The sequence below is a fragment of the Cellulomonas algicola genome (assembly GCF_003851725.1).
GTDB lineage: Bacteria > Actinomycetota > Actinomycetes > Actinomycetales > Cellulomonadaceae > Cellulomonas > Cellulomonas algicola.
This window is the reverse complement of sequence record NZ_BHYL01000130.1, coordinates 1-45,632: the sequence shown is the minus strand read 5'-3', so window position 1 is coordinate 45,632 and position 45,632 is coordinate 1. Positions and strand designations below refer to the sequence as shown.

Genomic DNA, 45,632 nt, shown 5'->3' with positions numbered 1-45,632 from the left:
ACCGGAGAACTCCTGCGCGAACTCACCATCGACACCACCCGCAACTACCAACCCCAGACACGCAAACAGGCCGGACCCTGAGGGTCCGGCCTGTTGCCGATGTCCTGCGACATCACAGTGTGCGCGAGGGGGGATTTGAACCCCCACGCCCTTTCGGACACTGGCACCTGAAGCCAGCGCGTCTGCCGTTCCGCCACTCGCGCGCGCCGGAGAACATTAGCACGGCGCCGGGGTGGTTCCCGACCCGCCCCGATGACGTGCGAGGACGCCCGCGCGGGCGCCCCGGACACGCTCGGACGCACGCCGCGACCCACCACCGCACGGGACCTCCCCCGAGTCCTCCCACGACAACACCCGCCTCACCCGGCCGTGGCGGGCGCGGCACGGATACCATCAACGTCCAGGACGGCCACCGACCATCGGCGCCGCCACGGCACAGCACGGGTAAGGGAGGTGGGCGTGGGCTTCCTCGACAAGTTCGAGAACGGCGTGGAGCGCGTCGTGAACAACGCTTTCGCCAAGGCCTTCCGCAGCGAGCTGAAGCCGGTGGAGCTCGCGAGCGCGCTGCGGCGGGAGCTCGACGACCGTGCGGCGGTCGTGGGACGTGACCGGACGGTGGTGCCGAACGAGTTCACGATCGAGCTCGCGTCTGCCGACTACGACCACGTGGAGGAGTGGGGCGCGGAGGCGATGGCGGACGAGTTCGCCGCGACCGTCACCGAGCACGCCGCGAGCCAGCGCTACGCGTTCGTCGGGCCGGTGACGGTGTCGTTCGGCGAGGACGCGGACCTCGACACGGGTCGTTTCCGGGTGCACAGCGCGACGGTGCGCGGCGCGGTCGCGCCAGCCGCGGCGACGGCGCCGACGTCGCGCCACCCGCTGCTGATCGTGGACGACCAGCGCTACATCCTCACGGGCCCGGTGACGGTCATCGGCCGCGGCTCGGAGGCGGACATCATCGTGGACGACCCGGGCGTCTCGCGCCGCCACCTGGAGATCCGGGTGACGCCGGACGGCGTGATCGCCTCGGACATGGGCTCGACGAACGGCCTGTACGTGGAGGGGCACCACGTCCCGGCGGCGACGCTGGTCGACGGCAACACCCTCATGATCGGCCGCACCCGGATCCTGTTCTGGACGGGCGGCGAGCCGGACCTGGACGAGTGACGCCGGCGCATGAGTGAGCTGACGATCACCCTGCTGCGGCTGGGGTACCTCGCACTGCTGTGGGTCCTGGTGCTGTCGGCGATCGGCGTGCTGCGCCGCGACCTGTACGGCACGCGCATCACGGACCGTCGCCGGGCCAACCGCGCGGCGTCGGCCGCGCCCGTCCGTCCGCAGCCCGTCGACGCGGTCGCAGTCGCCCCCACCCCCGCCCCAGCCGCGTCCGCCCCCGTCCGCACCCCGCGTGCGGCGCGCAGCGGCTCGGGCCCGCGCAAGCTGGTCGTGACGGAGGGTCCGCTGCGCGGCACGATCGTCCCGCTCGGCACCGCGCCGGTGCTCATCGGCCGTGCGCCGTCGTGCACGCTGGTCCTGGACGACGACTACTCCTCCTCGCGTCACGCGCGCGTCTTCCCGCAGGACGGCCAGTGGTTCGTGGAGGACCTCGGCTCGACGAACGGGACGTTCCTGGCCGACCAGCGCGTCGACGGACCGATCCCCCTGCCGACCGGTACACCGGTCCGCGTGGGACAGAGCGTGCTCGAGCTGCAGAGGTAACCCGGTGACCGTCGCCCTCAGGTATGCGGCGCGCTCGGACGTCGGGCTCGTGCGCACGAACAACCAGGACTCCGCCTACGCGGGCCCGCACCTGCTCATGGTCGCGGACGGCATGGGCGGGCACGCGGGCGGCGACGTGGCGTCGTCGGTCGCGGTCGCGGCGTTCGCGCCGCTCGACGGCGAGTCGCACGGCCCGGACGACGCGCTGGACCAGCTCGAGGCGGCGCTGGAGTCGGCGCGCGACGACCTGCTGGCGCGCGTCGACGCGGACCCGGACCTCGCGGGCATGGGCACGACGGTCATCGCGATCCTGCGCGCGGGCAACAAGCTCGCGATGGTGCACCTGGGCGACTCGCGCGGGTACCTGTTCCGGGACGGCGTGCTGACGCAGGTCACGACGGACCACACGTTCGTGCAGCACCTGGTGGACATCGGCCGGATCACGCCGGAGGAGGCCGAGCACCACCCGCAGCGGTCGGTCGTGATGCGCGTGCTGGGCGACTTCGACGCGGAGGTCACGCCGGACCTGTCGGTCCGGGAGGCACGCCCGGGCGACCGGTGGCTGCTGTGCTCGGACGGCCTGTCGGGCTTCGTCAGCGCGGACACGATCGAGGAGACGCTGCGCACGATCGCGGACGTCGACGCGTGCGCGGACCGGCTCGTGCAGCTCGCGCTGCGCGCGGGTGGCGGCGACAACGTGACCGTGGTGCTGGCGGACGTCATCGAGCTCGACGACGTCGCCGACGGCGCGGGCCCGACGACGGCGGCGACGGTCGTGGGTGCGGCGGCGACGACGCGCAACGACCCGACGTCGGCGGTGGACGGCCCGGCGGCACGCGCGGCGTCGCTCGCGCAGTCGGCCGCCCGCCAGAAGAAGACGCAGGAACCTGCGGACGACGAGGACGACGACCCGGCCGACCTGCCCGCGGTCCCGGTGACCGTGACCGCGGTGGGCGACGAGGACGAGGACGAGGGCGAGCCCGTCGGGCGCCGCCGCGTCCGCCCGGGCCTCGTGTGGGCGTTCGCGGGCCTGCTGACGGCCGCGGTGCTGGTGCTCGGCTACCTGTGGACGCAGACGCAGTACTACGTCGCGGACTCCGACGGCGAGGTCGTCATCCTGCGCGGCCTGCCGCAGACGCTCGGCCCGGTCGCGCTGTCGACGGTCGTCGAGCGGTCGGGCACGTCGATGGACGACCTCGGCTCGGCCTACCTGCGCGGACGCGTCGAGCAGACGATCCACGCGACGTCCCTCGAGGACGCGCGCGACCTGGTCCGGATGCTCGAGTCGGACGCCGAGGAGCAGGCCGACGAACCGACAGCGACGCCCACGTCGACGGCGACCCCGCTCCTGCCGGCCCCGCAGCCGACCACGGCTCCTGCGGTCGACCCTGCTGCCGGGGTGACCAGCCCGTGAGGTGGACGTGATGGCGACCGTGCAGCCGCACCAGGTGCGGGCGGGGCGCGGCGTCGAGCTCGGCCTGCTCGTGCTGGCGCTCGCGATCGCCGTCGCGGGCTACGCGCTCGTGGGTCTCGGCATCGACGGCAGCGTGCCCGCGGACGTCATCGGGTACGCGGCGGGCCTGACGGGTCTGGCCGTGGCGCTGCACCTGGTGCTGCGGTGGCGCGCGCCGTACGCGGACCCGGTGATCCTGCCGGTCGCGGTCGCGCTCAACGGCGTGGGCCTGGCGATGATCTACCGGATCGACATCGCGTACGAGGCGCGCGAGAAGGCCGCCGGGTTCGCGGAGCGGCAGCTCGGCTGGACCGCGATCTCCGTGGTGCTGGCGGCGCTCGTGCTGGTGCTGCTGCGGGACCACCGGACGCTGCGCCGCTACACGTACACGGCGATGATCGTCGCGCTCGGGCTCGTGGTGCTCCCGCTGGTGCCCGGCATCGGGCAGTCGATCAACGGCGCGCAGATCTGGGTGCGCGTCGGCGGCGTCGGCATGCAGCCCGCGGAGTTCGCCAAGATCGCGCTGGCCGTGTTCTTCGCCGGCTACCTGGTGACGCACCGCGACACGCTCGCGCTGGCGGGTCCGAAGGTGCTGGGCCTGCAGCTCCCGCGCCCGCGCGACCTGGGCCCGATCCTCATCGTGTGGGGCGTCTCGCTCGCGGTCCTCGTCCTGGAGCGCGACCTCGGCACGTCGTTGCTGCTCTTCGGCCTGTTCGTCGCGATGCTCTACATCGCGACCGAGCGGCTCAGCTGGGTCGTCATCGGCCTCCTGCTGTTCGTGGGCGGCGCACTCGTCGCCGCAACTGCGTTCCCGCACGTCGGGGCGCGTTTCGACGCGTGGCTGCACCCGTTCGACCAGGAGATCTTCGACCGGTTCCCGGGCGGCTCCGGGCAGCTCGTGCGCGGCCTGTTCGGGCTCGCGAACGGCGGCCTGTTCGGCACGGGCTGGGGTTCGGGCCGGCCTGACCTGGTCCCGTACGCCGAGTCGGACTTCATCGTCGCGTCCCTCGGCGAGGAGCTCGGCCTCACGGGCCTGCTCGCGCTGCTGCTCTGCTACACGATCCTCACCGAGCGCGGCATGCGGACCGCGATCGGCGTGCGCGACGGGTTCGGCAAGCTGCTCGCGGGCGGCCTCGCGTTCGTCGTCGCGTTCCAGACGTTCGTCGTCGTCGGCGGCGTGACGCGCCTGATCCCGCTGACGGGCCTCACGACGCCGTTCCTCGCGTACGGAGGCTCGTCGCTGGTCGCGAACTGGGTCATCGTCGCGCTGCTGCTGCGCATCTCCGACGAGGCCCGCCGGCCCGCACCCGTCGTGCGCGCGGTCCTGACACCCGAGGTCGGCACGCCGGTCGCGTCCGCGGCGCGAGCGAACGGCGGCGGCGGCACCGCGGGCCCGACCGGCGGCGACCAGCCCACCGAGCGGATCGAGGGGCTGTCGTGAACACTCCCCTGCGCCGCCTCGCCACCGTGGTCCTCGTCATGTTCGTCGTGCTCATGGGCGGCACGACGTGGGTGCAGTACGTCCAGGCGGACTCGCTCAACAACGACCCGCGCAACGTCCGCACGCTGTACCGCGAGTTCGGCAACGCGCGCGGCCCGATCGTCGTCGCGGGCGAGGCGGTCGCGTCGTCCGCGCCCGTCGACGACGCGTTCGGCTACCAGCGCTCGTACACGGGCGGCGACCTCTGGTCCGCGGTCACCGGCTTCTACTCGGTGGTCAACGGCCGCACGGAGCTCGAGCTCGCGGCCAACGACGCGCTCACCGGCCGCGGTGACCAGCTGTTCTTCACGCGCGTGCGCGACGTGCTCACCGGCCGCCGGCCCGAGGGTGCGGCGGTCGAGACGACGCTGCTCCCGGCCGCGCAGCAGGCGGCACGCGACGGGCTCGGCGACCAGGAGGGCGCGGTCGTCGCGATCGAGCCGTCGACGGGCAAGATCCTCGCGCTCGTCTCGACGCCCGGCTTCGACCCGAACGCCCTGGCGACGCACGACACGAAGGCGGCCGGCGAGGCGTTCTCCGCGCTGTCGACCGCCGAGGGCAACCCGCTGCGCAGCAACGCGACCAAGGAGGTCTACCCGCCCGGGTCGACGTTCAAGCTGGTCACGGCCGCGGCAGCCCTCGAGAGCGGCTCGTACACGCCCCAGTCGCCGCTGCCCGCACCGGTCGAGCTCGACCTGCCGCAGACCACCGCGACGGTCGGCAACTTCGGCGGCGGCGGGTGCGGCGCCGACCCCATCACGCTCGCGGACGCGCTGCGCGTCTCGTGCAACACGTCGTTCGCGCAGCTCGGCCTCGACCTGGGCGACGACGCGATCCGCACGCAGGCCGAGCGGTTCGGCTTCAACGAAGGGTTCACCATCCCCACGGTCGTCGTGCCCTCCGTCTTCCCCGACGACCTGGACGCACCCGAGACGGCGGGCTCGGCGATCGGCCAGCGCGACGTCCGCGCGACGCCCATCCAGATGGCCATGGTGTCGGCCGCGATCGCCAACGAGGGCCGGCTCATGCAGCCGTACCTCGTCCAGACGGTGCGGTCGGCCGACCTGCACACCGTCGACGAGACGGAGCCGAAGCTGCTGTCGACCGCCGTGTCGCCCGGGACCGCCGCCGCGCTGCGCGACATGATGGTCGGTGTGGTCGCCGACGGGTCGGGCACCGCCGCGCAGATCCCGGGGGTGCAGGTCGCCGGGAAGACCGGCACGGCCCAGACCGGCGACGACCAGGCGCCGCACGCGTGGTTCACCGCGTTCGCGCCCGCCGACGCGCCCCGCGTGGCCGTCGCGGTGATCGTCGAGCACGGCGGCAGCGCCGGCAACGAGGCGACCGGCGGCCGCGTCGCCGCGCCCATCGCGAAGGCCGTGATCCAGGCGGTGCTGGGATCGTGAGGACGGCAGCAGGCGTGGCCCTCGACGGCCGGTACCGGCTCATCAAGCCGATCGCGACCGGCGGCATGGGCGAGGTGTGGGAGGCGCACGACGACGCCCTCGCGCGTCCCGTCGCGGTCAAGGTCCTCAAGGAGGAGTTCGCGGGCGACCCCGGCTTCCTCGAGCGGTTCCGCACGGAGGCGCGCAACTCGGCGTCGCTGCACCACCCGTCGATCGCGCAGCTGTTCGACTACGGCGAGCAGGACGGCTCCGCGTTCCTCGTGATGGAGCTGGTCGTCGGCGAGCCGCTGTCCGACCTGCTCGAGCGCGAGCCGGTGCTGACCCCGCGGCGGCTGCTGCCGATCCTCGCCCAGACGGCGCGCGCCCTGCACGCGGCCCACACGGCGGGCGTCGTGCACCGCGACGTCAAGCCGGGCAACATCCTGCTGGGCCGCGGCGGCCGCGTGAAGATCACCGACTTCGGCGTCTCGCTGGCGCAGAACCAGATCACGATGACCGCGACGGGAATGGTCATGGGCACCGCGCAGTACCTGTCCCCCGAGCAGGCCGTCGGCAAGGCCGCGACGCCGCTGTCCGACCTGTACTCGCTGGGAGTCGTCGCGTACGAGGCGCTCGTCGGCCACCGCCCGTTCACGGGCCCGACCGCGGTCGACATCGCGGTCGCGCACGTCAACAACGCGGTCCCGCCGCTGCCGTCGAGCGTCGACAAGCCCCTCGCCGCGCTCGTCATGCGTCTGCTGTCCAAGGACCCGGCCCAGCGCCCGCAGTCGGGCGAGGAGCTCGCCGGGCTGTTCGACAAGCTGGTACCGCGCACGCCGCCGAGCGGCATCCCGGTGCTGGTCTCGAAGATCTCGCGCCCGGCCGACACGTTCGCGACCGCGGTGACGACGGCGCGCGGCGCGTCCGACGAGGCCCCTCCGACGTACCCGCCCCGCCGCACGCGCCGCGACGAGCCGCGCGCCCGCGTCTCGAGCACCCCGCGGCATGTGAACGTCGCCGCGCTGCGCACGAGCGGGCCGCGCCTGGGCCGCTTCTCGCGGTTCCGGTGGCCGCTGCTCGCGCTCGTGCTCCTCCTGGTCGCGCTGCTCGGCGCGGCCCTCGCCAACGGCCTGACCAGGGCCGCACCCCTCGACGGACCGCCCGGGGCCGTCGTCGCGCACAGCACGTCCCCACGCGACGACGGCAGTCAGTACCCTCGTCGCGGCAGTCCCGATGGGATGATCTCGGTGGACGGGCGCGGTCACGACTCCGCGCGCCCGCTGACGACGGAAGTGAAGGACGCCTAGTGGTGGACGACGGATCCCGGATCCTCGGCGGACGGTACGAGGTCGGCGAGCTCATCGGGCGCGGTGGCATGGCCGAGGTGCACATCGGCCACGACACCCGTCTCGGCCGCACGGTCGCGATCAAGATCCTGCGCTCCGACCTCGCGCGCGACCCCTCCTTCCAGAACCGGTTCCGGCGCGAGGCGCAGGCCGCCGCGGCCCTGAACCACCCGGCGATCGTCGCGGTCTACGACACCGGCGAGGACGTCTACACGGAGCCGACCGGCGTCGTCGCGCACGTGCCGTTCATCGTCATGGAGTACGTCGAGGGTCACACGGTGCGCGGCATCCTGCGCGACGGGCACGCGGTGCCCATCGAGGAGGCCGTCGAGATCACCGCCGGCGTGCTGTCGGCGCTCGAGTACTCGCACCACGCGGGCATCGTGCACCGCGACATCAAGCCCGCGAACGTCATGCTCACGCCGACGGGCGCGGTCAAGGTCATGGACTTCGGCATCGCCCGCGCGGTAGCCGACTCCGCGGCGACCATGACGCAGACGCAGGCCGTCATCGGCACCGCCCAGTACCTCTCCCCCGAGCAGGCGCGCGGCGAGCAGGTCGACGCCCGCTCCGACCTGTACTCGACGGGCTGCCTGCTGTTCGAGCTGCTCACGGGCCGTCCGCCGTTCACCGGCGACTCCCCCGTCGCGGTCGCCTACCAGCACGTCCGCGAGACGGCGCCCACGCCGTCGCAGTTCGCGTCCGACGTCCCCGAGGCCCTCGACCGGATCACCGCGAAGGCGCTCGCGAAGGAGCGCGACTCCCGCTACTCGACGGCCGCGGAGTTCCGCGCCGACCTCGAGGCCGTGCTGCGCGGCGGTGTGGTCAGCGCGCCCGCGGTGGGCGTCATCGCCGCCGGTGCCGCGGTCGCCGCGGCCGAGGCCACGCAGGTCATGGCGCCTCCGGCCGTCGCCGCGACGCAGGCCATGGCGCCGACGTCGCCGTGGGCCCAGACGGGTCTGCAGCCGACGACGCCCGCCGGCCTGCCGGAGGAGCCCGAGGACGAGGGCCGCAAGCCGTGGCTCATGTGGGTGCTCATCGGCATCGCGGTCCTCGCGGTGGCGGGGATCATCGCGCTCCTCGTGGCGAACTCGCGCGGCAACGCCCCCGAGGAGCTCACCGTCCCGAACGTCGTCGGCATGACGCGCGACGAGGCCAAGGCGGCGATCGAGGACGCGGAGCTGCAGTTCACGCCCGCCGAGGAGCCGTCCGACACGGTGCCCGAGGGCGAGGCCATCAAGTCCGACCCCGCGGCCGACACCCCCGTCGAGAAGCTCGACAACGTGACCGTCACGTTCTCCACCGGCCCCGCGACCACCACCGTCCCGACGGGCCTGGCCGGCATGACGGAGCAGGAGGCCGTCGCCGCGATCGAGGCCGCCGGGCTCACGGTCGACCCGAACCGCACGTCCGAGGACGACCCCAAGCAGCCGAAGGGTCGCGTCACGCGTACCCAGCCCGCCGAGGGCGAGTCGGTGTCGTCCGGCAGCCCGGTGAAGCTCTTCGTGTCGTCCGGCAACGTGCAGGTGCCCGACCTGGCCGGCAAGACGCGGGCCGAGGCCGAGCAGCTGCTCAACGACGCGTCCCTCAACGCGAACTCGCGCGAGCGGGAGACGAACGAGTTCCCGCCCGACACCGTGATCTCGCAGGACAAGCCCGCGAACTCGCTCGTCCCGCAGGACACGACGATCAACATCGAGATCGCCATCGCTCCCGAGAACCCCGTGGTGCCCGACAACCTGGTCGGGATGAGCTACGACCAAGCCGTCCAGGCGCTCGCGCAGGCCGGTCTGACGAACGTGCGGCGCGTCGACGAGCAGTCGGAGTCGCCCGTCAACCAGGTCATCCGCGTCGAGCCGGACGGTGGGTCGGAGGTCGAGCCGGGTCAGCAAATCGACCTGCACGTCTCGAAGGGCCCGGGCGGCGGGGGCAACAACAACGGTCAGCCGACACAGACGCCCAAGCCGTAGCGCCAGACGGGGAAGGCCCCGCTCGTCCCTCCGGGACAGGCGGGGCCTTCGTCGTGCGGGGTGCGGGTTCGGGCGCGGACCGGGAGCGCGAGGTGGGGCGCGCCCGCCGCGTCGACGGCCGACGAACGGGCGTCAGAGGCGGACGAGCGGGTGCAGCCCCTCCGACCGCGCGACGGCCTCGTCGTCGCCGCAGACGGCCAGCCAGTTGGCCAGCAGCCGGTGCCCGCCCTCGGTCAGCACCGACTCGGGGTGGAACTGCACGCCGTGCAGCGGGAGCGTGCGGTGCTGCAGGCCCATGATGATGCCGTGCGTGGTCGCGGTGACCTCGAGGTCGTCGGACACGGTCCCGTCGACGACCGCGAGCGAGTGGTAGCGGGTCGCGGTGAACGGCGTCGGCAGGCCGACGAGGACGCCCTCGCCGTGGTGCTCGACCTCGCTGGTCTTGCCGTGCATGAGCTCGGGGGCGTGCGTGACGGTCCCGCCGAACACCTCGCCGAGCGCCTGGTGGCCGAGGCACACGCCGAGCATGGGCGTGCCCGTCTCGGCGCAGTCGCGGATCACCTGCATGCTCTGCCCGGCCTCGGCAGGCGTGCCGGGCCCGGGGGACACGAGGACACCGTCGAAGTCCTCGCGCTCGGACAGCGGCGGGACGGCGTCGTTGCGCACGACCACGGTCTCCGCACCGAGCTGGTTGAGGTAGCCGACGATCGTGTAGACGAACGAGTCGTAGTTGTCGATCACCAGGATCCGGGTCACGTCACTCCCCCACGGTGGTCTCGTTGAACGGCATGAACGGCGCGACCGCCGGGAACACCCACAGGAAGCACGCGGCGAGCACGAGGAACGCGGCGACCGCCAGGATCAGCGCCCGGACGACGGACGGACCCGGCAGGTGCCGCCAGAGCCACCCGTACATCATCGGCCTCCTGTCACGTGGTGTCGCCGCGCGCCCATCATGCGGCCGGCAGCAGCTCGGCGGGAGTCCCGTCCGTCACGGGCGCCCAGTAGTCGAACGTGCCGTGCACGATGAACCGTTCCCGCGCGGAGAACATCGGGTGGCACGTCGTGAGCGTGATGAACCGCTCGGTGGGCGTGGCACCCGGGTCGCCGGGGACGGGCGCGATGACGTCGACCTGCGACGGCATGACGATCTCCGTCGACGTGACGCGGTAGACGTACCAGGTGTCCGACGTGCGGACGACGATCGGGTCGCCCACCTGCAGCTCCGCGACGCGGTTGAACGGCTTCGCGTAGGTGGTGCGGTGGCCCGCGAGCGCGAAGTTGCCCACGCCGCCCGGCATCGCGGTGCCCTCGTAGTGCCCGACGCCGAGCACGTCGAGCACGGTCGCCCGGTCGGTGCCCTGGCTGACGGGACGCTCGGGCTCGCCCGCCCACCGTGGGACCTGGATCGTCGCGAAGGTCGTCGCGTGCGAGGGCTCGGCCATGACGGGCGGCTCGTCGCGGCGCGGCTCGGCGACGAGCGGGCCAGTCTCGGTGGCGCTGGGCTCGGGGGTCGGCGCGACCTGCCAGTCGAGGTCGCGCACGATCTCGGCCTGCGCGCGGTTCCCCTCGACGTCGGTCCACCACAGCTGCCAGGCGAGGAACGCGAAGAGCAGGACGCCGAGCGTGATGAGCACCTCGCCGACGACGCCGACGGCCGCGTAGGCGCGCTGCCGCGCAGGGCTCGCACCCCGCCGGGGACGGCTGCTGCGCCGCGTGCGGACCGGCTGGTCAGCGGGCCCGTCGGGCGTCGCGGTCGCCGTGGCCGCGGGGTCAGTCATCGTCGCCCCCCGGGCCTGTCGGCGTGGTCGTGCTGCGGGTCTGCGCGGTCGCGCGGGCCTCGTCCTTCGCGGCCTCCTGGGCGGCCTCGAGGCCGGGCAGGATCTCGACGCCGTCAGGGACACGGGCGTACTCGAGCTCGGTCGCACCCGAGTAGGCGGGCATCTCCATCGCGTCGGACTGGCTCACGGACCAGCCGAGGCCGACGGCCTTGACGTCGCGGAGGTACAGCCCGACGGCGGGCGACGCGGCGAGGCCGTCGCGCAGGTCGGACGGGTCGCCGATGGCCTCGATGACGTACGGCGGCGAGTAGACGCGGCCGTGCAGCTTCAGCACGTTGCCGACGCACCAGAACGCGCTCGTGGAGATCACCCGCTGCCCCTGGAGCGTCATCGCCTCGGCGCCGCCCGCCCAGAGGGCGTTCATGACGTTCTGGATGTCCTGCTGGTGCACGAGCAGCACGTCCTGGTCGACGCCCTCGCGCGCGGGCGCGTCCTCGAGCTGCACCGTGATCCCGGGACCGGTGACGGGTGTGGCCCCGCCCTCGACGACGTAGCCCGCGCCGGGTTCCCCGGGCTGGGTGCTCGCGTCGGCGCTGCCGTCCTCGGCGAGCGTGTCCACCTCGGTCCGCAGGTCGTCGACCTCGGTCGACAACCGCGCGACGCGGTCGTTCTGCACGCTCGCGAGGCCGGCGAGGTCCTGCGGGTGCCGCTCCCCCTCGTTGGCCTGCGCGAACCGTGCGTTGGCCGCGAACAGCGCGCCCGACAGGGCCAGCACGACGGCGACCGAGAGCGTCCCGCGCGCGAGCAGACGCCGCGCACGGTGGGAGTGCTCGGTCACGGTCGTCCTCTCGAGAGGGTCGGGCGCGGGGCTGGTGCCCACTACGCTAGGTCACGTTGCGTGGCGCCCGTGACGGTGCGTGACGTCCACGCCACATCGTTGTCGCACGGTGACACCCCGTCGCCGTCCGTTCGCGTGACGCCCCGCGTCACGTACCGCCGCTGGACAGGAGCCCGGACGTGCCTGAGTCGAGGTCGCGCAAGAAGGCCGCGTACATCCCGCCGCCCGAGAAGTCGGCCGGCCCCAAGCCGAACCCGCCGTGGTTCGTCCCCGTGATGCTCGGGCTGATGCTCGTCGGCCTCGTGTGGATCGTCATCACGTACCTGACGGGCTCGGACTACCCGATCCCCGGCATCGGCCAGTGGAACCTGGCGGTGGGGTTCACCCTCATCATCGCGGGCTTCGGGATGACGACGCGCTGGCGCTGACGCGGCGCCGAGGACTGGACGGCGGGGTGGGTCGACGACGACCTGCCCCGCCGTCGTCGTTCTCCCGGACGTCCATGGACCTCCCCGCGGGCGCGCCTCGTCCGCAGTGTCCCGGTTCCCTGACAGGGCATGCCTCGACCCCGCGCCCCGAGGGCATGTCAGACCCTGCTCGTAGCATCCTCACAGGCCGTCCTGACGAACGATTCAGGGCTGTGCGGACCGTCCCCAAGGTTGCTCACAGCTGTGGAACTACAGCCGTGTAGTTATGCACAGGGTTGTGCACCGCTGGGGACAGAGAAGGCGTTCGCGCAGGTCAACAGGCTGTGGACAGAAAGGTCGTCGTACACGGGTGACGCGCGCCACCTGGGGACGAGTCGGACGAGCCCGAGCAGGGTCAGACGAGCCCGACCGCTGAGTACGCGAGCCACGCGGCTCCCACCAGCACCGACGCGACCACCACCGGTGCAAGGACAGCGACCTGCCGACGGCGCGCCGCCGGGGCGTAGGCGTAGGCGGCGCCGAGGGCCAGGCCGGTGAACAGGCCGCCCAGGTGCGCGGGCCACGAGATGCCGGACACCACGAAGCCGACGACGACGTTGAGCCCGATGACGACGAGGATGCCGCGCACGTCGCCGCCGAGCCGTCGCATCACGACGAGCACTGCGCCGAACAGGCCGAAGATCGCGCCCGACGCCCCGAGCACGCCGACGTGCCAGGCGTCGAGCGCGTCGGCGAGCAGCACGACGGCCACGGACCCGCCGAGCGCGCTCAGCAGGTAGAGGGTGACGAACCGGGCCCGACCGAGCGCCTGCTCGAGGTACGGGCCGATCATCCACAGCGCGAGCATGTTGACGGCGAGGTGCACGACACCGCCGGGGGAGTGCAGGAACGCCGCGGAGAGGAACCGCCACGGCTCCGCCACGAGCGTCGCGACCGGCAGCCCGAAGGCGTCGGGCAGCACCGGGACGAACAGCCACCGGGTGGTCCACCCGGGGACGACCTGCTGGAGCACGAAGCTCACGACGCACAGGCCGATGATCGTGAACGTCACGACGGGCCGGCCCTCGTGCCGGCGCCCGCCGAGCGGGGTCCGCACCGGGCGCGCGGTCCGCGACGCCTCCGCGACGCAGTCCACGCACTGCACGCCGACCGCGGCCTGGCGCTGGCAGTCCGGGCACACGGGACGGCCGCACCGCTGGCAGCGCACGTACGACACCCGCTCGGGGTGTCGTGGGCAGACCGGCGGTGCGGCCGCGTCCGGCGTGGGGTTCTCGGAGATGGGGACCGCTCAGTCCTCGATCGACACCGACTGCAGGACGATGTCCTGGACGGGACGGTCGCCAGGCCGCGTCGGCGCGGTGGCGATCGCGTCGACCACGGCGCGGCTCTCGTCGTCGGCGACCTTGCCGAAGATCGTGTGCTTGCCGTTGAGCCACGTCGTCGGTGCGACGGAGATGAAGAACTGCGAGCCGTTGGTGCCGCCGACCTTGCCCGTCGTCGGGTCCATGCGCTTGCCGGCGTTCGCCATCGCGAGCAGGTAGGGCTCGGAGAACGCGAGCTCGGGGTGGATCTCGTCGTCGAACGTGTAGCCCGGGCCGCCGCGGCCGGTGCCGAGCGGGTCGCCGCCCTGGATCATGAAGCCGTCGATCACGCGGTGGAAGACGAGGTTCGAGTAGAGCGCGTCGGTGCGCTGCTCACCGGTCGCGGGGTCGGTCCACGGCTTGGAGCCGTTCGCCAGGCCGACGAAGTTCTCGACGGTGCGCGGCGCGTGGTTCGGGAACAGCTCGATCCGGATGTCACCGGCGGACGTGTGCAGGGTCGCGAACATGCCGACAGTCTCGCACGCAGGGCCCGCGGTGCGAGAGGCGGACGGGTGCTCGCTCGCCCCTCCGGACTGCATCCCAGCAGGTCCGGTGGCAGAGTGGGACTCCAGTGCCGCCGACCAGCGCGGATGGGTCATGCCCCACCCGCCCGCACAGCAGCCGGGAGTGACGATGGGCTTCAGCAAGAGCCGCACGACGATCGACGTCGACACGGAGCAGGTGAAGGAGCAGGCCGCCGAGCTGGCCGCCACGCTCGCCGACAAGGCGGCGCAGGCCAAGATCGCGGCCGCGATCGGCGCCAAGGGTGCCGCCTCGAAGGCGTCCGACGCCGCGGTGCACGCGAAGGAGTGGACGACGCCACGTGTCGAGGCGTTCGTCGAGTGGCTCCTGCCGCGCGTCGAGCACGCGTACAAGGAGAGCCTCATCGCCGCGGCGCCGAAGGTCGAGCAGGCCGCCGCGAAGGCGTCGCCCGCGATCGACACCGCGCACGACAAGCTCGTCGACGACCTGCTGCCCCGCCTGGTCGCCGCGATGAACGAGGCCGCCGTCAAGGCCGGCGCCGCGGTGGAGAAGGCCGCGGACGTCTCCTCCGACACGAGCAAGAAGGCCGCGAAGCGCGCCGCCAAGGCCGCGGCGGCGGCTGCCGCTGCCGCTGCGGCGGCCGAGAAGGAGCGCAAGCACACCGGCGCGAAGGTGTTCTGGGTCGTCGCGGGCGTCGCCGCGGTCGGCGCCGCGGCCGTCGCCTGGAGCCGGTCGCGGTCGCAGGTCGACCCGTGGGCCGAGCCGTGGGAGCCGTCCGACTCGCTCGGGTCGTCGTCGCACGACTTCAAGTCGCGCGCGCAGGAGGCCCGCCACGACCTGACGGACAAGGTCGGCGACGCCGCGGACGCCGTGGGGGAGGCCGCCGGGGCGGCCGTCGCCAAGGGCCGTGACGCGACCCGCAAGGCCGCCGAGAAGGTCGCCGAGGCGCGCGAGGACCTCACGGAGAAGGTCACCGAGGCCAAGGACGGCGCGACGGAGGCCGCGAAGCGCGTGCGTCGCACCGCGCCGAAGACGGTCGACGCCGGGTCCGCCGAGCCGACGCCCGACCCCGTCGTGAACCCGACGACGGACGACCAGAAGGACACTCCCTCGGTCTGACCCGGGTCCCCGGCCATGAGCCGGGCTGCAGGTTCCCACGCCCTCCGCCGGCCTCGAGCCCGGGGGGCGTGGTGCTGTCCGGAGAGGGGCGTCGTGGCAGGTCGGCGGCACCGAATCGTTTAGGCCGTTGACCGGTGAGGCGCCCGGTTTGGACGATGCGCCCCAGGCGCGTCGTGCCGGAGCGACAGCGGTCAGCACGGGACGCCGTCCACCACTCCCGTGCCCGGAAGAGGACCCCATGCTCGGCCATGCCACGGCGCCCCGCGCGCCCCGATCCCGCGGTCGCACCGCGACGGCGGGAGCCTCCGCCCTCGCCGTCGCCGCCGGACTGCTCGTCGCCCCGCTCGCGACCTCCGCGAGCGCCGCCCCCGCGTACAACTACGCCGAGGCGCTCCAGAAGTCGATGTTCTTCTACCAGGCGCAGCGCTCCGGCGACCTGCCCGACAACTTCCCCGTCTCGTGGCGCGGCGACTCGGGCCTCACCGACGGCGCCGACGTGGGCAAGGACCTCACCGGCGGCTGGTACGACGCAGGCGACCACGTGAAGTTCGGGCTGCCGATGGCGTTCAGCGCGACGATGCTCGCGTGGGGCGCGATCGACAGCCCCGGCGGGTACACGAAGTCCGGCCAGCTCGACGAGCTCAAGGACAACCTGCGCTTCGTCAACGACTACTTCGTCAAGGCGCACACCGCGCCCAACGAGCTGTACGTGCAGGTCGGCGACGGCGAGGCGGACCACAAGTGGTGGGGCCCGGCCGAGGTCATGACGATGGCGCGGCCGTCGCACAAGATCACCGCGTCCTGCCCCGGCTCCGACGTGGCTGCCGAGACCGCGGCATCGCTCGCCTCCGCGTCGATCCTGTTCAAGGGCGACGACCCGACGTACGCCGCGACGCTGATCTCGCACGCGAAGCAGCTGTACTCGTTCGCCGACCAGTACCGCGGCAGCTACTCCGACTGCGTCACCGCCGCCTCGGCGTACTACAAGTCGTGGTCCGGCTACCAGGACGAGCTCGTCTGGGGCGCGTACTGGCTCTACAAGGCGACGGGTGACGCGTCGTACCTGAGCAAGGCGGAGACGGAGTACGACAAGCTCGGCACCGAGAACCAGAGCACCACGAAGTCCTACAAGTGGACCGTGGCGTGGGACAACAAGCAGTTCGGCATGTACGCGCTGCTCGCGATGGAGACCGGCAAGCAGAAGTACGTCGACGACGCGAACCGCTGGCTCGACTACTGGACCGTCGGCGTCAACGGCCAGAAGGTGCCGTACTCACCCGGCGGCATGGCCGTCCTCGACTCGTGGGGTGCGCTGCGGTACGCCGCCAACACGTCGTTCGTCGCGCTCGTCTACTCCGACTGGCTCACCGACGCGACGCGCAAGGCGCGGTACCACGACTTCGGCGTGCGCCAGATCAACTACGCGCTCGGCGACAACCCGCGCAAGTCGTCGTACGTCGTCGGCTTCGGCGCCAACCCGCCGACCATGCCGCACCACCGCACCGCGCACGGGTCGTGGCTCGACTCGATCACCACGCCCGCCGCGTCGCGGCACGTGCTGTACGGCGCACTCGTCGGCGGTCCCGGCTCACCCAACGACGCGTACACCGACTCGCGGCAGGACTACGTCGCCAACGAGGTCGCGACGGACTACAACGCCGGGTTCACCAGCGCGCTCGCGCGGCTCGTCGACGAGTACGGCGGCACCGCGCTGGCGTCGTTCCCGACGCGTGAGGCGCCCGACGGCGACGAGATCTTCGTCGAGGCGATGCTCAACCAGCCTCCCGGCACCACGTACACCGAGATCAAGGGCATGATCCGCAACCAGTCGGCGTTCCCGGCGCGGTCGCTCAAGAACGGCAAGATCCGGTACTGGTTCACCACCGACGGGTTCTCGGCGTCCGACGTCACGCTGTCGTCGAACTACAGCGAGTGCGGCGCGCAGTCCGGCCGCGGCGTCTCCGCCGGCGGCACGCTCGGCTACGTCGAGCTGTCCTGCGTCGGGCAGAACATCCACCCGGGCGGCCAGTCGCAGCACCGTCGGGAGATCCAGTTCCGGCTCACAGGCCCGAACGGCTGGAACGCGGCGAACGACCCGTCGTTCGCGAACCTCAACGCGACGGCGCTGGCCAAGACAGCGGCGATCACGCTCTACGACGGCTCGACGCTGATCTGGGGCAAGGAGCCGACCGGCACGACGACCGACACGACCGCTCCGACCGTCCCTGGCACCCCGGTCGCGTCGGGCATCACGACCGTCGGCGCGTCGCTGACCTGGGCGGCGTCCACCGACGCCGGCTCGGGCGTCGCCGGGTACGAGCTGTACCGGGTCCAGGGTTCGACGCAGACCCTCGTCGGCACCACCACCGCGGCGGCCTACATCCTGCGAGACCTCACGCCCGGCACGTCGTACTCGTACGTCGTCAAGGCGAAGGACGTCGCCGGCAACGTGTCGGCCGCGTCCGCCGCGGTCACGTTCACGACCGAGACGCAGGGCACGACCGAGCCGCCGACCACGCCGGGCACGCCCGTCGCGTCAGCGGTCACGTCGACCGGTGCGACCCTCACATGGGCCGCGTCGACCGGCACCCCGGCCGTCGCCGGCTACGACGTCCTGCGGGTCCAGGGCACGACGACGACCGTCGTCGCGCAGACCACGGGCACGACGTACGCGCTCACGGGCCTGACCCCGAGCACGGCGTACACGTACGCCGTGCGGGCGAAGAACACGGCCGGCGACGTCTCCGCGGTGTCCGCCTCGGTGACGTTCACGACGACCGCACCGCCGGTCGACACGACCGCGCCGACCGTCCCGGGCACGCCGCTCGCGTCGAACATCGGCACGACCGGAGCCACCCTCACGTGGACCGCGTCGACCGACACGGGCGGCAGCGGGCTCGCCGGCTACGAGGTGCTGCGGGTCGACGGGACCACGCAGACGCTCGTCGCCTCGCCCACGGCCGCGTCGACCGTCCTCACCGGCCTGACTCCCGACACCGCGTCCACCTACGTGGTCCGGGCCAAGGACGGCGCGGGCAACCGGTCGGCGGTCTCGGCGGCCGTCACGTTCACGACGCTGCCCACGACGACGACCGCCTCGTGCAAGGTCGCGTACACGGCGAACTCGTGGAACACCGGCTTCACCGGCGCGGTGAAGATCACCAACACCGGCACGAAGCCCCTCACCTGGACCCTCGGGTTCGCCTTCCCCTCTGGCCAGCAGGTCACGCAGGGCTGGAGCGCCACGTGGTCGCAGACCGGGACGACGGTCACCGCGACGGGCGCATCGTGGAACGCCACGCTCCAGCCTGGTCAGAGCGTCGACATCGGGTTCAACGGCTCCCACAACGGGACCAACACGAACCCGACGTCGTTCACCGTGAACGGTGAGGTCTGCGGCTGACCCGCTGACCTCAGGGCGACCGCCACGGTCGACGGGCCCCGGCGCACCTCGCGTGCACCGGGGCCCGTTCGTCGTCCGGCGCGAGCCGACGGGCGGACGAGACGCGTCAGTCGAGGAAGAGCGCGCGCAGGCGGGTCGTGGTGAACGCGACGCCCAGGACGACCATGCCGACGAAGTACGCGACGTGCCCCCACATGGCGGGGGAGAGCTCCCCGGTCGTCAGGCCGCGGACCAGCTCGACGCCGTGCCACAGCGGCAGCGCCTTGATGAACCACTGCACGGCCTCGGGGTAGACCGTCAGCGGGTAGAACGTGGCCGAGAACAGGAACATCGGGAGCATCACGAAGTTGATCCAGTCCATCTGCTGGAAGGTCTTCATGTAGCTCGTGACGGCCATCCCGACCGACGCGAACCCGAACGCGACGAGCAGCAGCGCGGGCAGTGACAGGAACGCGGTCCAGGCCAGGTTCAGGCCCATGACCTGCATGACCGTGAGGAACCCGAGCGCGTAGACACCGCCCCGCAGGAGCGCGTAGGAGATCTCGCCGAGGGCGACGTCGAGCGGCCCGATCGACGTCGCGAGCATCGCGTCGTAGATCTTGCCGAAGTGCATCTTGAAGAAGACGTTCCACGTGGAGTCGTACACGGCGCCGTTCATCGCGGACACCGCGAGGAGGGCCGGAGCGACGAACGCGGCGTACGAGATCGTCTCGCCCGACGCCATCGTGACGTCGCCGACGAACGTGCCGAGCCCGTAGCCCATCGCGAGCAGGTAGAACACGGGCTCGAAGAAGCCCGACAGCACGATGACCCAGTTGCCGGACCGGGTGGCGCGCAGGCCGCGCTCGACGACGGCGCCCGCGTTGCCGGCGTAGAGCGCACGGACGCCGCCGCGGGACCGTCGGCGCGGCGCGGGACGCGTGGTCGCGGTGGTCGTCGTCATCCGCGCAGCCTCCGCGTGAAGATCCGGCCCGCGACGAGACCGCCGACCCCGGCCATGACCAGCAGGATCGCGAGGTGCACGCCGACGGGCCACGAGCCGGGCGCGGACCCGTAGCTGAGCGACCGGCCGATCTCGGACGCGTGCCACACCGGCGAGATCCACCCGATCCACTGGAACGCGATCGGCACTGAGTCGAGCGGGTAGAACGTGCCGGAGAACAGGAACATCGGCGTGAACACGAACCGCTGGATGAGCGCGAACTGGCCGCGGTCGTCCTCGATCGACGCCGAGTACGCCATCACGGGCAGGCCGAACGCGAGCCCGCCCAGGATGCCGACCAGCGGGATCAGCAGGCCCGACACGGGGTCACCGACCGCCCCGAACGCGACCATGAGCGCGTAGTACACGACGACCGTGAACAGCATCCGGCCCGCGCACGCCACGACGACGCCCGTCGCGAGCTGCGGCGGCGACACCGGCGACGCGTTCGGCGCGTAGTACAGCCGCCGCCACTTGAACCCCGACATCACGGCGTAGGTGAACTCGTCCATCGCGACGCCCACCGCGGCGGTGACCAGCAGCGCAGGCGCCACGAACGTCACGTAGTCGATCGGCCCGTCGGGGCCCTCGGCCACGGACACGTCGAGGAACGCGGCCAGGCCGAGCCCGATGCCGAGCAGGTACAGCAGCGGCTGCCCGACGCCGCTCGCCACGATCGTCCAGCCGTACGCCTTCATGCTGCGCAGCTGCGCCTCGGCGACGTACCACCAGCCGAACCGGCGGGGCAGGGCGCCGGCGGCGAGCGCGCGCTGGGCGGCGGGCGTCGGCGTCGGGGTGCTCGTCGTCGTCATTCGATGAGGCTCCGCCCTGTGAGGCGGAGGAAGACGTCCTCCAGGCTGGACCGGCGGACCAGGCTCGTCGTCGGCTCGAGCCCCAGGGCGAGCACCTTCTCGACGACTGCCTCGCCGTCGTCGGCGTACAGCAGCACGCGGTCGGGCAGGACCTCGATGCGCTCGGTGACGCCGCCCATGCGCTCGGCGGCCTCGGCGTTGCGGCTCGACCCGAACCTCAGCTCGACGACCTCGCGCGTCGAGTACTCGCGGATCAGGTCGGCCGGGCTGCCCTCCGCCATGATCCGGCCGTGGTCGACGACGACCAGCCGGTCGCAGAGCTGCTCGGCCTCGTCCATGTAGTGCGTCGTGACGACGAGCGTCGTGCCGCGCTCCTTGAGCCGGAACAGCCGGTCCCAGAGCACGTGCCGTGCCTGGGGGTCGAGGCCGGTGGTCGGCTCGTCGAGCATGAGGATGCGTGGCTCGTTGATGAGCGCGCGGGCGATGGTCAGGCGCCGCTTCATGCCGCCGGACAGGTTGTCGGTCTTGACCTTCGCCTTCTCGGTGAGCTGCGCGAACTCGAGCAGCTCGTCGGCGCGCTCGGCGCACACGCGGCGGGGGAGGCCGAAGTAGCGGCCGTAGACCAGGAGGTTGTCGCGCACGGTGAGCTCGGTGTCGAGGTTGTCCTCCTGCGGGACGACGCCGAGCTGCGACCGGATCTCCGGCCCGTGCGTGTCGGGGTCGAGGTCGAGGACGTGCAGGTCGCCGCCGGACCGGGTCGACACCGCGCCGACCATGCGCATCGTCGTCGACTTGCCCGCGCCGTTCGGGCCGAGGAGCCCGAAGGACTCGCCCGACGCGACCTCGAAGTCGATGCCGGCGACGGCGGTGAGGTCGCCGAAGGTCTTGGTGAGGCCACGGGCGGCGATGACAGGTGTCACAGCGGACCAACCTAGACGTCCGGACCCACACCGGTCGACGGCAAACCTGACCGGTCGGTAACCGGATCCTGCGGGATCCGCCCGCTGGGTGTCGGCCCAGGCCCCGGCACCGTCGCGGGCCGGTGGTCCCGCAGGACGGCCGCAGCGGGGGAGTACGGTCCGCGCATGCTGCTCGCCGACCTGCAGGCCCGCGTCCGGATCGCGTTGACGAACACGCTCGTCGACCAGTGGACGCTGTTCGCGCCGTCGTCGGGCACCAGCCGGCCCAGCCCGCGCACGATCTCCTTCCACCTCGGCTGGGCGCTGCGCGGGACGATCGAGGGCACGTGGGACGTCGACGCGGAGTACGACCGTTCGGGCATGGTGCTCGAGTCGTCCGTGCGGCTCGACGAGGGCACCGCCCGCGCCCCGCACCTCATCGTCCACCGTCGCGGCCGCCTCGGCCCCGAGCACAACCTGCTGCTCGTCGAGCTCTCCGCCGACGCGGCCGACAGCCCCGGCGCGCTCGACCTGGGCACCGCGCAGGCGATCCAGCGGCGGTTCGGCTACCGGTACGGCGTCCTGCTCGACCTGCGGCTCGCCGAGCACGGCACCACGGCCCGGGTCGCGCCGCACTGGCAGTGGACGACGCTCGACGACGGCCCCGTCACCCCCCACGCCGAGCCGGTGTACGCCGACGACGTGCTCGCCGCGATCACCGACCGCGCACGCGGCGGTGACGCGTGGTGACCGGCGGAAACGGGTTGCCGTCGGGCCGGCCGGCGGACACCCTGACGGGCATGACGGCCCCCTTCGTCGACCTCTGGCCCCTCGCCGGCGTCCGCGTCACCAGCGGTGACCTCGAGCTCCGCTACCTCGACGACGACCTGCTCGCCGACCTCGCACGCCTTGCCGGTGACGGCGTCCACGGACCCGACCTCATGCCGTTCTCCGTGCCGTGGACCCGCGGGACCCCGGCCGAGGTCGCCCGGAACGTCCTCACCTACCAGTGGGGCAACCGCGCGTCGTTCGGCGTCGACGACTGGCGCGTCGAGCTCGGCGTCGTCCGCGACGGCGAGGTGCTCGGCATCCAGGGCGCCTACGCGAAGCGCTTCCCCCTGCTGCGGACCGCCGAGACCGGCTCGTGGCTCGGTCTGCGCCACCAGGGCGCGGGCGTCGGCACCCGGATGCGGCTGATGATCCTGCACCTGCTGTTCGACGGCCTCGGCGCCGAGCGCTGCACCACCGGCGCGTTCGCCGACAACGCGCGCTCGCTCGGCGTGACGCGTCGCCTCGGCTACGCCGAGAACGGCGACGACCCGATGGTGCGCGACGGCCAGGCGGCGCTGAACCGGCGCTTCGTCCTGACCCGTGCGCAGTGGGAGGCGCGACCCGAGTCGATGCGACCTCCCGTCACGCTCGTCGGCGTCGAGGCGCTGCGCGGGGAGCTGCTCCCCGCGCCCCCCGCTCACGGCGACTGACCGAGCCCTTTCGGGCAGCGACGGGTGCCCGATCGGCGGGCGGCACCCCTGTTGCGAGGGCAGCGAGCCCGTCGGCACGCTGGACGCATCCTCCGGGCGTCGACGCGCGGAGCGACCAGGGAGGCCGGTCATGACGCAGAGCCGCGCCCACCGCCCGTCGGGCGGCCCGCTCGACCACGACGTCACCGACACCTCCGTGCGCGGTTCGTCCGCGCGTGCCGTGGAGCCCGGTGGGCCGGGTGCCGCGGCGATCGGGGCGACGGTCGTCCCCACCGGACCCGCCCCCACGCGTCGTGCCGTCACCGCGTTGCAGCGCTCCGCGGGCAACCGCGCCGTCGCGGGCCTGCTCGACCGGTCGCGGCCGCCCGCCGGCCTCTCCGGGGTCCAGGACGTCGACCACCGGCACGACGACCGCGACCGCTCCGACCAGCAGCCCGTCGACCACCGGCACGCCGACCTCCGCCGTGCCGGCGGGCGTCGCGACGACGGACGTCCCGACCGACGCGGTCCTGCTCGCGCGGCCCCGCCGCACCGGTTCAGCACCACCGACAGCACGGTCGCGAACGTCGCCTCCGTCTTCGGCGCGACCGCGCGCGGCGGGGCGGCGTCGATGATGGGGGCGGTGACGTTCGACTCGAGCGCGTTCGCCGCCGCCGTCGCCCGGCCCCTCGCCGTCACCAAGACGGGCACCGACGTCAACCTCTCCTCCGCGACCTACGCGGCGAGCGGCACCGTGCGGGCGTCCGGCCCGGCCGCGCGCGTCGGGCAGTACGAGATCGGCTTCCTCCAGACGGTGTACGAGTCCTCGCGGAACTTCTACTACGAGCCCGCCGGCCACACCCCCGGCCTGCTCGCGCGCATCGCCCCGACGTTCTTCGGCGAGCGCAAGAAGGTGTCCGACACGTGCAGCTCGCTCCCCGTGCGCGACGGCGACGCGGGCTTCCGCCCCTGGTACGGGCCCGAGACGGTGTTCCCCTTCAGCGCGACCGACCCCAGCACGAAGAACACCGCCATGCAGGACACCCCGGACAGCACCCAGCCGTGGACGGTCGGGTCCGGGACGGCCAGGCAGCAGCTCGTGAAGACCGACGGTCGCGACCGCTTCCGCAGCTGGCTCGCGGTCAAGGACACGGCGTCGACGAACGCGATCATGCTCAACTACGCCGACTGGCTCGTCGACTACGGCACGACCGTCACGTTCAACTCCGCCTCGCCCGCCGCGAGTGTCGTCACGCCGACCGCCACGTCGGGTGCGAGGGTGACCGGGACCGGCGACGGCACCGGCGGGCAGTGGCCGCTGCACGGCGACCCCGTCGCGAACGACGTCGCGACGGTCGTCGAGTCGAGCTGGTGAGGTCGCGCGACCGGGAGGTGGACGCATGAGCAGGCGGTCCGCGGGACCACGACGCACGCCGGCCGCTCGGTCATGGCTCGACGCCGTCGAGTCCGCCTCCGCGGCCTTCGTCGGGACGGCCCGGCTGGTCGACGAGCGACCCGTGCCCGCCGACGAGACACCGTTCCGCGGCGACGGCTTCGCGCTGGACGTCGAGGTCGTCCCCGACCACCCGGTGTTCGGCGCGGCCCCCGACGGCCCGCTCACCGTCGAGCTCCTCGCCGCCCGCCCGCCCGACCGTCGCGAGCCGCCCGGCGCGCCGCGGTTCCCGCCCGACTCGCTGCGCGAGGTCCCGTACGCCGACCAGGCGCTCCCGGGCGCCGACGACCCGGTGCTCGTGGTCGCCACCGACCCGCCCGTGGTGCGCGGGCTGCTGCGCCCCGACGACGGCCTGCCGCCCGCGGTCGCGACGATCCGACGCTGGATCGACGAGCGCGCCGACGACGCCACCGTCCTCCGCGACGCGGCCACCACCACCTCGCCGGTCGCCGTGACAGCCGGGTTCGAGCTGCTCCTGCGCACGACCGCGGACGTCGCCGGCCTCACCGAGCGATTCCTGCGCCTGCCGAACCTCACCGGCGGTGCCGTCCGAGGGATCGTCGCGCTCCTGCACGCGCGCCCGCTCACCGACCCCGAGATCGTCGACGTCGCGACCCGCCTGCTCGGCGCCCTCGCCGGCACCCACGACCCCGAGGCGCTCGTCGCGTACCTCGGCTGGTTCGACGCGCACCGCGGTCGCTACGGCGACGACGTGGCCGTCCGCGTCCGGGTCCAGGTCGCGCGGGTCGTCGACCGGACGTTCGACGGCTCCGACGGCGACGCCTGGCACCAGGAGGTCGCCCGCTACGCCGAGAAGCTCGGCAGCAGCTGACCAACGCGCGGCGTCTCCGCGCGAGAAGCACGACGTCCGCCGGCGAGACCGTGCGCGCGTCGACCCAGCGGCCGGGTCCTCCACCGTCCGCCGTCGGCCCTCTGCCGTCCGCCCGCGACTGTCGCCGCCTCGTGCCACGATCTCGGCATGACGACGAGGGCACGCCATCTCAGCGAGCACATCGACCGCCCGATGCCGGCGGTCTACGCGTTCGTCTCCGACCCGGAGAACCTGCCGCGGTGGGCGCCGGGTCTGGGCTCCGGCGTCGTGCACGAGGACGGTGAGTGGTACGTCGAGACCGGCGAGGGCCGTGCCCGCGTCCGGTTCGCGCCGCCGAACCCCTTCGGCGTGCTCGACCACGAGGTCCTGACCCCGTCGGGCGCCACCGTCCACGTCCCGCTCCGCGCCATCCCCGACGGCGACGACGCGTGCGACGTCGTCTTCACCCTCCGCCCGATGCCGGGCATGACCGACGCCGACCTCGACCGCGACGAGTCCCTGGTCCGCACCGACCTCGCCCTGCTCAAGCAGCTCGTCGAACAGCGCACCGCCGGATGATCGCGCCACCCGGGTGGGCCGGGTCACCCCGGTCCCGGGATGCACGAAGGGCCGCCGACGCGCGTCGGCGGCCCTTCGTGCGCGTGTGGAGCCAAGGGGACTCGAACCCCTAACCCCCTGCTTGCAAAGCAGGTGCGCTACCAATTGCGCCATGGCCCCCGGGTGCCGCCCGGGGGCGGCGATCACGTGGGGGAGGGCGGTCACTCGAAGGTGTCGGTGACCTCGGACCAGAGGTCCCGCTCGTCCTGGTCCTGCTGGTACTTCTGCCAGAGGACGTAACCGACGGCGGCGACCGCCACCACGAGCAGGAGCTTCTTCATCGGATCCCCCACGGGTCGGGAGTGGGCCTAACAGGACTTGAACCTGTGACCTCTTCCTTATCAGGGAAGCGCTCTAACCGTCTGAGCTATAGGCCCGTGTCGCTTCCACACGTGCGAACACGTGCGCTGCGCGCCGGACGAGACTACCCCAGCCGAGGTGTCCCACCCAAACCGGCCCCCGCGCGCGCTGTCGGCCGGCCGGTCGAGGTCACTCGTCGGTCATGGTGACGTGCACGCCGCCGACGAGCGCCGCCACGATGTTGTAGAGGAACGCGCCGATCGTCGACAGCGCGGTCAGCAGGAAGACGTCGATGACGGCGATGAGCGTCGCACCCGAGACCACGCGCCGGAACTCGACGTACTGGAGGATGTTGATCGAGCTCTCCTCGCCGGTGATCTGCTTCACGAGGTTGTTCGCCTCGGTGAAGACGTGCAGACCGTCCAGCGTCAGCCAGATCACGGCCGCGGCGACGACGATCATGATGCCGATCGCGACGGACAGCAGGAACGACAGCTTCATGACCGACCAGGGGTCGATCCGGGACACCGCGAGGCGCACGCGCCGCGGGCCGCCGACCGTCGGGATACGGCCCGTCGCCGGGCGGACCTGCGAGGTCGCGCCGGTCGCGGGGGGACGGGTCGCCGTGCGGGCCGCTGTCGGTGACGTGGCGGGGGCCGGTGCCGGACTGCTCATGGTCGGGTCCTCGGTACGGGGTCGGGTGACCGAGGCGAACGCGGCGCTGGTCGCGCCGGCCGCCTTCTTGAACCACACGGTCGCGGTGTCGACCGCCACCATGAGGGGCGAGGGCTGCTCGCCCTCGTCGGACGCGGACGTGGAGGCGGCCGTCGACGTGGACGTGCGGGGAGGGACCCCTGCCGACGCACGGTACGGCGGCTCGTCGCGCTTCGGGGTCGACACGCCGTCGCTCTCGCTGCTCGGCTTCTCGTCCGCCGGTGCGGGCCGGACGGGCTTCGACGTCGACGTCGCGGAGTCCGCACGGCCGCTGCCGTTGCGTGCCGCCGTGGGCGACTTCGCGGACGACTTCGCACCCGACGACGTCCCCGGACGCGCCGTGGTCGGGGTCGTCGGCCGCAGGCGCGGCGGGATCGAGGGCGGAGTCGAGTCGGTCATGCGTCCTCCGAGGACTGGTCGGCGACGGCCTGCTCACCGGTCGCGTCGTCCGCGCCGGGGGCCCCCGAGGCGTCCGGTTCGTCGGATCCCTGGCCGTTCTCGCCGCCCACGGTACCGGCATCCTCACCGAGGTGTCGCTCAGTGTTGCGGGCGACGGCGATGATCCGGTCGCCTGCGTCAGGCTTCGCGAAGATGACGCCCTGCGTCGTGCGGCCGGTCGCGTTGACCTCGGTCGTCGCGGACCGGACGATCTTGCCGCGCTCCATGATGACGAGCACCTCGTCGTCGGTGTCGGTCACGAGCGCGCCGACCAGGTCGCCGTTCGCCTCGGGCAGGTTCGCGACCTTGATGCCGAGGCCGCCGCGGCCCTGCTGCCGGTAGTTCTCGACCGTGAGCGCGGTGCGCTTGGCGATGCCGCCCTCGGTCACCGTGAAGAGGAACGCGTCCTCGCGGACGACGTCCATGGCGAGCAGCTCGTCGTCGTCGCGGAACTTCATGCCGGTGACGCCGGACGTCGCACGCCCCATGGGCCGCAACGACTCGTCGGACGCCGTGAACCGCACCGACTGGCCCTTGCGGGACACGAGGATGAGGTCCTGGTCGGAGTTGACCAGGCGCGCGGCGACGAGCTCGTCGGGCCGGCCCTCCTCGTCCTCGCGCAGGTTGATCGCGATGACGCCGCCCGACCGGTTGGAGTCGTACTCCGTCAGACGCGTCTTCTTCACGAGGCCGCGCTGCGTCGCGAGCACCAGGTGCTCGGCCTGCTCGTAATTGCGCACGTCCAGGACCTGCGCGATCGTCTCGCCCGGCTGGAACGCCAGGAGGTTCGCGACGTGCTGACCCTTCGCGTCACGGCCGCCCTCGGGCAGCTCGTACGCCTTCGCGCGGTAGACGCGGCCGAGGTTCGTGAAGAACAGCAGCCAGTGGTGCGTCGTCGTGACGAAGAAGTGGTCGACGATGTCGTCCTCGCGCAGCTGCGCGCCGCGCACGCCCTTGCCGCCACGACGCTGCGCCCGGTAGTTGTCGCTCCGCGTGCGCTTGGCGTAACCGCCGCGGGTGATGGTGACGACCATCTCCTCCTCGGCGATGAGGTCCTCGACGGACACCTCGCCGTCGAACGGGAGGATCGTCGTGCGCCGCTCGTCGCCGAACTTGTCGACGATCGCCTGGAGCTCGGTGCTGACGATGTCGCGCTGGCGCTGCTCGGAGTCGAGGATCGCGTTGAACTCGACGATCTGCGCCTCGAGCTTCGCGTGCTCCTCCATGATCTCCTGACGCTGCAGCGCGGCGAGGCGGCGCAGCTGGAGGTTGAGGATCGCCTGCGCCTGCTGCTCGTCGATGTCGAGCAGCTCGATCAGGCCGGCGCGCGCCTGGTCCGCGTCGGGGGAGCGGCGGATGAGCGCGATGACCTCGTCGAGCGCGTCGAGCGCCTTGAGGTAGCCGCGGTAGAGGTGGATGGCCTCCTCGGCCTTGCGCAGCCGGTACCGGGTGCGTCGCTGGATGACCTCGAGCTGGTGCGTCGTCCAGTGCCGCACGAACGCGTCGATGCTGAGCGTGCGCGGTACGCCGTCGACGAGCGCGAGCATGTTCGCGCCGAACGTGTCCTGCAGCTGCGTGTGCTTGTAGAGGTTGTTGAGCACGACCTTCGCGACGGCGTCGCGCTTGAGCACGATCACCAGGCGCTGGCCGGTGCGGCCCGACGTCTCGTCGCGGATGTCGGCGATGCCCGAGACCCGGTTCTCCTTGACGAGGTCCGCGATCTTCTTCGCGAGCGTGTCGGGGTTCACCTGGTACGGCAGCTCGGTGACGACCAGGCAGATGCGGCCCTGGATCTCCTCGACGTTCACGACCGCGCGCATGGTGATCGAGCCGCGGCCCGTCCGGTACGCCTCGTCGATGCCGCGGTGACCGAGGATCGTCGCGCCCGTCGGGAAGTCCGGGCCCTTGATCCGCAGCAGCAGCGCCGCGAGGAGCTCCTCCTTCGTCGCCTCGGGGTGCTCGAGGTACCACTGGACGCCGTCGGCGACCTCGCGCAGGTTGTGCGGCGGGATGTTCGTCGCCATGCCGACCGCGATGCCCGCCGAGCCGTTGACCAGCAGGTTCGGGAACCGGCTGGGCAGGACGAGCGGCTCCTGCGTGCGGCCGTCGTAGTTGTCGCCGAAGTCGACCGTGTCCTCGTCGATGTCCCGCACCATCTCCATCGAGAGGGGGGCCATCTTGCACTCGGTGTACCGCGGCGCGGCCGCCGGGTCGTCACCGGGGGAGCCGAAGTTCCCCTGGCCGGCGACCAGCGGGTACCGCAGCGACCAGTCCTGCACCAGACGTACCAGGGCGTCGTAGATCGCCGAGTCGCCGTGCGGGTGGTACTTGCCCATGACGTCGCCGACGACGCGGCTGCACTTCGAGAACTGGCGGTCCGGGCGGTAGCCGCCGTCGTACATGGCGTACAGCACGCGACGGTGCACCGGCTTCAGGCCGTCGCGCACGTCGGGCAGCGCACGGCCCACGATGACGGACATCGCGTAGTCGAGGTACGACCGCTGCATCTCGAGCTGCAGGTCGACCTGCTCGATGCGGCCGTGCTCGATCTGGTCCGGGGTCTCGGTCACGGGGTTCCTTCTGTCGTGCGGCGGGGGAGGACGTGGGGGCGGGCGCGCTGCCTCGTGGCGGCTGGCGCGGCCCGGCGCCGTCAGATGTCGAGGAAGCGCACGTCCTTCGCGTTCCGCTGGATGAACGAGCGGCGGGACTCGACGTCCTCGCCCATGAGGACCGAGAAGATCTCGTCCGCCGCGGCGGCCTCGTCGAGCGAGACCTGCAGCAGCGTGCGGTGCTCGGGCGACATCGTGGTCTCCCAGAGCTCCTGGTAGTCCATCTCGCCGAGACCCTTGTACCGCTGGATCGCGTTCTCCTTCGGCAGCCGCTTGCCCGCGGCCTGGCCGTCCTTGATGTACGCGTCCCGCTCGCGGTCCGAGTAGACGTAGTCGTGGTCCGCGTTCGACCACTTGATCCGGTACAGCGGCGGCTGCGCGAGGTACACGTGACCCTGCGTGATGAGCTCCGGCATGTAGCGGAACAGCAGGGTCAGCAGCAGCGTGCAGATGTGCTTGCCGTCGACGTCGGCGTCGGCCATCAGGACGATCTTGTGGTACCGCAGCTTGGCCAGGTCGAAGTCCTCGCCGATGCCCGTCCCGAACGCCGTGATGAGCGCCTGGACCTCCTGGTTGCCCAGGGCCCGGTCGAGGCGCGCGCGCTCGACGTTGAGGATCTTGCCGCGGATCGGGAGGATCGCCTGCGTCCGCGGGTTGCGACCGCGCACGGCCGAGCCGCCGGCGCTGTCGCCCTCGACGATGAAGACCTCGCACTCCTCCGGGCGGTTGCTCTGGCAGTCCTTCAGCTTGCCCGGCATGCCGCCCGACTCCAGCAGGCCCTTGCGACGCGTCGCCTCGCGCGCCTTGCGGGCCGCCATGCGCGCCGCGGCCGCCTGGATCGACTTGCGGATGACGTCGCGCGCCTCGTTCGGGTGGGAGTCCAGCCAGTCGCCCAGACGCTCGTTCACGACCTTCTGCACGAACGTCTTCGCCTCGGTGTTGCCGAGCTTCGTCTTCGTCTGCCCCTCGAACTGCGGCTCGCCGAGCTTCACGGAGATGACGGCCGTCAGGCCCTCGCGGATGTCGTCACCCGTGAGGTTCTCGTCCTTCTCCTTGATGATGTTCTTGTCGCGGGCGTACCGGTTGATCAGCGACGTCATCGCCGCCCGGAAGCCCTCCTCGTGCGTGCCGCCCTCGGTCGTCGAGATGGTGTTGGCGTACGTGTGCACCGACTCGCTGTACGCGCTCGTCCACTGCAGCGCGATGTCGACCGAGATGCGGCGCTCGGTGTCCTCCGACGTGATCTCGATGACGTCGGGGTGGACGAGCTCGACCTTCTTCGCCGCGTTGAGGTGCGCGACGTAGTCCACGAGGCCGCCGTCGTACTTGTACGTGACCGTGCGGTGCTGCGGGGCGTCGACCGGCTGGTCCTCCTCCTGCGCCGGCTCGGCGTCCGTGACCTCGTCCTCGGTGCCCGTGTGCTGCGGCCGCTCGTCGGTGAGCGTGATCTTCAGGCCCTTGTTGAGGAACGCCGTCTGCTGGAAGCGCGAGCGCAGCGTCTCGAAGTCGTAGTCGACCGTCTCGAAGATCGTCGAGTCGGCCCAGAAGGTCTGGCTCGTGCCCGTGTCCGTCGTCGCCTCGCCCTGGCGGATCGGACCCGTCGGCTTGCCGCCGTCCTCGAAGTCCATCTCCCACGCGTAGCCGTCGCGCTTCACGACGGACTCGACGCGGCTGCTCAGCGCGTTGACGACCGAGATGCCCACGCCGTGCAGACCGCCCGACACCGCGTACCCGCTGCCGCCGAACTTGCCGCCCGCGTGCAGGATCGTCATGACGACCTCGAGCGTCGGCTTGCCCTCGGTGGGGTGCAGCTCGACCGGGATGCCACGGCCGTTGTCGACGACGCGCACACCGCCGTCGGCCAGGAGCGTCACGTCGATCGTGTCGCAGTACCCCGCGAGCGCCTCGTCGACCGAGTTGTCGACCACCTCGTAGACGAGGTGGTGCAGGCCGCGTGCACCGGTCGAGCCGATGTACATGCCGGGCCGCTTGCGGACAGCCTCGAGCCCCTCGAGGACCGTGATCGCGCTGGCGTCGTACCCGCCGGCGCCGTTGGGGCTGCTGGGCGGGGTCGTGCTCTCGTCGGCCACGGGCGGGTGTACTCCTCAAGCTCTCACACGCGACAGAGCGCCCCGCCAAGGACCTCGGAGGGCGGATCACCCCAGGAGACTGGAGTTCTCGGCTCTGGTACCGGCGCAAGCGCGCCAGAATTGACGTTCACAGTCTACCTGGACCCCGGCCTCTTACCCCTCGTGTCGACGTCGGCGGAGGAGGGAAGTTGTGGCAGGTTCCGTGACGACGCGCGTCGCGGAGCTCCGCAGCGGTCCTCGCCGGTCGCCGACGCGTCAGCCGTACGTGTCCCGCGGACCCCTCCCGGCCACGCGCCGCTTCCCCCGGCCGAACCCCGGACCCGACGGCCCGAGCACCGTGATCTCCGAGACCACGCCCTCGCCGAGCTCCTCCGCGAAGCGACGCAGCATCGTCGGCACCGCCCACGTCAGGTTCGTCGCCCAGCTCGTCGAGCTCGCCTGCACCGTCAGCACGCCCGCCTCGAGCGACACGTAGGAGCAGTGCTCCGCGACCTGCGGCCCGACGAGGTCCGCCCATCGGTGCTGCACCGTGCCCGACACGAGCCCGGAACCCCAGCCGAACTGCCCCACCAGCGCCCCCAGCGTGTCCGCCACGGCCTGCGGATCCCGCGCCCCCGGCCCCGCCGAGCCCGGGTTCACGTCGACGAGCGCCCGGCGGCGAGGAGCGTCGCCCGGGCGGATGCCCTTGGCCCGAGCCGCCTCCTTCGCCCGGTTCAGCGCGGCCGCCGCGACCTGACGCTCCGGGACGAGGTCGACCACCTGCCGCAGCGGGGCACCTTCCGTGGTGGCGCGCCGGACCGGGGGGAGCAGGGCGTCGTCGGCCTGGTCGTCGCCGCGGTCAGAGGACACGAGCCACCTCACCGCCCATGACGTCCACGCGGGCGCCCGCGAGCGGCTCCGGCACGTCCTCCGCGACGGCCGCCGTCACCAGGACCTGGCGTGCCGGGGCGACCAGCTCGGCCAGCCGCTCGCGGCGGCGCGCGTCCAGCTCCGCGAAGACGTCGTCGAGGATCAGGACCGGCTCGCCGTCGGGGCCCCAGTCCGCGCCACGCCCGAGCCAGTCCGTCGCCGGCTCCGCGACGGCCGTGCTCACCCGCGCAGCCTGCGGTGCCGGGTCACCGTCGCCCGCGGGAGCCGCACCTGCGACGGCGTCCTGCGGAGCTCCGGCCGTCGACGTCACGACTGCGGGCGTCGCGACGGCGGCGGGCGCTCGTGTCGCCGATACGCCGTCGGTCAGCAACGTGTACGACGCGAGCCGCAGCGCCAGCGCGTACGACCACGACTCCCCGTGGCTCGCGTACCCCTTCGCGGGAAGACCGCCGAGCGTCAGGACGAGGTCGTCGCGGTGCGGCCCGACCAGGCACACCCCGCGCTCGACCTCCTTCGGCCGCAGGCGGCCCATCGCCTCGAGCAGCTGCGCCTCGACCAGGCTCGTGGTCGCCGGCACGTCCGAGGCGGCCGCCGGGGTCGCGTCCGGCGCGCCCGGCGCCGTCGAGCCGTCGCCCGACCGACCGCGGTTGTCGTCGGCGAGAGCCGCGTCCAGGCTCGCCCGGTACGTGACCACCGCCTCGCCCTGACCCGCGCTGACCTGCGCGTACGACGCCGCGACGTGCGGGGCGAGGGCCGCGACGAGCGCGCGCCGGGCCACCACGAGCTCCGCACCGGTCTGGGCGAGCTTCGCGTCCCACACGTCGAGCGTCCGCAGGTCCGCCGTACCGCGCCCGCCCCGCATCGCCGAGCCCGCCGTCTTGAGCAGCGCCGACCGCTGCCGCAGCACCCGCTCGTAGTCCTGCACCGTGCCCGCGAACCGGGGGACGAGCTGCACCAGCAGGTCGTCGAGGAAGCGTCGCCGCCCGTCCGGGTCGCCCTTCACCAGGGACAGGTCCTCCGGCGCGAACAGCACCGTGCGCAGGATGCCGAGGATGTCGCGTGCCCGGCCCGGGGAACCGCCGTTGACCCGGGCCCGGTTGGCCTTGCCCGGCGTCACCTCGACCTCGACCAGCGTCGCGCGCGGGTGCCCCGGCTCGAGCTCGCGCACGACACGGGTCCGCACGACCGCGCGACCCGCACCCGAGCGGACGAGCGCCGCGTCCGACGGCACCCGGTGGCTGCCGAGCGTCGCGACGTACCCGATCGCCTCGACGAGGTTCGTCTTGCCCTGCCCGTTCGGCCCGACGAGCGCGGTGATCCCCGCGTCGAGGGGAAGCTCGACCTGCGCGTAGGAGCGGAAGTCGGTGAGCGACAGGTGGGCGACGTACATCGGGTCTCTTCGTCGTGGTGAGGCTGGTCGGGTCGGGATCGTCACCGCCGGGCGAGCGGTGGCACCCCGGCTGTCAGCGCCGTACGGGCTCCGGAGCCGGACGCCCTCACGCAGGCTCGTTCAGGCGGCGCCAGGGCGTCGTCCGCAGAGCCCGTGGTCAGGCGTGCGGCGGGACGGCCGCGTCGGGGACCGGCGTGGTGTCGCTGATCGGGCCCGTCGTGCCCGCCGGCTTCACCGCGTGCCCGCCGAACTGCTGGCGGAGCGCGGCGACGGCCTTCATCGCGGGCGACTCCTCCTGCCGGGACGCGAACCGCGCGAACAGCGCCGCGGAGATCACCGGGGCCGGCACGGCGAGGTCGATCGCCTCGTCGACCGTCCACCGGCCCTCGCCCGAGTCCTCGACCCAGTCGTCGATCTCGCCGAAGGACGGGTCGGCCTCGAGCGCCTCGACCAGCAGGTCGAGCAGCCAGGACCGCACGACCGTGCCGCGGCGCCACGCCTTGACTGTGCCGTGCACGTCCGTGACCAGGTCTTTCGCGGCCAGGAGCTCGTACCCCTCCGCGTACGCCTGCATGAGGCCGTACTCGATGCCGTTGTGCACCATCTTCGCGAAGTGGCCCGCGCCGATCGCCCCGGCGTGCACGAACCCCTCCTCGCGCGGGCCCTCGGGCCGCAGCGCGTCGAAGACCGGCAGCACGCGCGCGACCAGGTCCGCGTCGCCGCCGACCATGAGGCCGTAGCCGTTCTTAAGGCCCCACACACCGCCCGACACCCCGACGTCGAGGAAGCCGACGCCGTTCTCGGCGAGCAGGTCCGCGTGCGGCTGGTCGTCCTGGTAGTACGAGTTGCCGCCGTCGATGACCACGTCGCCGCTGGTCAGCAGGCCGCCGAGGTCACGGATGACCGCGTCGGTGATCGCGCCGGACGGCACCATGACCCAGACGACGCGCTCACCCGCGGGCAGCGCCTCGACGAGCGCCTCGAGCGAGGGCACGTCCGTCACGTCGGGGTTGCGGTCGTACCCCGTGACCTCGATGCCCGCGGCGCGGATGCGTTCCCGCATGTTCGCGCCCATCTTGCCCAGACCGACCAGACCGATGTGCATGACCCCTCGCCTCTCCCGGTGTCCCGGACCTCGCCGACCGGCGTCCACCGGTCACTCTGCCGCACCGTCCCACGGTCCGCTCCCGCGGCCGTCGGGTCGACGGCGACGCGTCAGCTCGCGAACCGGATCGGGACGAGCAGGTAGCGGTACTCCTGCTTGTCCTCGCCGTCGAGAGACTCCTGGCCCGTGAACTCGACCGGCTTGTTCGGGTGCGTGAACGACAGCCGCACGAAGGTCGTGTCGAGCGCGCCCAGGCCGTCGAGCAGGAACTGCGGGTTGAACGCGACCGTGATGTCGTCACCGACCAGCGTCGCCTCGAGCGCCTCGGACGCCTGCGCGTCGTCGCCCTGCCCCGCGTCGAGCACCACCTGGCCCTGCGAGAACGCCAGCCGGATCGGGGTGTTGCGCTCCGCGACGAGCGCGACACGCTTCGCGGCCTCGGCGAGCGCGTGCGTCGAGACGATCGCGTGGATCGGGGTCTCGTCGGGGAACAGGCGGCGGACGGCGGGGTAGTCGCCGTCGACGAGCAGGCTCGTCGTCTGGCGGCCGCCGGCCTCGAACCCGATGAGGTCCACGCCGGCGCCAGTCGACAGCGCGACCGTGACGGACCCCGCGCTGCCCAGCGACTTCGCGGCGTCGTTGAGGGTGCGTGCGCGCACCAGCGCGACGGTCGAGATGTCGGGCGACGACGGCTTCCACGTGAGCTCGCGGAGCGCGAGGCGGTAGCGGTCGGTCGCGAGCAGCGTGACCTTCTCGCCCTCGATCTCGACGCGCACGCCCGTGAGGAGCGGCAGCGTGTCGTCGCGGCTCGCGGCCACCGAGACCTGCGCGACCGCGTGCGTGAGCTCGTCGCCGTCGACCGTGCCCGCCGTGGCCGGCATGGACGGCAGGTTCGGGTAGTCCTCGACCGGCATCGTGAGGAGCGTGAAGCGGCTCGCGCCGCAGGTGACGACGACCTTGGTGCCGTCGAGGACGACGTCCACGGGCTTGTCGGGCAGCGCGCGCGAGATCTCGGCGAGCAGACGGCCCGAGACCAGGACCGTGCCCGGCTCGGAGACGTCGGCCGGGATCTGCGAGCGGGCCGAGACCTCGTAGTCGAAGCTCGACAGCTGGATCGTCCCGGTCGTGTCGGCCTCGATGCGGACACCCGCGAGCACGGGGACCGGCGGTCGGGTGGGCAGGCTGCGAGCCGTCCACGTGACCGCGTCGGCGAGGACGTCACGGTCGACCCGGAACCTCATGTGTCACCTCTTCGTCGTTCGAGTGCTGCCCGGGGCGTCGTCGCACGGTTCCGGCGTGGGGCGCTCGTGCGTCGACGCCGGTGGGCCGTCGTGAGCGCACTGGTCGCACGCACGACACGGCCTGTCCGTGGCATCACGCGAACACTACGCGAGAGGTCCGACGCTCGGTACAGGTCCGCGGAGGGTGTGGACGACAGGTTCTCCGGGCCTGCCGTGGGCGCCGGGTGTCGATCGTGCCGATCGGCGTCCCGGTCGGCCGCCGTCAGCTCTCGGCGGTGTGTGGATCATCGGCAGAGAGAAGTCTCGTCGTCGTCATCGGTCGTGTGCATGGTGTGGATCGCGGCCGTCCGTGCAGGTCAGCCCGCCGAGACCGTGTGGACGTGCTGTGGGTGTCGCACCCGTGCTCCGGTGGACGTCGGTGGACGTGCCGGAGAAGGCCTTGCGGCGTCCACGGACGAGGGCGGTGTCCTCCACAGCGTCGAGGCGTGTCGTCCACCGTCGTCCACAGGTGTGTGCACAGGTGTGAACATTCGTCCCATGCATGTTTCATCCGGAACGTGAGGGTTCCGGTCAAGGCGGTCGCATCGATTCGACGATGAGACTTGTCTCATCGCTCGCCGGACGGGCGACGCGTCGGGAGGGACGGCGACGAGACGAAGGTGCAGGTCAGGACATGGATCCGCGCGTACGTCGCAGTGACTGATCCGATCGGGTGAACAGCGTCACAAACATCCCCAGCCCCCTGTGGAAACTGTGGACAACCGTGAGGACGGATTCCCCACGAAACGGACAGGTGGGACGGATCAGCCCCGGCTCTGCTGCTTGATGCGGTTCGTCAGCTCGGTGACCTGGTTGTAGATCGACCGGCGCTCGGCCATGAGCTCGCGGATCTTGCGGTTCGCGTGCATGACCGTCGTGTGGTCACGGCCTCCGAACGCCTGGCCGATCTTCGGCAGCGACAGGTCCGTGAGCTCGCGGCACAGGTACATCGCGATCTGGCGGGCCGTCACGAGCACGCGCGAGCGGCTGGAGCCGCACAGGTCGTCGATCGACAGCCCGAAGTACGCGGCCGTCTGGCCGATCACCTGCGTCGCGGTGATCTCGGCGGTCTGCTCGTCGGTGATGAGGTCCTTGAGGACGATCTCCGCGAGCGACAGGTCGACCTGCTGGCGGTTGAGGTTCGCGAACGCGGTCACGCGGATCAGCGCACCCTCGAGCTCACGGATGTTCGTCGAGATCTTGCTCGCGATGTACTCGAGGACGTCCGGCGGCGCCTGCAGCCGCTCGCTGCCGGCCTTCTTCCTCAGGATCGCGATGCGCGTCTCGAGGTCCGGCGGCTGGACGTCGGTGATGAGGCCCCACTCGAACCGCGACCGCATGCGGTCCTCGAAGCCGTTCAGCTGCTTGGGCGGCAGGTCGGACGTGATCACGACCTGCTTGTTCGCGTTGTGCAGGGTGTTGAACGTGTGGAAGAACTCCTCCATCGTCTGTTCCTTGCCCTGCAGGAACTGGATGTCGTCGATGAGGAGCACGTCGACCTCGCGGTAGCGGCGCTGGAACGCGCCCGCCTTGCCCTCGGAGATCGAGTTGATGAAGTCGTTCGTGAACTCCTCCGAGTTCACGTACCGCACCCGGACGCTGGGGTACAGGTTGTACGCGTAGTGCCCGATCGCATGCAGCAGGTGCGTCTTGCCGAGGCCCGAGTCGCCGTAGATGAACAGCGGGTTGTACGCCTTGGCCGGCGCCTCGGCGACGGCGACCGCGGCCGCGTGGGCGAAGCGGTTCGACGAACCGATGACGAACGTCTCGAACTGGTACTTGGGGTTGAGCCGCGCCGGCTCCGACGCCTGCTTGCGGCCCGACGGCAGCGGACGGTCGTCGATCGCGACCCGACCAGGCCCGGGACCGTCGTCGTCCTGGCCCCCGTGCACCACGGACAGGTCCGGGCGGTCGCTGCGGTCGGAGACCTCGTCCGACCCGTCCTCGCGGCGCGGCGACCCGTCGTTCCGGTCGAGCGGAGCCGGGGGAGCGGGAGGGACGACACGCAGCGACGGCGTGGTGTCGCTCGCCAGCTCCGGGTCGACCGTGATCGCGAAGCGGGCCTCGCGGTCGAGGGCGTCCGAGAGGGCGTCCGTGACCTCCGAGCGCACGCGCGTCTCGAGGTAGTCCTTCGTCAGGTCGTTGCCCACCGCCAGCAGCAACGTGCCGTCGAGCAGCCCGAGCGGACGTGCGAGCCGGACGAAGGCGATCTGCCGCGGCGTGATGTCAGGGCTCGCCTCGAGGGTCGCGACGACGTGGCCCCAGACCCGGGCGAGCTCTTCGTCCTGTGACAACGTCCTACCTCAGCTGATCGATCGTGGAGTGGTCGAGTCTCGCACGGCCCCCGTTGTCCACATACTTGTCCACACCTGTGCGCGGTCGCCTCGCACCCGTCCTGACGGCACGACGCCGGGCCGTGGTGCGCCGACAGCGGCTCGTCGAGATCGACCTCTCCACACGGGATGGTCCACGACGTCCACAGGCACGGCGACGACGAACGATGCTAGCCCCCGACGACGCGCCGGGGGAGGCGTCCTGCCGGGTGACCTCACCAGGTGTCCGGGTAGGCTCCCGGCAGGCAGACGTGGCGCTCCCGCCCATTTGACCGGCCGCGACGACGCGGCGTACCGTTGTCCAGCCTTCCTGATGGCTCCTGCTGGCGCGCCCTGACGCCACACGCCGCGTGCGTGTCCTTGGAGCAGTCGAGCTCGGCAGACAGACCCAGGTCACGCGCCCACGCGCGGGGCCCAACCCGGATGTAGTGGAGACTCTCGTGAGCAAGCGCACGTTCCAGCCGAACAACCGGCGCCGCGCCAAGACGCATGGCTTCCGTCTGCGCATGCGCACCCGCGCGGGTCGCGCGATCCTCGCGGCCCGTCGCCGCAAGGGTCGCTCCGAGCTCTCGGCCTGACGCCAGCGCCGGTGCTGCCCGCAGCGCACCGGATGCGCCGTGCTGCCGACTTCGAGCAGGCGGTGCGGCGTGGTGCGCGCAGCGGCCGGGACACCCTCGTGGTGCACCTGACGACCAAGACCGACCCGGGACCCGACGGTCCCGTGGTCGGTCTTGTCGTGTCCAAGGCCGTGGGCACGGCGGTCCGCCGCAACCTCGTCAAGCGACGGCTGCGGGAGCTCGTGCGGGCCCGCCTCGACTCGCTCCCCGCGGACGCGGGACTCGTCGTCCGGGCGCTCCCTCCCGCGGCGACGGCCGAGTACGTGCGACTGGGCGCAGACCTCGACTCCGCGCTCGCATCCGCGACGCGGCGCCTCACGTCGCGCACGTCCCAGGCGTAGCCGCCCCATGACCTGGCGATCCGTGGTGCGTGGTGCCGTGCGTCTGCCGGCGCAGCTCGTGCTGCTCCTCCTGCGGGGGTACCAGCGGTTCATCTCGCCGATGACCCCGCCTACCTGCCGCTTCTACCCGTCGTGCTCGCAGTACGCCGTCATCGCCGTCACGCGGCACGGGTTGCTCCACGGTTCGTGGCTCGCCGTCCGCCGGCTGCTGCGGTGCCACCCGTGGAACCCCGGGGGCGTCGACGACGTTCCACCGGCGCGTCCCCCGCACCACCACCACCGTCTTCACCGTCACCCTGACGTGGCTCCGTCCACGCACTGATCCCCTCCGAGGAGCCCCCGGATGTCGTGGTTCGACGGACTGCTCAGTCCGATCATGACCGTCGTGGCCTGGATCATGGTCCAGTTCCACGCCCTGTTCACGACCCTCGGGCTCGACCCCGAGAGCGGCGCTGCATGGGGCCTGTCGATCGTCGGTCTCGTGATCGTGATCCGGATCCTGCTGATCCCGCTGTTCTTCAAGCAGATCAAGGCGTCGCGCGGCATGCAGCTGCTCGCGCCTGAGATGCAGGCGATCCAGAAGAAGTACAAGGGGAAGACCGACCCCGCGTCCCGTGAGGCCATGAGCCGCGAGACGATGGAGCTCTACCGCAAGCACGGCACGAACCCGTTCGCGTCCTGCCTGCCGATCCTGCTCCAGTCGCCGATCTTCTTCGCCCTGTTCCGGGTACTCATCGAGCTGCCGCGCATCGCCGCCGGCACCTACGACCCCATCGGCCCCATGACGCCCGCGCTCGCCGCTCAGGCCGAGGCCGCCACCATCTTCGGCGCCCCGCTGTCCGGCACGTTCATGACCGCCGGCGACAACTGGCACATCCGCGTCGTGACCGTCGTCCTCATCATCGCGATGTCCGCGACCACGTTCCTCACGCAGCGCCAGCTGACCATGAAGAACATGCCGCCCGCGGCGCTGCAGGGCCCGATGGCGCAGCAGCAGAAGGTGCTGCTCTACGTCCTGCCGCTGATCTTCGCGTTCTCGGGCGTCAACTTCCCCATCGGTGTCCTCATCTACTGGACCACCACGAACCTGTGGTCGATGGGCCAGCAGTTCTACACGATCCGCCGCATGCCGGCGCCGGGCTCCGAGGCCGAGCGCCTGATGAAGGAGCGCAAGGCGCGCCGAGCCGCCGCCCGCGGGGTCACGCTCGAGGAGCCGACCACCTCGACCGCCGTCATCGAGGAGAAGCCGCGGGGCCAGCGTCAGCAGCCCAAGCGGAAGGACCGGGCCAAGGGCGTCGCGGGTGCCCCGGGCTCGACGGCAGGTGCGGGCACGGGCATTGAGGATGCCGCTACGTCGCCGTCGTCGAGCCCTGTCACCGGCAGCGGGACGACCACGCCCTCGGCCGGTGGGAGCTCGAAGGGCTCGGCACCCAAGAGTGGCCAGACGAAGGGCGGTGCGCCCAAGGCGGGCCCGGCCAAGTCCGGCGGTGCGAAGCCCGGCGCGGGCAAGACCGGCCCTGCCAAGTCGGGCGGCACCAAGGCCGGCGGCAGCGGTGCTTCTCGCACGCAGTCCCCTCGCGAGGCGCACGGCGGTGCGGGCGGCGACGGTGCCGGCCCCGACAGCCCGACGCGGTCGTAGAACCCGTCCACCTACCCCAGCCGACAATCCTGTCGACGATCGGAGAGACCTCATGAGCCCGAGCTCGCCCGACGAAGCGGTCGAGTCCACCAGCACCAAGCGCCTCGAGGAAGAGGGCGAGATCGCCGCGGACTACCTCGAGGAGCTCCTCGACATCGCCGACCTCGACGGCGACATCGACATCGACATCGACCACGGTCGTGCCGCTGTCGAGATCGTCTCCGAGGATCGGGAGGACCGTTCGCTGCGCCGTCTCGCCGGCCGCGACGGCGAGGTGCTCGACGCGCTGCAGGAGCTGACGCGCCTCGCCGTGCAGACGAAGACGGGGGAGCGCAGCCGCCTCATGCTCGACGTCGCCGGGTTCCGGGCGGCTCGTCGGACGGAGCTCGTCGGCGTCGCGGAGGACGCGATCGCGCGGGTCAAGACATCGGGCGCACCCGTTGCCCTCACGGCCATGAACCCGTTCGAGCGGAAGGTCGTCCACGACGCCGTGGCCGCAGCGGGACTCTCGAGCGACTCCGAGGGCGTCGAGCCCGACCGGCACGTGGTGATCCGCCCGGCCTGATCCGGGGAGATCGTCGGGAGGGCGGGGTGACTACGGTCGCCCCGCCCTCGTCGCTTTCCCGGGCCAGTTCGGCGCGCAGGCCTGCTTCGTCGAGCGGTCATGTGCGCGGCCGAGCTTCGGGTCGTGGGCGGGGACTCAGAAGTGAACGCGATGACGTCACGCCCGCGTCGCGGCCCGCGACGCGGGAGCGCCTGTTTCACGTGAAACGCTCGCCCAGCTATTGCCGTCACCGGCGTTGCCGTTCCTCTGGGCGCCCCGGCGGCGCGCGGAGAGCCAGCAGGTCTCGCCCCGCGGCGTTCGGTGTTTCACGTGAAACGAGTAGGGCCGCCGCGTCTGGTCCTCGTGGCGTCGGCGTGGACGTTGTCGTGCTTGCCTCGGCCTTGCGTGATCAACGGGGCACGACCACACATGGAACTCTGCGTGGCGTCATCCCCGGTGCTGCGGGAGCGCTCAACGAGGTAGCTGGGTGCGTGCGGGGCGCGGTGTTCCCGGTGGCTCCGCGCCGACATCGCCGCTCTGGCGGACAGGTAGCGACGACTTTCCCGGGAGCGACCTCCCTGGGCCGAACCTCGTCAGACGCCGGCAGGCCAAGAAGCTCACTCCTCTCGGGCTTGCTTCTCGCATTCACGGTCGAGCAGGGCGGGGAGTCGGGACAACCCGCACCAGAGCCCAGTGTTAGCCGAAGGATGTGGGCGGCGCGGCGCGCCATCGCTGGTGGTGGGCAAGCCGCGTCCGAGGCGGTTAGGCGCGAGCAACGGCCAGATTGCCGTCCTGGCGGTCGCAAACCGCCCAAGAAGCACCGCTTGAGCAGCGTCTGAAGGCCATCGAGGCGCCAACATCAGTCTCAGCGGTTCCCTTAGGGAGAATCGCATCAAGCCTGCAGGCTTGTGGATTCCATCGCGTCAGCGATCGGCGATGGCGCCGATCTTGGCGCCGGCGGGGTTTCGCCACTGCCGCGGTGCCGGGTCCGGGTCCGCCCACGAGGTCCGGGTCCGTCCACGAACGAGCGCACGGTCTCGCGCCGGCGAGGCGTTTCACGTGAAACGGCCGGAGTCCGAGACCGTCGTTCAGCGAGCGGCTGCCGATAAGGCGGTCCGCCTTCCGGTTCAGGGGGCACGCGCAGGCGTTCCGTTCCGTTGGTCATGCGACCTATGCGGCGAGCGGGCCACCAACGGGCGGAGCCGTCTGACAGGGCTTCCGACGCCGCGCGGCACGGCGACGCTCGGGTACGGCGAGACTGCTGACACGACTAGGTGTACCGATCGAGGGACTGGCCATCGCTCGAGGCGAGTCTCCGGAGTGCAGGAGATATGCGTACGCGAAGGCTGGGTTGATCGGCGTGCACCCGGATCGTGCGGCCGGCTCAACCAACACGACGACCTGCCCGCACCCGTGTCGGACCCACGAGGTGGGCGCCGCTCAGGCGGTGCATCGCGCGTGAACGCCTCGAGGTCCTTCGGCGTCCCGGTCGACCAACGAACCGGAGAGCCGCCGTCACGTGGTGAGTCCCGGAGCCGCGGACGTCGTTGGCGCGTTGGTGTCGCCGGAATCCATGCTCCGTCCATCGAGTGCGCCACGCGATCCACGGCGAAGGCGGGTCGTCGAGACTGGCTCGGTGAGTGAGCGACGCATCCTTGCTGGGGCGAGGTGCGCGACCGGCCCGCCGGAACCGGTCGCGCGTGAAGTCGCCCCGCGCGTCTGGGTGCGACGTGGTGGCGGTCCGAAGCAACGGCCCACGCAGCGGGACCAAGAGCTCGGACGCCGTGCGAGACGCCGGTCGCTTGAGTAGCTGACCAGCTCCGTTGACGCGGCCCGACAGGTTGTCAGGCGCATGACGTGCGCATCGCGAAGGCGGCGACGTGGGCCATGACGGGCAACCGGGGCGTGAGTTGGCGGGTGCCATGTAGAACAAGAGCGTGCTGGACGGGAGCGTATCCGGCTGGGCACGGTCGTTGAGATGAGTCGGGTTGACGGGGCGCGCCGCCCAGGGTTCAAGGGAGGCCTCGGGCACGCACGAGCACTCAGCGCAGACCGTGCCAGGTGCTGTCGATGACGATCGCTTAAGCGAGTCGCGTTCACCGTGAGATCTCCACGGCGTGGCTGGTGGCCGCCTGACGGTCTCTGCTTGCCGATTCTGGTGCGATGGGCGCTAGTCCGTCCGACCATGGCGCATCGGGGCCCTGTGGTCGGCCGCGGCTCGCGACAAGTGTGGCGGGCCGCGGCTCGCGGCAAGTGTGGCCGGCCGCGGCTCGCGGCAAGTGAGGTCGGCCGCGGCTCGCGACAATCCGTCGGATCAGGACGCCGCTCGCTGGGCGAAGGGCTGGGGCCGTGGCGCCCTGGTGACCCAGGTGGATGCTGCGAGCGTCGACTCTTCAGTCAAAGTCACCGCGCGATCCGTTTCACGTGAAACCACGCTGCCCCCGTCCCGTCAAGCGAGCAGAAGGGCGGCCGTCCTGGCGAACGGACATCCCGTTCGGGCCGAGGCAATTCCTGCGGCGTCGGACGCGGCCGGAAGTACGAGCGATGACGAGTCCACGGGGCGGCGATGGGCGCACTCGAGCGGTGCGGTTCGACCCGAGCTCGGCACCTTCGAGCGTGTCACGCACACCAGCGCACACATGCGACTTACCTCGCCTGGCGTCGACGATTCAGGCGCGGCGCACACGTCGAGGCATGTGCGGGAGTCTGCGTTGGCGGCCGACAGCGGACAGGTGGACAGGCGTCGAGGACGTGGGGTGCCCGTCCTGCCCAGGGCGAGGCGGACGCGGTCCGTTTGGCCGGACGAGCGCGGTACCGCCCGTCGCGACTGCCACCGGGCGTCAGATCGACCACGCGCCCAGCACGTGCGAGGTATCACGACTGTCTGAGACATGTCTGGCGGCTCGGGTACGCGACGGCCCGAGGGGGTGCGATGAAGAACTCCTCGGCCGTGTTGCTGCCGACAACGTCTTAGGCAGGTCGGCGGCGAGCGCTGGTAGCGGCGGAGCGCGCGCGGGACATTGATGTTTCACGTGAAACGCCGGGCGTTCTAGGACGTCCGCCGCCAAGGCGTAACTCTCACCGCCGGCATGAAGCGCCCTGGCGTTCGGCCGCGAGCGTTCTCGAAAGGGGAGTGACTCTCGGGCACGTACTGGTCGTCGCTGTCCTTGAGGCCGACGTACCAATCTCAGGCCTGACGTGAGCTGCAGGGTCCCGACACCGTGTCGTCGGCACCGCTGCCGCCGATGCGGCCTTGATTCGGCGCGACCGAGGGGTGCGGCGCCCGAGCTGGTGTCTTGCACGTGACTCGCTTGGTGCCGCGGTCTGCCGTCTGCCGTGAGCGCCGCGCCTTGCGAGTCGCAGTACGCGACCGCCGAGAGCGGCCGCGCACGCGCGAGCTGCGACCCCGAGCGGCGGCCACCGCGTGTTCCCGGGGGCTCATCACGAGCGTGACGCACGACGCGGGGCGCAGGACCGAGGGGGAGGCGGGGCAGCGAGAGGTGGGGCTGACGGTGGGCGCGGCGAAGGCTGGCCAGGGAGCTCGGCTTAGATGCGAAGGAC

The 45,632-nt window shown here is 71.9% G+C and carries 38 protein-coding genes and 3 tRNA genes; 20 read left to right on the top strand and 21 right to left on the bottom strand.

The features are described 5' to 3' along the window. Window positions 1-120: 120 nt before the first annotated feature. Window positions 121-203 (bottom strand) — tRNA-Leu (locus CTKZ_RS09860). A gap of 256 nt (window positions 204-459) precedes the next feature. Between CTKZ_RS09860 and CTKZ_RS09855 the strand changes: the two genes are divergently transcribed. The 7 genes from CTKZ_RS09855 to pknB are packed head-to-tail and all read left to right on the top strand — an operon-like array spanning window position 460 to window position 9,353. Beyond that, window positions 460-1,167, top strand: coding sequence for an FHA domain-containing protein (locus CTKZ_RS09855; RefSeq protein ID WP_124342788.1), 708 nt, complete (start codon window positions 460-462; stop codon window positions 1,165-1,167). A gap of 9 nt (window positions 1,168-1,176) precedes the next feature. After that, window positions 1,177-1,719, top strand: a complete 543-nt coding sequence (locus tag CTKZ_RS09850; RefSeq protein ID WP_124342787.1) for an FHA domain-containing protein FhaB/FipA — start codon at window positions 1,177-1,179, stop codon at window positions 1,717-1,719. A gap of 4 nt (window positions 1,720-1,723) precedes the next feature. Then, complete coding sequence (locus tag CTKZ_RS09845) at window positions 1,724-3,133, top strand: PP2C family protein-serine/threonine phosphatase (RefSeq protein ID WP_124342786.1); 1,410 nt, start codon at window positions 1,724-1,726, stop codon at window positions 3,131-3,133. A 10-nt stretch (window positions 3,134-3,143) separates the two neighbouring features. Beyond that, on the top strand, window positions 3,144-4,613 hold the full coding sequence (locus CTKZ_RS09840; RefSeq protein WP_124342785.1) for an FtsW/RodA/SpoVE family cell cycle protein: 1,470 nt from the start codon (window positions 3,144-3,146) through the stop codon (window positions 4,611-4,613). Further along, entirely contained in the window at window positions 4,610-6,058 is a 1,449-nt protein-coding gene (locus CTKZ_RS09835) for a peptidoglycan D,D-transpeptidase FtsI family protein (RefSeq protein ID WP_124342784.1), read from the top strand. The genes CTKZ_RS09840 and CTKZ_RS09835 overlap by 4 nt, the downstream gene beginning before the upstream one ends. Continuing rightward, window positions 6,055-7,344, top strand: coding sequence for a serine/threonine-protein kinase (locus tag CTKZ_RS09830; RefSeq protein ID WP_124342783.1), 1,290 nt, complete (start codon window positions 6,055-6,057; stop codon window positions 7,342-7,344). Before CTKZ_RS09835 ends, CTKZ_RS09830 begins: the two co-directional genes overlap by 4 nt. Continuing rightward, complete coding sequence (pknB, locus tag CTKZ_RS09825) at window positions 7,344-9,353, top strand: Stk1 family PASTA domain-containing Ser/Thr kinase (RefSeq protein ID WP_124342782.1); 2,010 nt, start codon at window positions 7,344-7,346, stop codon at window positions 9,351-9,353. The genes CTKZ_RS09830 and pknB overlap by 1 nt, the downstream gene beginning before the upstream one ends. A gap of 132 nt (window positions 9,354-9,485) precedes the next feature. Here pknB and CTKZ_RS09820 read toward each other — a convergent pair whose 3' ends face one another. Genes CTKZ_RS09820 through CTKZ_RS09810 form a run of 4 tightly spaced genes read right to left on the bottom strand, consistent with a single transcriptional unit; the run spans window position 9,486 to window position 11,972 of the window. After that, window positions 9,486-10,109 carry an aminodeoxychorismate/anthranilate synthase component II gene (locus tag CTKZ_RS09820; RefSeq protein WP_124342781.1) on the bottom strand — a complete coding sequence of 208 codons (624 nt, stop codon included), beginning with the start codon at window positions 10,107-10,109 and terminating at the stop codon, window positions 9,486-9,488. A gap of 1 nt (window position 10,110) precedes the next feature. Then, window positions 10,111-10,269 (bottom strand): hypothetical protein, encoded by a 159-nt coding sequence (locus CTKZ_RS22000; RefSeq protein WP_168676678.1) that lies wholly within the window; start codon window positions 10,267-10,269, stop codon window positions 10,111-10,113. Window positions 10,270-10,306: 37 nt separating this feature from the next. Beyond that, window positions 10,307-11,134: a class E sortase gene (locus CTKZ_RS09815; RefSeq protein WP_124342780.1), complete on the bottom strand. Its 828-nt coding sequence runs from the start codon at window positions 11,132-11,134 to the stop codon at window positions 10,307-10,309. Next, window positions 11,127-11,972 (bottom strand): DUF881 domain-containing protein, encoded by an 846-nt coding sequence (locus CTKZ_RS09810; protein WP_124342779.1) that lies wholly within the window; start codon window positions 11,970-11,972, stop codon window positions 11,127-11,129. Before CTKZ_RS09810 ends, CTKZ_RS09815 begins: the two co-directional genes overlap by 8 nt. Window positions 11,973-12,151: 179 nt before the next feature. Here CTKZ_RS09810 and CTKZ_RS09805 point away from each other — a divergent pair, with 179 nt between their 5' ends. Next, window positions 12,152-12,400 (top strand): cell division protein CrgA, encoded by a 249-nt coding sequence (locus CTKZ_RS09805; RefSeq protein WP_124342778.1) that lies wholly within the window; start codon window positions 12,152-12,154, stop codon window positions 12,398-12,400. A 394-nt stretch (window positions 12,401-12,794) separates the two neighbouring features. Here the strand turns inward: CTKZ_RS09805 and CTKZ_RS09800 are convergent, their stop codons facing one another. Then, window positions 12,795-13,679, bottom strand: coding sequence for a rhomboid family intramembrane serine protease (locus CTKZ_RS09800; protein WP_124342777.1), 885 nt, complete (start codon window positions 13,677-13,679; stop codon window positions 12,795-12,797). 9 nt (window positions 13,680-13,688) lie between these two features. Continuing rightward, window positions 13,689-14,228, bottom strand: a complete 540-nt coding sequence (locus CTKZ_RS09795) for a peptidylprolyl isomerase (RefSeq protein ID WP_124342776.1) — start codon at window positions 14,226-14,228, stop codon at window positions 13,689-13,691. A gap of 130 nt (window positions 14,229-14,358) precedes the next feature. On the opposite strand from CTKZ_RS09795, the gene CTKZ_RS09790 reads away from it, so the two are divergent. After that, window positions 14,359-15,363 (top strand): hypothetical protein, encoded by a 1,005-nt coding sequence (locus CTKZ_RS09790; protein ID WP_235843423.1) that lies wholly within the window; start codon window positions 14,359-14,361, stop codon window positions 15,361-15,363. A 238-nt stretch (window positions 15,364-15,601) separates the two neighbouring features. Then, window positions 15,602-18,766: a glycoside hydrolase family 9 protein gene (locus CTKZ_RS09785; RefSeq protein ID WP_124342775.1), complete on the top strand. Its 3,165-nt coding sequence runs from the start codon at window positions 15,602-15,604 to the stop codon at window positions 18,764-18,766. A gap of 106 nt (window positions 18,767-18,872) precedes the next feature. Here CTKZ_RS09785 and CTKZ_RS09780 read toward each other — a convergent pair whose 3' ends face one another. The 3 genes from CTKZ_RS09780 to CTKZ_RS09770 are packed head-to-tail and all read right to left on the bottom strand — an operon-like array spanning window position 18,873 to window position 21,480. Further along, a complete protein-coding gene (locus tag CTKZ_RS09780; protein ID WP_124342774.1) occupies window positions 18,873-19,709 on the bottom strand; it encodes an ABC transporter permease in 837 nt (278 codons plus the stop codon). After that, on the bottom strand, window positions 19,706-20,560 hold the full coding sequence (locus CTKZ_RS09775) for an ABC transporter permease (protein ID WP_124342773.1): 855 nt from the start codon (window positions 20,558-20,560) through the stop codon (window positions 19,706-19,708). Before CTKZ_RS09775 ends, CTKZ_RS09780 begins: the two co-directional genes overlap by 4 nt. Further along, window positions 20,557-21,480, bottom strand: coding sequence for an ABC transporter ATP-binding protein (locus CTKZ_RS09770; protein WP_124342772.1), 924 nt, complete (start codon window positions 21,478-21,480; stop codon window positions 20,557-20,559). The genes CTKZ_RS09775 and CTKZ_RS09770 overlap by 4 nt, the downstream gene beginning before the upstream one ends. A 165-nt stretch (window positions 21,481-21,645) precedes the next feature. Between CTKZ_RS09770 and CTKZ_RS09765 the strand changes: the two genes are divergently transcribed. From CTKZ_RS09765 to CTKZ_RS09745, 5 genes are all read left to right on the top strand, one after another. After that, window positions 21,646-22,209: a hypothetical protein gene (locus CTKZ_RS09765; RefSeq protein WP_124342771.1), complete on the top strand. Its 564-nt coding sequence runs from the start codon at window positions 21,646-21,648 to the stop codon at window positions 22,207-22,209. Window positions 22,210-22,259: 50 nt separating this feature from the next. Then, on the top strand, window positions 22,260-22,940 hold the full coding sequence (locus CTKZ_RS09760; protein WP_124342770.1) for a GNAT family N-acetyltransferase: 681 nt from the start codon (window positions 22,260-22,262) through the stop codon (window positions 22,938-22,940). Between the two features lie 130 nt (window positions 22,941-23,070). Further along, entirely contained in the window at window positions 23,071-24,294 is a 1,224-nt protein-coding gene (locus tag CTKZ_RS09755; RefSeq protein WP_124342769.1) for a hypothetical protein, read from the top strand. Window positions 24,295-24,319: 25 nt separating this feature from the next. After that, window positions 24,320-25,204 carry a hypothetical protein gene (locus CTKZ_RS09750; protein WP_124342768.1) on the top strand — a complete coding sequence of 295 codons (885 nt, stop codon included), beginning with the start codon at window positions 24,320-24,322 and terminating at the stop codon, window positions 25,202-25,204. Window positions 25,205-25,351: 147 nt separating this feature from the next. Continuing rightward, window positions 25,352-25,762 (top strand): SRPBCC family protein, encoded by a 411-nt coding sequence (locus CTKZ_RS09745; protein ID WP_124342767.1) that lies wholly within the window; start codon window positions 25,352-25,354, stop codon window positions 25,760-25,762. An 86-nt stretch (window positions 25,763-25,848) separates the two neighbouring features. On the opposite strand, the gene CTKZ_RS09740 is transcribed toward CTKZ_RS09745, so the two are convergent. The 11 genes from CTKZ_RS09740 to dnaA all read right to left on the bottom strand — a co-directional run bounded on the left by CTKZ_RS09740 (window position 25,849) and on the right by dnaA (window position 38,891). Beyond that, window positions 25,849-25,921, bottom strand: a tRNA-Ala gene (locus CTKZ_RS09740). Between the two features lie 41 nt (window positions 25,922-25,962). Continuing rightward, window positions 25,963-26,082, bottom strand: a complete 120-nt coding sequence (locus CTKZ_RS22190; protein WP_210728157.1) for a DLW-39 family protein — start codon at window positions 26,080-26,082, stop codon at window positions 25,963-25,965. A gap of 22 nt (window positions 26,083-26,104) precedes the next feature. After that, a tRNA-Ile gene (locus tag CTKZ_RS09735) sits at window positions 26,105-26,178 on the bottom strand. Between the two features lie 112 nt (window positions 26,179-26,290). Next, window positions 26,291-27,214: a DUF3566 domain-containing protein gene (locus tag CTKZ_RS09730; RefSeq protein ID WP_124342766.1), complete on the bottom strand. Its 924-nt coding sequence runs from the start codon at window positions 27,212-27,214 to the stop codon at window positions 26,291-26,293. Continuing rightward, the gene (gene gyrA / locus CTKZ_RS09725) at window positions 27,211-29,823 is read right to left on the bottom strand and encodes a DNA gyrase subunit A (protein WP_124342765.1); all 2,613 of its coding nucleotides are present in this window, start codon (window positions 29,821-29,823) and stop codon (window positions 27,211-27,213) included. The genes CTKZ_RS09730 and gyrA overlap by 4 nt, the downstream gene beginning before the upstream one ends. An 80-nt stretch (window positions 29,824-29,903) precedes the next feature. Further along, complete coding sequence (gene gyrB, locus CTKZ_RS09720) at window positions 29,904-31,952, bottom strand: DNA topoisomerase (ATP-hydrolyzing) subunit B (protein ID WP_124342764.1); 2,049 nt, start codon at window positions 31,950-31,952, stop codon at window positions 29,904-29,906. Between the two features lie 255 nt (window positions 31,953-32,207). Then, on the bottom strand, window positions 32,208-32,801 hold the full coding sequence (locus tag CTKZ_RS09715) for a DciA family protein (RefSeq protein WP_124342763.1): 594 nt from the start codon (window positions 32,799-32,801) through the stop codon (window positions 32,208-32,210). Then, a complete protein-coding gene (gene recF, locus CTKZ_RS09710; RefSeq protein WP_124342762.1) occupies window positions 32,791-34,212 on the bottom strand; it encodes a DNA replication/repair protein RecF in 1,422 nt (473 codons plus the stop codon). The genes CTKZ_RS09715 and recF overlap by 11 nt, the downstream gene beginning before the upstream one ends. Window positions 34,213-34,369: 157 nt before the next feature. Continuing rightward, entirely contained in the window at window positions 34,370-35,317 is a 948-nt protein-coding gene (gene gnd, locus CTKZ_RS09705) for a phosphogluconate dehydrogenase (NAD(+)-dependent, decarboxylating) (protein WP_124342761.1), read from the bottom strand. Between the two features lie 110 nt (window positions 35,318-35,427). Beyond that, the gene (gene dnaN, locus CTKZ_RS09700; RefSeq protein ID WP_124342760.1) at window positions 35,428-36,558 is read right to left on the bottom strand and encodes a DNA polymerase III subunit beta; all 1,131 of its coding nucleotides are present in this window, start codon (window positions 36,556-36,558) and stop codon (window positions 35,428-35,430) included. An 803-nt stretch (window positions 36,559-37,361) separates the two neighbouring features. After that, the gene (gene dnaA, locus CTKZ_RS09695) at window positions 37,362-38,891 is read right to left on the bottom strand and encodes a chromosomal replication initiator protein DnaA (protein WP_124342759.1); all 1,530 of its coding nucleotides are present in this window, start codon (window positions 38,889-38,891) and stop codon (window positions 37,362-37,364) included. A gap of 479 nt (window positions 38,892-39,370) precedes the next feature. On the opposite strand from dnaA, the gene rpmH reads away from it, so the two are divergent. The 5 genes from rpmH to CTKZ_RS09670 are packed head-to-tail and all read left to right on the top strand — an operon-like array spanning window position 39,371 to window position 42,092. Continuing rightward, the gene (gene rpmH / locus CTKZ_RS09690) at window positions 39,371-39,508 is read left to right on the top strand and encodes a 50S ribosomal protein L34 (RefSeq protein WP_013885212.1); all 138 of its coding nucleotides are present in this window, start codon (window positions 39,371-39,373) and stop codon (window positions 39,506-39,508) included. Between the two features lie 11 nt (window positions 39,509-39,519). Next, a complete protein-coding gene (gene rnpA, locus CTKZ_RS09685) occupies window positions 39,520-39,888 on the top strand; it encodes a ribonuclease P protein component (RefSeq protein ID WP_124342757.1) in 369 nt (122 codons plus the stop codon). Window positions 39,889-39,895: 7 nt separating this feature from the next. Then, window positions 39,896-40,210 (top strand): membrane protein insertion efficiency factor YidD, encoded by a 315-nt coding sequence (yidD, locus tag CTKZ_RS09680; protein ID WP_124342756.1) that lies wholly within the window; start codon window positions 39,896-39,898, stop codon window positions 40,208-40,210. Window positions 40,211-40,231: 21 nt separating this feature from the next. Beyond that, window positions 40,232-41,527: a membrane protein insertase YidC gene (gene yidC / locus CTKZ_RS09675; protein ID WP_235843422.1), complete on the top strand. Its 1,296-nt coding sequence runs from the start codon at window positions 40,232-40,234 to the stop codon at window positions 41,525-41,527. A 52-nt stretch (window positions 41,528-41,579) separates the two neighbouring features. Continuing rightward, window positions 41,580-42,092: a Jag family protein gene (locus CTKZ_RS09670; RefSeq protein ID WP_124342755.1), complete on the top strand. Its 513-nt coding sequence runs from the start codon at window positions 41,580-41,582 to the stop codon at window positions 42,090-42,092. Window positions 42,093-45,632 lie beyond the last annotated feature (3,540 nt).

Excerpts from the sequence above, each read along its gene's own strand:
- CTKZ_RS09840 (WP_124342785.1), top strand. The coding sequence starts at position 3,144 with ATGGCGACCGTGCAGCCGCACCAGGTGCGGGCGGGGCGCGGCGTCGAG.
- CTKZ_RS09785 (WP_124342775.1), top strand. The coding sequence starts at position 15,602 with ATGCTCGGCCATGCCACGGCGCCCCGCGCGCCCCGATCCCGCGGTCGC.
- CTKZ_RS09795 (WP_124342776.1), bottom strand. The coding sequence starts at position 14,228 with ATGTTCGCGACCCTGCACACGTCCGCCGGTGACATCCGGATCGAGCTG.
- CTKZ_RS09775 (WP_124342773.1), bottom strand. The coding sequence starts at position 20,560 with ATGACGACGACGAGCACCCCGACGCCGACGCCCGCCGCCCAGCGCGCG.
- recF (WP_124342762.1), bottom strand. The coding sequence starts at position 34,212 with ATGTACGTCGCCCACCTGTCGCTCACCGACTTCCGCTCCTACGCGCAG.
- CTKZ_RS09760 (WP_124342770.1), top strand. The coding sequence starts at position 22,260 with ATGACGGCCCCCTTCGTCGACCTCTGGCCCCTCGCCGGCGTCCGCGTC.
- CTKZ_RS09815 (WP_124342780.1), bottom strand. The coding sequence starts at position 11,134 with ATGACTGACCCCGCGGCCACGGCGACCGCGACGCCCGACGGGCCCGCT.
- CTKZ_RS09790 (WP_235843423.1), top strand. The coding sequence starts at position 14,359 with ATGCCCCACCCGCCCGCACAGCAGCCGGGAGTGACGATGGGCTTCAGC.
- CTKZ_RS22190 (WP_210728157.1), bottom strand. The coding sequence starts at position 26,082 with ATGAAGAAGCTCCTGCTCGTGGTGGCGGTCGCCGCCGTCGGTTACGTC.
- CTKZ_RS09750 (WP_124342768.1), top strand. The coding sequence starts at position 24,320 with ATGAGCAGGCGGTCCGCGGGACCACGACGCACGCCGGCCGCTCGGTCA.
- dnaN (WP_124342760.1), bottom strand. The coding sequence starts at position 36,558 with ATGAGGTTCCGGGTCGACCGTGACGTCCTCGCCGACGCGGTCACGTGG.
- CTKZ_RS09780 (WP_124342774.1), bottom strand. The coding sequence starts at position 19,709 with ATGACGACGACCACCGCGACCACGCGTCCCGCGCCGCGCCGACGGTCC.
- CTKZ_RS09755 (WP_124342769.1), top strand. The coding sequence starts at position 23,071 with ATGACGCAGAGCCGCGCCCACCGCCCGTCGGGCGGCCCGCTCGACCAC.
- CTKZ_RS09765 (WP_124342771.1), top strand. The coding sequence starts at position 21,646 with ATGCTGCTCGCCGACCTGCAGGCCCGCGTCCGGATCGCGTTGACGAAC.
- yidC (WP_235843422.1), top strand. The coding sequence starts at position 40,232 with ATGTCGTGGTTCGACGGACTGCTCAGTCCGATCATGACCGTCGTGGCC.
- CTKZ_RS22000 (WP_168676678.1), bottom strand. The coding sequence starts at position 10,269 with ATGTACGGGTGGCTCTGGCGGCACCTGCCGGGTCCGTCCGTCGTCCGG.
- CTKZ_RS09850 (WP_124342787.1), top strand. The coding sequence starts at position 1,177 with ATGAGTGAGCTGACGATCACCCTGCTGCGGCTGGGGTACCTCGCACTG.
- gnd (WP_124342761.1), bottom strand. The coding sequence starts at position 35,317 with ATGCACATCGGTCTGGTCGGTCTGGGCAAGATGGGCGCGAACATGCGG.
- CTKZ_RS09745 (WP_124342767.1), top strand. The coding sequence starts at position 25,352 with ATGACGACGAGGGCACGCCATCTCAGCGAGCACATCGACCGCCCGATG.
- CTKZ_RS09730 (WP_124342766.1), bottom strand. The coding sequence starts at position 27,214 with ATGACCGACTCGACTCCGCCCTCGATCCCGCCGCGCCTGCGGCCGACG.
- yidD (WP_124342756.1), top strand. The coding sequence starts at position 39,896 with ATGACCTGGCGATCCGTGGTGCGTGGTGCCGTGCGTCTGCCGGCGCAG.
- CTKZ_RS09670 (WP_124342755.1), top strand. The coding sequence starts at position 41,580 with ATGAGCCCGAGCTCGCCCGACGAAGCGGTCGAGTCCACCAGCACCAAG.